The organism is Kitasatospora sp. NPDC018058 (genome assembly GCF_044327205.1).
Classification (GTDB): Bacteria; Actinomycetota; Actinomycetes; order Streptomycetales; family Streptomycetaceae; genus Kitasatospora.
In genome coordinates, this window is sequence record NZ_JBIRFA010000045.1 from 1 (window position 1) to 55598 (window position 55598).

54 protein-coding genes, 1 tRNA gene and 1 pseudogene (1 of these 56 running past the window's edge) are annotated in these 55598 nt (G+C 73.0%); 35 read left to right on the plus strand and 21 right to left on the minus strand.

All coding sequences use genetic code 11. The annotated features are described in order from the left end of the window. Positions 1–1121: pseudogene (locus ACH4E7_RS37545) on the plus strand (hypothetical protein); the annotation flags it as partial. Positions 1122–1124: 3 nt separating this feature from the next. Here ACH4E7_RS37545 and ACH4E7_RS37550 read toward each other — a convergent pair. Both ACH4E7_RS37550 and ACH4E7_RS37555 read right to left on the minus strand, forming a co-directional pair. Then, on the minus strand, positions 1125–1256 hold the full coding sequence (locus ACH4E7_RS37550; protein WP_396253680.1) for a DUF397 domain-containing protein: 132 nt from the start codon (positions 1254–1256) through the stop codon (positions 1125–1127). After that, the gene (locus ACH4E7_RS37555) at positions 1219–2166 is read right to left on the minus strand and encodes a Scr1 family TA system antitoxin-like transcriptional regulator (protein ID WP_396253681.1); all 948 of its coding nucleotides are present in this window, start codon (positions 2164–2166) and stop codon (positions 1219–1221) included. Before ACH4E7_RS37555 ends, ACH4E7_RS37550 begins: the two co-directional genes overlap by 38 nt. A gap of 159 nt (positions 2167–2325) precedes the next feature. Between ACH4E7_RS37555 and ACH4E7_RS37560 the strand changes: the two genes are divergently transcribed. The 5 genes from ACH4E7_RS37560 to ACH4E7_RS37580 all read left to right on the plus strand — a co-directional run bounded on the left by ACH4E7_RS37560 (position 2326) and on the right by ACH4E7_RS37580 (position 5528). Beyond that, entirely contained in the window at positions 2326–2760 is a 435-nt protein-coding gene (locus ACH4E7_RS37560; protein ID WP_396253682.1) for an ATP-binding protein, read from the plus strand. Positions 2761–2773: 13 nt separating this feature from the next. After that, complete coding sequence (locus tag ACH4E7_RS37565; protein WP_396253683.1) at positions 2774–3340, plus strand: hypothetical protein; 567 nt, start codon at positions 2774–2776, stop codon at positions 3338–3340. 96 nt (positions 3341–3436) lie between these two features. Continuing rightward, positions 3437–3943 carry a SigE family RNA polymerase sigma factor gene (locus ACH4E7_RS37570; protein ID WP_396253684.1) on the plus strand — a complete coding sequence of 169 codons (507 nt, stop codon included), beginning with the start codon at positions 3437–3439 and terminating at the stop codon, positions 3941–3943. 65 nt (positions 3944–4008) lie between these two features. Further along, a complete protein-coding gene (locus ACH4E7_RS37575; protein ID WP_396253685.1) occupies positions 4009–4812 on the plus strand; it encodes a hypothetical protein in 804 nt (267 codons plus the stop codon). Between the two features lie 92 nt (positions 4813–4904). Further along, entirely contained in the window at positions 4905–5528 is a 624-nt protein-coding gene (locus ACH4E7_RS37580) for a DUF6228 family protein (protein ID WP_396253686.1), read from the plus strand. On the opposite strand, the gene ACH4E7_RS37585 is transcribed toward ACH4E7_RS37580, so the two are convergent. Further along, positions 5473–5691, minus strand: a complete 219-nt coding sequence (locus tag ACH4E7_RS37585) for a cold shock domain-containing protein (RefSeq protein WP_355671728.1) — start codon at positions 5689–5691, stop codon at positions 5473–5475. The two genes, ACH4E7_RS37580 and ACH4E7_RS37585, sit on opposite strands and share 56 nt — an antisense overlap. A 241-nt stretch (positions 5692–5932) precedes the next feature. On the opposite strand from ACH4E7_RS37585, the gene ACH4E7_RS37590 reads away from it, so the two are divergent. From ACH4E7_RS37590 to ACH4E7_RS37600, 3 genes are all read left to right on the plus strand, one after another. Beyond that, entirely contained in the window at positions 5933–6460 is a 528-nt protein-coding gene (locus ACH4E7_RS37590) for a peptidylprolyl isomerase (RefSeq protein WP_396253687.1), read from the plus strand. Between the two features lie 89 nt (positions 6461–6549). Continuing rightward, a complete protein-coding gene (locus ACH4E7_RS37595) occupies positions 6550–7395 on the plus strand; it encodes a DUF3626 domain-containing protein (protein ID WP_396253688.1) in 846 nt (281 codons plus the stop codon). A gap of 77 nt (positions 7396–7472) precedes the next feature. Next, on the plus strand, positions 7473–9005 hold the full coding sequence (locus ACH4E7_RS37600; RefSeq protein ID WP_396253689.1) for an AMP-binding protein: 1533 nt from the start codon (positions 7473–7475) through the stop codon (positions 9003–9005). 243 nt (positions 9006–9248) lie between these two features. Here the strand turns inward: ACH4E7_RS37600 and ACH4E7_RS37605 are convergent, their stop codons facing one another. Next, on the minus strand, positions 9249–10163 hold the full coding sequence (locus tag ACH4E7_RS37605; RefSeq protein ID WP_396253690.1) for a LysR family transcriptional regulator: 915 nt from the start codon (positions 10161–10163) through the stop codon (positions 9249–9251). A gap of 95 nt (positions 10164–10258) precedes the next feature. Here ACH4E7_RS37605 and ACH4E7_RS37610 point away from each other — a divergent pair, with 95 nt between their 5' ends. Then, on the plus strand, positions 10259–10609 hold the full coding sequence (locus ACH4E7_RS37610) for a DoxX family protein (protein WP_396253691.1): 351 nt from the start codon (positions 10259–10261) through the stop codon (positions 10607–10609). A 134-nt stretch (positions 10610–10743) separates the two neighbouring features. Here ACH4E7_RS37610 and ACH4E7_RS37615 read toward each other — a convergent pair whose 3' ends face one another. From ACH4E7_RS37615 to ACH4E7_RS37625, 3 genes are all read right to left on the minus strand, one after another. Continuing rightward, a complete protein-coding gene (locus ACH4E7_RS37615) occupies positions 10744–10905 on the minus strand; it encodes a hypothetical protein (protein ID WP_396253692.1) in 162 nt (53 codons plus the stop codon). A 66-nt stretch (positions 10906–10971) separates the two neighbouring features. After that, positions 10972–11457, minus strand: coding sequence for an SRPBCC family protein (locus tag ACH4E7_RS37620; RefSeq protein ID WP_396253693.1), 486 nt, complete (start codon positions 11455–11457; stop codon positions 10972–10974). A 48-nt stretch (positions 11458–11505) separates the two neighbouring features. After that, a complete protein-coding gene (locus tag ACH4E7_RS37625; RefSeq protein ID WP_396253694.1) occupies positions 11506–12465 on the minus strand; it encodes a GlxA family transcriptional regulator in 960 nt (319 codons plus the stop codon). 83 nt (positions 12466–12548) lie between these two features. Between ACH4E7_RS37625 and ACH4E7_RS37630 the strand changes: the two genes are divergently transcribed. Continuing rightward, positions 12549–13145 (plus strand): cysteine hydrolase family protein, encoded by a 597-nt coding sequence (locus ACH4E7_RS37630; protein WP_396253695.1) that lies wholly within the window; start codon positions 12549–12551, stop codon positions 13143–13145. Between the two features lie 6 nt (positions 13146–13151). Here ACH4E7_RS37630 and ACH4E7_RS37635 read toward each other — a convergent pair whose 3' ends face one another. Beyond that, the gene (locus ACH4E7_RS37635; protein ID WP_396253696.1) at positions 13152–13673 is read right to left on the minus strand and encodes a hypothetical protein; all 522 of its coding nucleotides are present in this window, start codon (positions 13671–13673) and stop codon (positions 13152–13154) included. 31 nt (positions 13674–13704) lie between these two features. Further along, positions 13705–14487 carry an SDR family oxidoreductase gene (locus tag ACH4E7_RS37640; protein WP_396253697.1) on the minus strand — a complete coding sequence of 261 codons (783 nt, stop codon included), beginning with the start codon at positions 14485–14487 and terminating at the stop codon, positions 13705–13707. A gap of 104 nt (positions 14488–14591) precedes the next feature. On the opposite strand from ACH4E7_RS37640, the gene ACH4E7_RS37645 reads away from it, so the two are divergent. Then, complete coding sequence (locus ACH4E7_RS37645; protein ID WP_396253698.1) at positions 14592–15521, plus strand: sigma-70 family RNA polymerase sigma factor; 930 nt, start codon at positions 14592–14594, stop codon at positions 15519–15521. 95 nt (positions 15522–15616) lie between these two features. Here the strand turns inward: ACH4E7_RS37645 and ACH4E7_RS37650 are convergent, their stop codons facing one another. Continuing rightward, positions 15617–16192, minus strand: a complete 576-nt coding sequence (locus tag ACH4E7_RS37650; RefSeq protein WP_396253699.1) for a nucleosidase — start codon at positions 16190–16192, stop codon at positions 15617–15619. A gap of 478 nt (positions 16193–16670) precedes the next feature. Between ACH4E7_RS37650 and ACH4E7_RS37655 the strand changes: the two genes are divergently transcribed. The 11 genes from ACH4E7_RS37655 to ACH4E7_RS37705 all read left to right on the plus strand — a co-directional run bounded on the left by ACH4E7_RS37655 (position 16671) and on the right by ACH4E7_RS37705 (position 30030). Beyond that, positions 16671–17984 carry a hypothetical protein gene (locus tag ACH4E7_RS37655; RefSeq protein WP_396253700.1) on the plus strand — a complete coding sequence of 438 codons (1314 nt, stop codon included), beginning with the start codon at positions 16671–16673 and terminating at the stop codon, positions 17982–17984. Positions 17985–17998: 14 nt separating this feature from the next. Beyond that, positions 17999–18952 (plus strand): transporter substrate-binding domain-containing protein, encoded by a 954-nt coding sequence (locus ACH4E7_RS37660; RefSeq protein WP_396253701.1) that lies wholly within the window; start codon positions 17999–18001, stop codon positions 18950–18952. Positions 18953–19142: 190 nt separating this feature from the next. Continuing rightward, complete coding sequence (locus ACH4E7_RS37665) at positions 19143–20504, plus strand: hypothetical protein (protein WP_396253702.1); 1362 nt, start codon at positions 19143–19145, stop codon at positions 20502–20504. A 5-nt stretch (positions 20505–20509) separates the two neighbouring features. Beyond that, on the plus strand, positions 20510–23026 hold the full coding sequence (locus tag ACH4E7_RS37670) for a tetratricopeptide repeat protein (RefSeq protein ID WP_396253703.1): 2517 nt from the start codon (positions 20510–20512) through the stop codon (positions 23024–23026). 3 nt (positions 23027–23029) lie between these two features. Beyond that, positions 23030–24340: a protein phosphatase 2C domain-containing protein gene (locus ACH4E7_RS37675; RefSeq protein WP_396253704.1), complete on the plus strand. Its 1311-nt coding sequence runs from the start codon at positions 23030–23032 to the stop codon at positions 24338–24340. Between the two features lie 94 nt (positions 24341–24434). Next, on the plus strand, positions 24435–25790 hold the full coding sequence (locus tag ACH4E7_RS37680) for a VWA domain-containing protein (protein ID WP_396253705.1): 1356 nt from the start codon (positions 24435–24437) through the stop codon (positions 25788–25790). Between the two features lie 73 nt (positions 25791–25863). Beyond that, positions 25864–26997: an FHA domain-containing protein gene (locus ACH4E7_RS37685; protein ID WP_396253706.1), complete on the plus strand. Its 1134-nt coding sequence runs from the start codon at positions 25864–25866 to the stop codon at positions 26995–26997. 155 nt (positions 26998–27152) lie between these two features. After that, on the plus strand, positions 27153–28070 hold the full coding sequence (locus tag ACH4E7_RS37690) for an ABC transporter ATP-binding protein (RefSeq protein WP_396253707.1): 918 nt from the start codon (positions 27153–27155) through the stop codon (positions 28068–28070). Continuing rightward, a complete protein-coding gene (locus ACH4E7_RS37695) occupies positions 28067–29212 on the plus strand; it encodes an ABC transporter permease (protein ID WP_396253708.1) in 1146 nt (381 codons plus the stop codon). The genes ACH4E7_RS37690 and ACH4E7_RS37695 overlap by 4 nt, the downstream gene beginning before the upstream one ends. A 193-nt stretch (positions 29213–29405) precedes the next feature. Further along, on the plus strand, positions 29406–29567 hold the full coding sequence (locus ACH4E7_RS37700; protein WP_396253709.1) for a helix-turn-helix domain-containing protein: 162 nt from the start codon (positions 29406–29408) through the stop codon (positions 29565–29567). A 58-nt stretch (positions 29568–29625) separates the two neighbouring features. After that, complete coding sequence (locus ACH4E7_RS37705; RefSeq protein WP_396253710.1) at positions 29626–30030, plus strand: globin; 405 nt, start codon at positions 29626–29628, stop codon at positions 30028–30030. Positions 30031–30089: 59 nt separating this feature from the next. Here ACH4E7_RS37705 and ACH4E7_RS37710 read toward each other — a convergent pair whose 3' ends face one another. The 5 genes from ACH4E7_RS37710 to ACH4E7_RS37730 all read right to left on the minus strand — a co-directional run bounded on the left by ACH4E7_RS37710 (position 30090) and on the right by ACH4E7_RS37730 (position 35725). Continuing rightward, entirely contained in the window at positions 30090–30782 is a 693-nt protein-coding gene (locus ACH4E7_RS37710) for a hypothetical protein (RefSeq protein WP_355671705.1), read from the minus strand. 68 nt (positions 30783–30850) lie between these two features. Beyond that, positions 30851–31294, minus strand: a complete 444-nt coding sequence (locus tag ACH4E7_RS37715; protein ID WP_355671704.1) for a thioesterase family protein — start codon at positions 31292–31294, stop codon at positions 30851–30853. 109 nt (positions 31295–31403) lie between these two features. Beyond that, on the minus strand, positions 31404–33068 hold the full coding sequence (ettA, locus tag ACH4E7_RS37720; protein WP_396253711.1) for an energy-dependent translational throttle protein EttA: 1665 nt from the start codon (positions 33066–33068) through the stop codon (positions 31404–31406). Between the two features lie 281 nt (positions 33069–33349). Beyond that, positions 33350–34786: a Cys-Gln thioester bond-forming surface protein gene (locus ACH4E7_RS37725; protein ID WP_396253712.1), complete on the minus strand. Its 1437-nt coding sequence runs from the start codon at positions 34784–34786 to the stop codon at positions 33350–33352. A 354-nt stretch (positions 34787–35140) separates the two neighbouring features. Beyond that, a complete protein-coding gene (locus ACH4E7_RS37730; protein WP_396253713.1) occupies positions 35141–35725 on the minus strand; it encodes a single-stranded DNA-binding protein in 585 nt (194 codons plus the stop codon). A gap of 633 nt (positions 35726–36358) precedes the next feature. Between ACH4E7_RS37730 and ACH4E7_RS37735 the strand changes: the two genes are divergently transcribed. Then, positions 36359–36434, plus strand: a tRNA-Arg gene (locus ACH4E7_RS37735). Between the two features lie 449 nt (positions 36435–36883). On the opposite strand, the gene ACH4E7_RS37740 is transcribed toward ACH4E7_RS37735, so the two are convergent. Beyond that, on the minus strand, positions 36884–37492 hold the full coding sequence (locus ACH4E7_RS37740) for a TetR/AcrR family transcriptional regulator (protein WP_396253714.1): 609 nt from the start codon (positions 37490–37492) through the stop codon (positions 36884–36886). A gap of 77 nt (positions 37493–37569) precedes the next feature. Here ACH4E7_RS37740 and ACH4E7_RS37745 point away from each other — a divergent pair, with 77 nt between their 5' ends. Further along, entirely contained in the window at positions 37570–38121 is a 552-nt protein-coding gene (locus ACH4E7_RS37745) for a GNAT family N-acetyltransferase (protein ID WP_396253715.1), read from the plus strand. A gap of 126 nt (positions 38122–38247) precedes the next feature. Here ACH4E7_RS37745 and ACH4E7_RS37750 read toward each other — a convergent pair whose 3' ends face one another. Next, positions 38248–39768, minus strand: coding sequence for an MFS transporter (locus ACH4E7_RS37750; protein ID WP_396253716.1), 1521 nt, complete (start codon positions 39766–39768; stop codon positions 38248–38250). 187 nt (positions 39769–39955) lie between these two features. Here ACH4E7_RS37750 and ACH4E7_RS37755 point away from each other — a divergent pair, with 187 nt between their 5' ends. The 3 genes from ACH4E7_RS37755 to ACH4E7_RS37765 all read left to right on the plus strand — a co-directional run bounded on the left by ACH4E7_RS37755 (position 39956) and on the right by ACH4E7_RS37765 (position 42188). Further along, positions 39956–40645 (plus strand): TetR family transcriptional regulator, encoded by a 690-nt coding sequence (locus tag ACH4E7_RS37755; RefSeq protein WP_396253717.1) that lies wholly within the window; start codon positions 39956–39958, stop codon positions 40643–40645. 35 nt (positions 40646–40680) lie between these two features. Next, complete coding sequence (locus ACH4E7_RS37760) at positions 40681–41490, plus strand: enoyl-CoA hydratase/isomerase family protein (RefSeq protein WP_396253718.1); 810 nt, start codon at positions 40681–40683, stop codon at positions 41488–41490. 95 nt (positions 41491–41585) lie between these two features. After that, positions 41586–42188: a hypothetical protein gene (locus ACH4E7_RS37765; RefSeq protein WP_396253719.1), complete on the plus strand. Its 603-nt coding sequence runs from the start codon at positions 41586–41588 to the stop codon at positions 42186–42188. 4 nt (positions 42189–42192) lie between these two features. On the opposite strand, the gene ACH4E7_RS37770 is transcribed toward ACH4E7_RS37765, so the two are convergent. Continuing rightward, positions 42193–43419, minus strand: a complete 1227-nt coding sequence (locus ACH4E7_RS37770; RefSeq protein WP_355671695.1) for an acyl-CoA dehydrogenase family protein — start codon at positions 43417–43419, stop codon at positions 42193–42195. 146 nt (positions 43420–43565) lie between these two features. On the opposite strand from ACH4E7_RS37770, the gene ACH4E7_RS37775 reads away from it, so the two are divergent. Next, positions 43566–44192 (plus strand): TetR family transcriptional regulator, encoded by a 627-nt coding sequence (locus tag ACH4E7_RS37775; protein ID WP_396253720.1) that lies wholly within the window; start codon positions 43566–43568, stop codon positions 44190–44192. Positions 44193–44337: 145 nt separating this feature from the next. Next, positions 44338–45789, plus strand: coding sequence for a cellulase family glycosylhydrolase (locus tag ACH4E7_RS37780; RefSeq protein WP_396253721.1), 1452 nt, complete (start codon positions 44338–44340; stop codon positions 45787–45789). 55 nt (positions 45790–45844) lie between these two features. On the opposite strand, the gene ACH4E7_RS37785 is transcribed toward ACH4E7_RS37780, so the two are convergent. Next, on the minus strand, positions 45845–47869 hold the full coding sequence (locus ACH4E7_RS37785) for a M3 family metallopeptidase (protein WP_396253722.1): 2025 nt from the start codon (positions 47867–47869) through the stop codon (positions 45845–45847). 168 nt (positions 47870–48037) lie between these two features. Between ACH4E7_RS37785 and ACH4E7_RS37790 the strand changes: the two genes are divergently transcribed. Next, a complete protein-coding gene (locus ACH4E7_RS37790; RefSeq protein WP_396253723.1) occupies positions 48038–49765 on the plus strand; it encodes a bifunctional 3'-5' exonuclease/DNA polymerase in 1728 nt (575 codons plus the stop codon). Positions 49766–49783: 18 nt separating this feature from the next. Here ACH4E7_RS37790 and dhaM read toward each other — a convergent pair whose 3' ends face one another. Beyond that, a complete protein-coding gene (gene dhaM, locus ACH4E7_RS37795; RefSeq protein WP_396253724.1) occupies positions 49784–50176 on the minus strand; it encodes a dihydroxyacetone kinase phosphoryl donor subunit DhaM in 393 nt (130 codons plus the stop codon). A gap of 167 nt (positions 50177–50343) precedes the next feature. Here dhaM and dhaK point away from each other — a divergent pair, with 167 nt between their 5' ends. From dhaK to ACH4E7_RS37815, 4 genes are all read left to right on the plus strand, one after another. Next, positions 50344–51339 (plus strand): dihydroxyacetone kinase subunit DhaK, encoded by a 996-nt coding sequence (dhaK, locus tag ACH4E7_RS37800; protein WP_396253725.1) that lies wholly within the window; start codon positions 50344–50346, stop codon positions 51337–51339. Positions 51340–51358: 19 nt separating this feature from the next. After that, positions 51359–52000 carry a dihydroxyacetone kinase subunit DhaL gene (gene dhaL / locus ACH4E7_RS37805; RefSeq protein WP_396253726.1) on the plus strand — a complete coding sequence of 214 codons (642 nt, stop codon included), beginning with the start codon at positions 51359–51361 and terminating at the stop codon, positions 51998–52000. A 505-nt stretch (positions 52001–52505) separates the two neighbouring features. Beyond that, complete coding sequence (locus ACH4E7_RS37810; RefSeq protein WP_396253727.1) at positions 52506–52724, plus strand: heavy-metal-associated domain-containing protein; 219 nt, start codon at positions 52506–52508, stop codon at positions 52722–52724. A gap of 69 nt (positions 52725–52793) precedes the next feature. Further along, positions 52794–55064 (plus strand): heavy metal translocating P-type ATPase, encoded by a 2271-nt coding sequence (locus ACH4E7_RS37815; protein WP_396253728.1) that lies wholly within the window; start codon positions 52794–52796, stop codon positions 55062–55064. A gap of 99 nt (positions 55065–55163) precedes the next feature. Here ACH4E7_RS37815 and ACH4E7_RS37820 read toward each other — a convergent pair whose 3' ends face one another. Further along, on the minus strand, positions 55164–55598 hold the 3' portion of the coding sequence (locus ACH4E7_RS37820; RefSeq protein ID WP_396253729.1) for an SDR family NAD(P)-dependent oxidoreductase. It continues 285 nt past the right edge of the window; only the last 435 of its 720 coding nucleotides appear in the window; its start codon lies off the right edge, out of view; it ends in the stop codon at positions 55164–55166.

Here is a 55598-nt window from a genome sequence, read left to right on the forward strand (position 1 = left end):
TCCAACGGGGCCGCGTTGCTTGCGTTCCGCGCACTGCGGTGTACCTCGACCCTTGCCTTGCACCCCGGCCGAAATCCTTAACTACCCGGCCTTGGAACTACCCGTTCCAGAACGGACAGCTCGCCGACACCCCGGACAGCTTCTGCGGGTTCGACGTGGGCGATCCCCACCTGAACCTGCCGATGGCCGCCAAGCCGGGGGTGGACTGGCACGATGTCATGACCTACTGCAACTTCCAGTGGCCGTCCAGCTATACCTACGAGGGCATCCGCCAGCGGCTGGTGGCGGAGAACACCCTCACCACCGGAGCCCCGACACCGGCGGGTATTCCGGCGGCGGCCGCGCCCATCCCAGCGACCCCCCGCGAACTGAGAGTCACCACGGTCGGCGGCGGAGGCCGTCCCGACGAGCGGTTCCCGAAACTCTCGGTGACCGCCGCGCCGACGCCTGCGCCCGCCGTGGCGGGGATGGAGGCGGGGCCCGAGGGCGGGCAACTCGTCAGCGTGGTGGGAACGGTCGACCTCACCAGCCGCAACGGCGCGATCATGTTCGTCAACCCGGTGCAGGCGGCGGCCACACAACCCGCGCAGCCGGCCCAGGCCGGCCAGGCCGCAGACGGCGCCGCGCCGAACGGCGAGGCCCCGGTGGTGCTGCGGGTCCAGCAAGCCGGAGGTGGGGCACCGGTCGACTTCCCGGTCACGGTGAAGCTCACGTCGGACCCGGCGCCGGGCCAGGAGCGGACCGGACTGGTGGACGCGGTCGTGCCGATCGGGACCAACCCCGCGTCGGTCGAACTGCTCGTCGGCGGGCAGGTGGTGGACACCTTCCGTCCGGCGGACCCGCCGCCGACGCTCCAGGGAGCTCGTCACTCGACGGCAGGGGAAGGCGAGTTCGGGCTGGATCTGGACTTCGGTGCGGCCCGGATGGACGGCCACACGTTCGCCACGCAGGTCAGCACGGACGGCGGGAGGATTTGGCACACGATCGGAGTCGGGCTGAAGGACCCCACGATCACGGTTGATCGGACTCAGTTCCCGCCCGGGACTGAGGTCCGGGTGCGGGTGATCTCGACCAACGGCTTCACCAGTACGACGTCGGACATCGAGAGCTTCCGAGTCTGATCACTACCCTGAGAAGTCACCGGCCTGGACGCCGGAGAGGAAGGCCGTCCAGGCCGAGGCCGGGAAGACGAGGACCGGGCCGTTCGGGTCCTTGGAGTCACGTACGGGGACGAGGCCGGGGAATCCGGGGGCCACCTCGATGCAGTCCCCGCCGTTGTTTCCGCTGTAGGTGCTCTTCCGCCAGGCGGCCGCGGCGAGCTCGTTGCTCATCATCTCTGTAACCCTCCAGCGCATCGGCGATCAGCCGAAGCGAGTCGCACTCTGACAGGCATTCGCCACGGAGTTGATCAAAGCGACGGTGATACTTGGTCGCACTGGCGGGATCCTCGCTGAGATGGCCTCGATCGAGGCTCTCCGAGTAGACCAAGCGCTGCCCGTCCGGCAACTCCAGCAACACCATAGCCGTGTTGATGAAAGCCTGCCGACTTGAGAACGGCGCCACGTGAATGACGATGTTCGGAAGCCGGGCCACCCGCAACAGGTGCTCCATTTGACATCTCATCACATCAGGCCCGCCGATGACCGCGCGGATGGCGCTCTCATCGAGAATGACGACCAGCAACGGCCCGCTGGGCACGAGAAAGCGGCTTTGCCGACTGAGTCGAGCCTTGGTCAGCTCCTCGATCTCCTCCGGGTTGCCGGCCGCATCGCCAGTGGCGAAGAGCGCTCGCGCGTACTGCCGACATTGCAACAGGCCGTGCACCACGCTGTCCTGGAACACCCGGACCCCGACGGAGATGGCCTCCAGGTCAACGTGGTCCTGGAACCAGTCCGGGTGCTCGATCGCCGCGTCCCAGTCGACCCGGCCGTACAGCCGCATCAGCAGGTCGCCGGTGTTCAACAGCCGACCGAGGTCCTCGACTTCCTCGATCGACGGCTTCCGCTTGCCGCTTTCGGTCCGCGAGATCACCGTCCGGTCGCAGTGCCGGAGCTTGCCGAGCTCCTCCTGGGTGTAACCCGCCGCCTCGCGCGCGTACTTGAGCTCCTCGCCGAACATGATCGCGGAGCTCGCCGTCGTCCCCCGCTTGGTCTTCCGCTGTGCCATCACTGCCCCCAGTTGTGCGCCGCACGTCCCGCACGTCGATCTGGCGTCACCGTACCTCCGCAGCCTCGATGATTGACACCAGAACGCAATCATGTGCATGCGTAGCGTGATTGCGCACTACCGTCGCGCTCCCCCATCCGCCCCCCGAGGTACTTCGCCATGCCCAAAACCCACCGCCCCCGCACGTTCGCCGCGCGCCTCGACTCCCGCACCGACTCGACGCCCCTCGCCCGCCACCTCCTCCGCGCCTACCTCGCCGCCCTCCCTACCGGCGACCGCTACTCCGACATCGCCGAACTCCTCCTCGGCGAACTCTTCGCCAACGCCGTCCAGCACTCCGACGCCCCCACCGACCGCCTCATCGAGATCCGCTTCGCCCTCATCGACGACCGCCTGCGCCTCGAAGTCCACGACGCCGGCAGCGGCCGCCCCACCCTCCACCCCACCACCCCCGACGACGAGCGCGGCCGCGGCCTCTTCCTCGTCAACGAACTCGCGGAGAGCTGGGGTTGCTGCCCCCGCGCCGGTGGCATCGGCAAGTTCGTCTGGGCCCTGGTCGCGCCCGCCCCCGCCCTCTCCCTCGTCACCGCCTGAAAGCGTGCCGCCGATGCAGTCCCCGCTCCTCACCCTCGCCCGGCACGCCCTCTCCCAGGGCTCCACTCCCGCCGAGGCCTACACCCTCCTCGCCCGCTGCACCGGCAAGCCCCTCCCCTCCGCCCGCGCCGTCTGCCTCGCCCTCGACATCCCCCTCGCCGAGGCCACCTGCCGGCTCAACGACTGCTACGACGCCCTGCTCGCCGGCCCGCGCCCGGACTCCGAGGCCGACACCGGCGAACTCCTCGAAGCCCTCGGGGTGTTCGACATCCCCAAGACCCTCGACGCCCGCGACCGGACCATCGTCGACCTCTTCCTCGCCGCGATCGACGCCATGGGCGGCATCCGGGCCGGCCACCAGCACGGCCTCGCCCGCTGGTTCACCACCGGCAACCTCACCGCCGCCTACCTCTCCCTCGCCGCCGCCCAGCCCCTCCCCCGCACCGGCGACCCGGCCCACTACTGGACCGCCCTCGTCACCGCCGGCGAACTCCTCTCCTCCACCCCCACCCCCGACCCCCGCATCAAGCCCGCCCTCACCCACTGCCGCACCCGCGCCGCCCAGGCCACCACCCCCTGAAAGAGAAATCCGCTGCCCACACGACATCCTGACGCCTCACGTAGTCATGAAGGGTATGCACGGCGATCACAGGACGAGCGAACAGGCGGGGACCGAGTGAAATCAGCACAGGAGGACGAGTACCTGGAGTTCGTGGCCGCGAGGGCGAAGGCGCTGTACCGCTCGGCGTACGTCCTCGCGGCCGGCGACACGCATCTTGCCGAGGACCTGGTCCAGGAGACCCTCAGCCGGGTGTACGTGCACTGGAAGCGGGTGGCCCGTGCGGACAACCCGGTGGCCTACGCCCAGACGGTTCTGGTCCGCACCTTCCTCAGCCTGCGGCGTCGGCGAAGCACCGCCGAGCGCCCCATCGGGAACATGCCGGACAGTGCGGCGTCCGGCCCGGACACTGCGCTGCGGCTCACCCTGCTGGACGCGCTCGCCCAACTGCCGCCCCGCGACCGGGCGGTGCTGCTGCTGCGCTACTGGGAGGACCGCAGCATCGAGGAGACCGCCCGGATGCTCAGGCTGAGCAGCAGTGCGGTCCGGTCCCAGGGCACCCGTGCACTCGGCAGGGTGCGTGCGTTGCTCGGCGACAGCCTGTCCGACCTGGTTCCGCACTGAGCACCGTGCACGCAGGTCAAGACCGCCGTAAGGCCCCCATCAGCGACAGAAAAGGTGACGCCAGCATGCCGTTCGAAGCAGACCTCGCCCATGCCCTGGACCGCACGACCGACTCCCTCGAACCCGATCTCACCACGCTCCTGAGCGGAGCCGTCGAGCGCGGGCGGAGCCGTCGGCGTCGGCGCAGCGTCGGCGTCATCGCCGGGGTCGGCGCCTGCGCCGTGATCGCGGCAGCCGGCCTGGTCATCCCCGGCGCGCTCGCCGGGACCCGCTCCGCAGGATCCGACATCGAGCCGGCGGCGCTGGCGATGCCCCGTTCCGCGATCACCGACACCCAGATGATCCGGGCCCTGGAGATGACGTTCCCCGGAGGCCGGTTCAGCCGGGAGACCGGGCAGAGCAACAACCCCTCGGATCCGTCCGCCGGGTACGTCGCCAACGGCGAACTTATCGTCGACGACGGGCACGGCGCCGCCCTGGTCGGCGTCTCGGCCCTGCGGCTCAAGCTGCCACTCAGGGACGGCGACGGGCTGAGCTGCGAGCGGACACCCGCACGTGCCGCAGGTGACACCTGCACGCTGAGCGAGCTGCCGAGCAGTGCCGCGATTCCCGGCGGGGCCGTGGTGATGTCAGAGCAGAACGCCGCCCAGCACCCGGCCCGTGCCGACACCGCCCGCCGCTGGACGGTGACGGTGACCCTGAAGTCGACCGGCGCGCAGCTACAGCTGGTGCAGTGGAACAGCACCGGCGGCGGCAGCGGCTCCGACGCGCCGAAGCCGACCCGGGCCGCTCCCCCGCTCTCCGAGCAACAGGCGGTGGCCGCACTCACCGGTGCCACCTGGGCGTCGATCCTCGATGCCGTCGGCTGACCCGGAGAGTGCGACGGCGTCGGCGCCTCCCACCTGCCCGCTCGAACGGAATCGCGATGACTTCCGGCGCGAAGCCGTCTAATGTCCCGCAGATGAACGCCCAGGCCACCGAGCCCACCGACACACCGGCCGTCACCGTCCGGTCCCAGGACGACCCGACTGTCCGGGTCCGGCTCGCCGACCGATTCTTCGACGCGTTCGGGACCGGCTTCGCGGTGGACCTGCACGGCGAAGGCCTCCAAGCCCGGGTCGACTCGGTCGTCGTCTGGGCGTGGGGACCGGAGCACCTGGCCGACTTCCTCGACCAGCTCGCCGCCGACTTCCGGGGTTGGGAGGGCGAGCGCACCTGGAGCACCCACCACCTCGCCCTGCGGGCCGTCTTCCGGTCCGGCGGCCACGTCGGCCTCACCTGGACCATCCGGCCGTGGGACACCCGGGAGAACTCCTGGGAAGCCTCGGTCACCACCTGGCTGGAGGGCGGGGAGCAGATGGCCGCCCTTGCCCGGGCGAGTTCCGCGCCGAAGAACCTGTCCGGCGAGAGCGTCCGGGCGCGCAGGTGGCCGTGGACCTCCAGGGCGACCAGGCCGTGCAGGTGTCCCCCAGATCCGCTGCGCAGGAAGTCGGCGCGGCCGACTTCCTGCGCAGTGTCCGCGGAAGCGCCTACGGGTTCACGCCCTCGACGTTCTCCGCCTGGGGCCCCTTCTGGCCCTGGGTGATCTCGAAGGAGACGGCCTCCCCCTCCTCAAGGCTCTTGAACCCTTGCTTCTTGATGGCCCTGAAGTGCACGAACACATCGGCGCCACCACCGTCCGGGCTGATGAACCCGAACCCCTTCTCCGCGTTGAACCACTTCACCACGCCGGTCACTCGCTCGCTCACGCTGTCGCCAATCTCGCTCGGATGTCGATCGACGGCCCCGAAACTCCGGCCGCCAACGCCACCTTCCCCGCCCCGGCCCCCGGGCGCGGGGATGCTCGCCGGGATGGCGCCGAAGGTGTCAGGTCCGGATGCCTGTTCGCCCCGGCGCCACCCGTGCGGGTGAGATGCCGTGTCGCCGCTTCGGGGCCCGCCGTCCGGTCTGGAGACTGGCCGGACCAGTTGCACCGAAGGAAGGATTGTGATGGCGGACGAGCTGTACGCGACGCTGAAGACCGACCAGGGCGACATCGTGATCCGGCTGCTGCCGAACCACGCCCCGAAGACCGTGCAGAACTTCGTGGAGCTCGCCCAGGGCGAGCGGGAGTGGGTCGACCCGAACACGGGCCAGCCGAGCAGGGAGCCGCTGTACGACGGCACGGTCTTCCACCGCGTCATCGACGGCTTCATGATCCAGGGCGGCGACCCCCTGGGCAACGGCACCGGCGGGCCCGGCTACGAGTTCGCCGACGAGTTCCACCCGGACCTGGCGTTCACCGAGCCCTACCTGCTGGCGATGGCCAACTCCGGGCCGGGCACCAACGGCTCCCAGTTCTTCATCACCGTCGCGCCGACCGTCTGGCTCACCGGCAAGCACACCATCTTCGGCGAGGTCGCCGATGACGCCGGCAAGAAGGTCGTCGACGCCATCGGCGCCAGGGCCACCAACCCCCGCAACGACCGCCCGCTGGAGGACGTGGTCCTCCAGAAGGTACTCATCGAGACCCGCTGAGCGCGGCGGGCCCGTCGGTGGACGCCGCCGGGCCCGCCGGCGCGGAAACCCACGTGCACCGGGCCGTTCGGCTCGGCCACACTGACCAGATGACCGCCGACGCCATCCCGACACCACAGGACCGCGCCCTCGGGCATGTGGCCGCACTGTCGTCCGGCCCACCGGTGGACCCGTCCCTGCGGGTGACCCTCAACTTCCATCCGGACCGCGCGGCCCACGGCCGACCGATCCTGGAGGCCCTGGCCGAGGGCGGCGTCTACGTCTCCCAGTTCGTCACCGGGACGAGCAACGGCGGCCTGACCGCCCACCCGGGCGGGGACCGGTGGCGCTGGGAGAGCCGGATCTTCAACGGCGCCTACGATGATGCGCCTTCCGCCGAGCGTCCCGTCTACGGGGCACTGAACTTCCGCCGCAAGCCGTTCGGCGCCGCGCCGCGCTTCGGCTCCGCCCACTTCCGCCTCACCGCCGAGGTGTCGGGGCGCACCACCTTCTGCTACCCGGACAGCTGCGTGGACCCCACGGACTTCGGCGTCGCGGACCGCATGGGGCTGATCGAACTCGCCCTGGCCGACCGCCAGGACCACCTCGACGACTACATCGAGGCGCAGGTGCACGGACCGGTGCGCATGGCCCGCGACGTCGAGGCCCTGGTCCTGGACCCCTGCTATCGGGGCACGGTCGTCGAGGAGGCCGCCCGACGGCTGCCCTGTCCACTGGAATGGCACGCCGGCTTCCGGCTCACCGTGCAGGAGCTGCGCCGCCATCCCGCCTTCCGCGGACAGGAGTTCGTCGATCTGGGCGCCGAGATCGCCGTCGACGGTGCGCTCGATCCCGCCGTCATCGGGGCCGCCGCCATCACCGGCCGCCATGACCCCCAGTCGGTCAAGAAGGTCTGGCACTATCTCGCGCGTTTCGGAGCGCCCGTACCGTCCTGATCGCCAACTACCCGACCCGGTGCGGAGGATGGAGTTAGGCTGTCGACATGGTTGCAAACTACAAAGAAGAAGTGGCCATGCCCGACGCTGAGTTCATCAGCGCCCCCGCCCTGATCCTCCGGTCCCTCTCCGCCGACCCCGGCCGGTTGGCCATCACCACCGCCGACGGGGTCAGGATCACCGCCGGCGAGTTCGCCGCCGCCACCTACCGCCTCGCCCACGAGCTCATCGCCCGCGGCGTGACCCGGGGCATGACCGTCGCCCTGCTCACCGGCAACACCGCCGAGGCGCTCAGCGCCCGCTACGCCGCCGGCATCGCGGGCGCCCGCCTGGTGAACCTGTACGACGGCATGAGCGCCCCGATCCTGGCCGAGATCGTGACCAGCGTCGACACCGCCGTCCTGCTGGTGGACGCCGAACGGTACGCGACGGCCCCGGAGTTGCTCGCCCTGGTCGACGTGCCGACGGTCCTCACCCTGGGCCCCGGCCCGGAGTCCGTCGGCGAGGACGTGATCGCCGCCTCCGCCCACCGCCCCGCCCAGCCGCCGGACGTCCGGATCGGCCCGGACGACGACCTGGGCATCCGCCACACCGGCGGCACCACCGGCATCCCCAAGGGCATCGTCAGCCTGCACGGCCCCTACCGCCGCGCCTTCGACGTCCCGTTCGGCCCGGAGGGCGCGGCGCCCCGCCTGCTCGCGGCCACCTCGCTCGCCCACCTCTCCGGCGTGTTCTCCGACCTGACGCTCCACGACGGCGGCTCGGTGGTCATCCAGCGCTCCTTCGACCCCGGCGAGGTGCTGGCCGCCATCGAGCGCGAGCGCATCACCGACCTGTGGGTCCTGCCCCCGCTGCTCTACCAGCTGCTGGACCACCCGGCGATCGGCAGCACCGACCTGTCCAGCCTGAAGCGGATCCTGTACGGCGGCTGCGCCTCCTCGCCGACCCGCATCCGCGAGGCGCTCAAGGTGTTCGGGCCGGTCCTGTCGGGCGCCTACGGGATGTCGGAGGCGCAGTACATCACCGCGCTCTCCCCGCAGGAGCACGACCGGGTCGGGCACGGCGGCCAGATCTCGGTCGGCCGGCCGCTCCCGGGGGTCGAGGTGGTGATCCGCTCCGCCGACGGCGCCGAGCTGCCGACCGGCGAGCAGGGCGAGATCCACGTCCGCTCGGCCACCCTCATGGCCGGGTACTGGAAGCGGCCCGACCTCACCGCCGAGGTACTGCGCGACGGCTGGTTGAACACCGGCGACATCGGCTACTTCGACGCGGACGGCTACCTCTACCTGGCCGACCGGCTCAAGGACACGATCATCGTGGTCGGCGGGCACGTCTACCCCTCCGAGGTGGAGGACCTGCTGCTCGCCCACCCGGCGATCGGCCAGTGCGCCGTCTTCGGCGTCCGCGACGCCCAGCAGGCCGAGCACGTCCACGTCGCGGTCGTCCCCGCGCCGGGGCAGCGGCCGCAGCTGGAGGACGTCCGCGCGTTCGTCACCGCGCGCAAGGGCCGGATCTACGCGCCGGAGGCCCTGCACCTGGTCACGGAGATCCCGCTGACCTCGGTCGGCAAGCCGGACAAGAAGCGGCTGCGCGACTCCCTCGCGGTCTGAACCCGCCCGAGGCAGGGGCAGGGGAGGGGCAGGGGCAGGGGCAGGGGCAGGGGCAGGGGCAGGGGTGCTCACCGAAACCGCACTGAACCCCGCGCAGATCCCCACCGGACTTCACCCCACCGTGGGGTTTGGCTCAACGAACCCCGGCCCCGCTGCCGAGAAGCCAACGGGGGGTGGCGGCGCTGAGGGCCGCCACCCCCTCCGCTCGCCACCCCTCCGCCACCCCGCGCCGCTCCCCGCAGCTCACTCCTCCGAGCTCTCGATGCTCTCGACGTTCTCGACGCAGCACCGCACGAAGTCCCGCACCACCGGATTGCCGTCGTCCACCGGTGCCCAGGCGACCCCGATCCGGCTGGGGCTGACGCCGCTCACCGGCCGGTAGACGATCCCGGGCCGGGCGTAGAAGCGGGCCGTGGACTCGGGGGCGAGCGCGACCCCGTAGCCGTTGGCGATGGCACTCAGCCAGTCGTCGGGCTGGTCCACGACGGCGCCGATCCGCACCGGGCGCCCCTCACGCTCGCCGGCGGCGACCCAGTAGTCCCGCCAGGCGCCGGTCTCGGCCGGGGCGGCGACGAAGGGCTCGTCCCACAGCTCCCGGAACGGGACCACCTCCAGGGCCGCCAGCGGGTGCGCCGAGGGCAGCGCCACCCAGCGCGGCTCGGTGGACAGTTCGGCCACCCGCAGCCGCTCCTGCCCGGGGAACGGCAAGCGCAGCAGCGCCGCGTCCACGTCCCCGTCCGCCAGGCCCGCCGTCGGGTCCGACCAGGTGGTGGCGTGCCGCATGTCGACCCGCCAGCCCGGGCGGCGGCGGGTGAACTCGGCGACGATCCGCGGGGTGGCCTCGTTGGCGGCGCTGGCCAGGAAGCCGACCCGAAGGACGCGTTCGGCCCGGCTCGCCGCGGCCCTGGCCTCCCGCAGCGCGGCGTCCCAGGCCGCCAGCAGCCCGGGCGCCCGCGCGGCCAGGGCGCGGCCGGCCTCGGTGAGCGCCATCCCGGCCCGGGAGCGGACGAACAGCGGGGTGCCCAGGCCGTTCTCCAGCTGCCGGATCTGCTTGGTCAGGGCGGGCTGGGAGACGTACAGCCGCTCCGCCGCGCGGGTCAGGCTGCCTTCCTCCGCGACGGCGGTGAAATAGCGCAGCAGCCGGGTGTCCACATCCATTCCATCAGGTTATGGAAGCAGGTATTGGACGCAAGGCGAGGGGCTGACGAGGCTGGACGGCGAGCAAGCACTCGTGTCAGCGACGAAGGAGTCCCATGTCCATCGCGTACGTGATCGTGGCCGTCGCCGCCATCGCCGCCAACGCCGGAATCGCCGCCGCGGACTTCGCCGGGGCACCCTTCGTCCTGGCCAACTCCGCCGAGGTGAACGTCCCGAGGAGTTGGATCCCGCGGCTGGCCGCGCTCAAGGCCGCCGGGGCCGCCGGGCTGCTGATCGGCCTGGTGGCCTTCCCGCCGCTCGGCATCGCCGCCGCGGTGGGCCTGGTGCTGTTCTACATCGGCGCCGTGGCCACCCACGTCCGCACCCGGGTGCTCCACAACCTCTACTTCCCCGCCGGCTACCTCACCCTGGCCGTCGCCACCCTCGCCCTCTCCGCCGCCCGCTGACGAGCCGCTCGGACCGCCACCGCACGCACCTTGGTGCCGCCGCCCAGCGCCGCGAACTCGCCACCGTAGCGGCCGCTGTGCGGCGGACGGGCGTCCCGGACGGTGGCCACCGCCGCGATCGCCTTCCGCCCCTGCTATAGGGCCCCGAGGAACTCCCGCACGGCGGAGGCGAGTTCGTCAGCAGCGGTGACCGGCAGCAGGTGGTCGCCGACCAGCTCGACCGCGACCGTCCCGGGGCGGCGGGCGACGAGCTCCGCCGCCTGCCCGGCCGGGATCACGCCCTCGCTGCCGCGCACCAGCAACGCGGGGCAGGAGGTCGCCGTCCAGTCGGCCCAGTGGTCGCCGCGGCACCGGTTCCCCGCTCAGGCCGCGCCGAAGTGCCGCTTGGTGTCGGCGATCAGCGTCTTCAGGAACGCCGTCCCCGGAAGGTCCGTCAGCGCGGCCGGGTGGGCCAGCAGCGGGTTCGGCTCGAAGGCGAAGGTCCAGGTGAACCGGGTGCCGTGGGCGTTCGGCCGGACCACGTAGTCCTCCCCGAACCGCCGATACAGCGGCAGACTGGCCTCCGTGACGCAGAACGAGTGCCGCGTCCCCTCCTCCCACCGCACGAACTCCTCGCGCAGGTGCAACAGCCCGGCCGCGGTGATCTCCCGCGTCGTGCCCACCCCGTGCGGCGCGACCGAGGTGTACCGCCCACCCGCGAGGCCCCGGCACCACGACAGCGGGGCGTCCCCGGCCAGCCCCCGCCAGACGGTCTCCGGCGCCACCGGCAGGTCCATCACGTACGCGTGCCGGTGCGGCGCGGTCTCGAAAAAGGACGGGTCGAAACGTTCGAGCGTGAACCAGGCCATCGGATCTCCTCCTGTGACGGGTCCCGTGACGGGCATTCACCCCCGAACCTAGCCCTCCTCCCGCCCCCGGAACGCGCGCCGGTACTCCCTCGGCGCGACGCCCACCCGCGACACGAACACCGGCCGCAGCGACACCGCCGAGCCGAAGCCGCAGTGCACGGCCACCGCGTCCACCGGCAAGTCCGTCTCCTCCAGCAGCCGTTGGGCGGCGAGGATCCGCTGGTCCAGCAGCCAGCGCAGCGGGGTGGTGCCGGTGGTGGCGCCGAAGTGACGGGCGAAGGACCGCTCGGACATCACGGCGGCGGCCGCCATCCGGCGGACGGTCCACGGCGTGTCGAGGGAGGTCAGGATCTCGGCGCGCACCCGCGCCAGCGGGTCGTCCTCGGCGGGCGCGGGCACCGGAGTCGGGATGAACTGCGCCTGGCCGCCCGCCCGGAACGGGGCCGTGACCATCGCGCGGGCGATGGTGGCGGCGGCCTGCTGGCCGTGGGCGGTACGGACCAGGTGGAGGCAGAGGTCGATGCCCGCCGCAACGCCCGCCGAGGTCCACAGGCCCTCGCCGCCGGTGAACAGCACCTCGGGCCGGACGGTCACCGCCGGGTGGCGGCGGGCCAGTTCGGGGGCGAGCGCCCAGTGGGTGGTCGCCTCCCGGCCGTCCAGCAGCCCGGCCTCGGCGAGGACGAAGGCGCCCGCGCAGAGCGAGGCGACGGGGATACCGCGATCGCGGACCTCCCGCAGGGCCGCCAGCACCTCCGGAGGCCGCGCAGCACCCGGCTCCTCCACCCCCGGCACCATCACCAGGTCGCAGTCCGCCAGCGCCCCCAGCCCCTCGTCCGGCACCCGCTCCAGCCCACCGCCCAGCCGCACCCGGGCCCCCACCGGCCCGCAGACCCGCAGGTCGAAGCCCGGCAGCCCCGGTCGGGAGGACCGGTTCGCCCACACCTCGCCGATCACCGCGTAGTCGAAGGCCCGTACGCCGTCGAAGATCAGACACCCCACCGTTCGCATGGCGCAAGCATGGCAGGAATCCATCGATGGGTGGCATTCCTGCCCATCACAGCCGCCCGGCACCGCGCGGCACCATGAATCCCATGACGAACACCGACGCCTTCGACGCCCCCCTCGCCCTCGACCCCGACGCCGTCCTGCTCCTCATCGACGTCCAGCAGGGCTTCGAGGACCAGGAGTTCTGGGGCCCCCGCGACAACCCCCAGGCCGAGCAGCGGATCGCCGAGCTGATCGCCGCCTGGCAGGCCACCGGCCGCCCGATCGTCACCGTGCAGCACGCCTCCCCGGCCGGCCCGCTGGTCGAGGGCACGCCCGGCCACGCGCTCAAGGACTTCGTCGCCGCGATCACCCCCGACCTGCACATCACCAAGACCGTCAACAGCGCCTTCTACGGCACCCCCGACCTGCACGCCTGGCTCCAGCAGCGCGGCGCCCGGCAGGTGGTGGTCACCGGGATCATCACCAACGTGTGCAACGAGACCACGGCCCGGATGGCCGGGAACCTCGGCTACGACGCGATCTTCCCGACCGACGCCATGCACACCTTCGACATGACCGGCCCCGACGGCACCACCGTCCCCGCCGCCGAACTCGCCCGCGCCACCGCGACCACCCTGCACGCGATGCGCTTCGCCAAGGTGGTCACCACGGAGGCCGTCCTCCGGGCCGCCGAGGCCTGAGCCCCGTTACGCCCTGAACAGCGGCCCGTACGCGTTGCCCTCCACCGCGTTGAGCAGCACGTACCGCTCCCCGAGGCCGAACGCGACCTCCCGCAGCCGCGCCAACGCCTCAGCCACCGTGGGGACTTCGAGCCCGAGCGCGGCCGCCGCCGCGTCCCGGTCGGCGAACAGGTCGGGCTCCTCCTCCAGGAACGCCTCGGCCGCCTCGGCGCTCTCCTCCTCGGTCAGCCGGACGCAGTCCCGCCACCACGGCAGGGCCAGCAGCAGCCGGACCATCTCCTCCAACCCGACGGCCATCAGGGCCGCGCCGCCCTCGGAGTCGGCGTACAGCACGGGCCGCTCGTCGCCGCCCTCGCCGCAGAGGAAGAAGGTGCCACCCGCACCGCACTTGGCCACCTCCTCCAAGGCCTCCCCGGAGGCGAGCACCACCTCCTCCACGTGCGAGTAGGCGTCGAGGGAGAAGTCACCCGGCCAGAGCAGGTAGTCGACGGCGGCGGGGGTGGCACGAACGAGATCGAGGAATGACATGGCGGACACCCTAGGACGCCGCAGCGACAACTCAGAGGGCGAACCGTTCGGCCAGGAACTCCTCCCAGGTGCGCCGCCCGTGCTCGGCCCCGTCCGGGGCGAGGTTGTCCCCGGCCCGGTAGGCGCGCCCAAGTTCGCCCGGCACCCGTACGGGCATCTGCCGGAAGCGGCGCCCCTGCGCGGCCAGGAAGCGCCGGGTCAGCTCGCCCATCTCGTACACCGTCGGACCGGCCAGGTCGGGCACCGCCCCGGCCGGCTCGTCCAGGGTCAACTCGACGAGCCGGGCGGCGACTTCGCGTACGTCCACGGGCTCCCAGCGGACCCCGCCTGGCACCGGGACGACCGGCAGCTTCGTCATCTTCTCGACCACGGTGAACGCCAGGTCGTGGAACTGGGCGGCCCGCAGGACCGTGTACGGCAGGCCCGAGCCGGTCACCGCCTCCTCGGCGGCGAGCTTGGACCGGAAGTAGCCGAGCGGCACCTTGTCCGCGCCGATCACCGAGATGTACACCAGGTGCCGCACCCCGGCCCGCCGCGCGGCCGCGACCAGCCGCCGGGTGGCCTCGTCGTCACCCTTGGGGCCGCCCGCGAGGTGCAGCACGGTGTCGACGCCCGCGAGCGCCCCGTCCAGCCGGACGTCCGCCTCGGCCGGGTCGCCGAGCAGGTCGCAGCGCACGTACGGCACGCCGTCCCCGGCCGCGCGCGCCTGCCGGCTGAGCACCCGCACCGCGCGCCCGGCCGCACGCAGCAGAGGTACGACCTGCCGGCCCAGGGTGCCGGTGCCGCCGGTGACCAGTACCAGGTTGTTCGTCACGATCGTCTCCGATTCGTCCCGGACCGGGAGTTGATCTCCCCGCCGCACCCATTGTTGGGTGACTCCTGCTGCCCTGACCCGAGGCGATGAAGGAATGTGACACGGTGGACGAGAAATCATCCCGGACCGCTCTACGGACCGCTCGATTCGAGGAGCACCGGCCGCATCTGCGCGCGGTCGCGTACCGGATGCTCGGCTCGATCAGCGAGGCCGAGGACGCGCTCCAGGAGGCCTGGCTGCGGTACGACCGCACCGACACCGCCGGGGTGGAGAACCTCGGCGGCTGGCTGACCACGGTGGTGTCCCGGGTCTGCCTGAACCTGCTGCGCGACCGCGCCCAGCGCCGCGAGGAGCCGCTGGTGCCGACCGGGCCGGACGGGGAGACCGGCCCGGAGCGCATCCCGGACCCGCTGCTGCGCCGCGAGGGCGTGGTCGACCCGGAGCAGGAGGTGATGCTCGCGGACTCGGTCGGTCTGGCGTTGATGGTGGTGATGGAGTCGCTGTCGCCCGCCGAGCGGGTCGCCTTCGTGCTGCACGACATGTTCGTGGTGCCGTTCGAGGAGATCGCGCCGCTGATCGAGAAGACGGCGGCCGCGACCCGCCAACTCGCCAGCCGGGCCCGCCGCAAGGTGCAGGGGCAGGCGCCCGCGCCCGACCCCGACCTGGGCCGCCAGCGCCTCGCCGTGGACGCCTTCTTCGCCGCCTCCCGCAACGGCGACCTGGAGGCGCTGGTCGCGGTGCTCGACCCGAACGTGGTGCTGCGCTCGGACGGCGGGGCCGCGCTGGCCCGGCACACCCTGGTGCTCACCGGCGCCGCGACGGTGGCCGGCCAGGCCGCCATGTGGGGCAAGCTGTCGCCGTTCGCCCGCCCGGCGCTGGTCAACGGCACCGCGGGCGCGGTGGTCATCGGCGACAACGGCCGGGCGTTGTCGATCATGGCGTTCACCGTGGTGGACGGCGCGATCACCGCGATCGACGTGATCGCCGACCCGGAGCGGCTGGCGACCTTCGACCTCTCGGCCTTCCGCGACTAGGACGAAAAAGGGGTGGGAGGGCGACCGCCCTCCCACCCGAAGGACCGGAGGACTCAGCGCCCGATCGCACCGTCCGGCCGCCCACGGACGGACCGTCACCAGCCCTGTGCGTGCGCCCAGTCGGCGAGGTGCCGGGCGCAGCCGTCCACCGACTCCCGCCAGGTGTGCGCCGCGCCGTCCCCGGCCTCGTCGCTGACGTACTTCACCAGCCGCACCGGGACCCCGGCCCGGTGGGCGACGGTGGCGACGGCGTAGCCCTCCATGTCGACCAGGTCGGCGTGCTCGGCCAGCCGCTCGCGGGCGGCCGGGGAGTCGACGAACAGGTCACCGGTGGCCAGCACCGGGCCGTCGCCCTTGCCGACCACCAGCGGGCCGCCGTAGCTGCGGCCGGTCAGGGTCTGCAGGACCTCGGTGTCCAGGTCGTGCTGGATCACCTGGACCACGTGGTGGATGCCCTCCCAACCGGGGCGCAGCGCACCGGCCGTACCGAGGTTGATCACCTCGGAGGGCTTCCCGCCCTGGGCGAGCACGGTGGCCAGTGCCACGGCGGCGTTGACCTTCCCCATCCCGGTGAGCAGCACGGGCAGGCGCTCGTTCAGGTGGGCGGCCTCCTCGCGGACGGCGACGACGAGCAGCGGGCGGTCGGGTGAGATCGTTCCAAGCAGTCGCATGGGGCCCATGGTACGGAGCGGGCGTGTGCCTCACCTCGGGAGTCGCTTGATGGAACCGCGAGGGGCGCCGCCCGCGTCGCACGGGTCGCCACCTCTCCGTCCGAGCCGTTACGGACTGTTACGGGCCGCACCGGGCCTCACCGGGCCGCACCGGGCCGTTACAAGTCGTACCGAGCCGGGCGAGAGCGTGCGGAAACCGTGCACGACATGCTCAAGATCGGCGCAAGTCAGGTGTGGCCGGGAGGAGTCACGGCCATACTGCTGCCATCGGTCGGGCCCCGGGTGTCGGGTCCGTACCCAGGGGAGGATGAGGCGGGTGGCATCACCAGTAGGCAACGGCGCACCGGGCGCCGCGTTCCCGACGCGGCCGAGCGGTCCACCGGCCGTACCGGGAGCGACCCCGTTCGGCGCGCCGGGGACGGCACCGGGGACAGCACCGCTCGCGAAGCGCCCCCGGGCCGGTGCCCCGGAGCGCGGCGTGCGCGCCCGCCTGGCCCAGGCCACCCGGACGCCCCCGGGCCGGCTGCGGCTGGCCGGGGTGGTGCTCGCGGTGCTCACGGTGGCCTTCGGCGGGCTCACCGCCTGGCAGTTGGAGACCAGGGCCACGGCCGCCGACCGGGTCGTCTCGTACAGTCAGCCGCTCAGCCGGGACGCCGCCGAGATCCACCGCTCGCTGGCGGACGCCGCCACCACCGCGGCCACCGGCTTCCTGCTGGCCGGCGCCGAGCCCAAGGACGTCCGGGACCGCTACGAGCAGGACCTCGCCCAGGCCGCCAAGCTGATCGCCCAGGCCGCCGCCCGGACCACGTCCACCTCCCCGGCCCAGGACTCACTCGCCCGACTGAACCAGCAACTCCCGGTGTACGCCGGTCTGGTGGAAACCGCGCGGGCCGACAACCGGCAGGGCATCCCGCTCGGCGGCGCCTACCTGCGGTACGCCTCCGAGCAGATGCAGAACGTCCTGCTGCCGGCCGCCGCCGAGCTGAACGGCTTCGAGGACAAGGAGCTGGCGAACGACTACGCCGAGGCCAAGTCCGTGCCGTGGGGGGCGTACGGCCTGGCGGTGCTCACCCTGGCCGCGCTCGGCTGGGTACAGCTGACGCTGTTCCGCCGCACCAACCGGGTGTTCAACATCGGCCTGTTGGGCGCCTCCGCCGCCGTCCTGGCGGGCGCGCTCTGGCTCACCGTCGCCGGTCTGACCGCCGGTTCGGCGCTGGACCGCAGCGACCACGACGGCGCGACCCCGCTGCGGGCACTCAACTCGGCCCGGGTGGACGTGCTCACCGCCCGGCTGGCGGAGAACCTGCACCTGGTCGCGCGCGGCTCCACCACCAAGTACGCCGACCAGTGGAACAGCGCCACCAAGCACCTTTCCGGCGACAACGCCAAGGACGTCCCGCTGGAGCGGCGCAGCGGCTCGCTCCCGGAGGCGGTCCGGCTCGCCCCGCCGTCCGCCGCCCAGCCGGTCCGCGACGCCGCGCAGCAGTACGACGAATGGCGTCGACGGCACGACAAGGCACGGTCCTTGGAGGTCGACGACGCCGACTACCAGGCCGCGCTGAACGCCACCGTGTCGGCCACCGACGCCACCAGCACGGCGGAAGCCGCCTTCAACGCCACCGACAAGGCCCTCGGGCAGGCCGCCGACGCCGAGCAGGCCCGGTTCACCGACGCCGCCGAGGGCACCGCCGGGGACCTGCGGCTGGCCGCCGGCGCGGCCGCGGTGCTCGGCCTGGTGGCCGCGGCCGCCGCGCTGCGCGGCCTCGGCCGGCGACTGGCCGAGTACCGATGAGGGGAACGGACGAGATGCGCACCAGAACCGTACGGACCAGGAGCGCCGCGGCGCTGACGGTGCTCGCGGCCTGCGCGGCCGTGCTCGGCGGGGGCGGCCCCTCCGGCGCGGCGCCGACCGCCGCGACGGCCGCGCCGCAGGCCGTCCAACAGGACCAGCAGGCGCAGGACAACACCTGCGACATCTACAAGAGCGTGCCGCCCAGCAACGACGACGGCCCGGCGGTGAAGGCCGTCAAGGCCAAGCAGCGCAGCCTGGTGATCGGCGTGGACCAGAACAGCTACCGCTGGGGCTCGCGCAACCCGAACACCGGCCAGATCGAGGGCTTCGACATCGACCTGGCCCGGGCGATCGGCACCGCCATCATGGGCGACCCCGAGAAGGTGGTCCTCAAACCGGTGGCCACCGCCGACCGGATCGACGCCGTCCAGAAGCGCCGGGTCGACCTGATCGTCCGCACCATGACGGTCAGCTGCAAGCGGATGGAGGACGTCGCCTTCTCCAAGCCGTACTTCAACATCACCCAGCGGGTGCTGGTGCCGAAGGCCTCCCCGGCGAAGAACCTCGACGAGGCGATCGCCGGGAGGACGGTCTGCGTCGCCAAGGGGTCGACCGCCTTCGACGTCGTGAACGGCCCCAAGAAGACCGCCAAGCAGGTCGTCACGGAGGAGAACCAGCTGGACTGCCTGGTGCTGATGCAGCTCGGCAAGGTCGACGCCACCATGACCGACGACGGCCTGGCGGCCGGCCAGGCCGCCCAGGACCAGACCGTGCGGATCGTGGACGGCGACACCCAGCCGGAGGTGATCGGCGTCGCCATGCTCAAGAGCAGCCCGGACCTGACCGCCCGGGTCAACCAGGTGCTGGCCGACTACCACGCGAGCGGCGAGTGGGGGCGCTCGTACGACCGCTGGCTCAAGCCGTACATGCTGGGCGACGCCGAGCGCTACTGGCCGGTGCCGCACTGAGACGGGTACGGACCGCTGCGGACGCGGGGCGTTGACGCGGTCTTGACGCCCCGCGCCCGTACCGCCCGAACCGTCACCGGCTAGGGTTCGGGACGATCACCACGGGGAGACCGGTGGTGGACACGGGGGTTGTCGTGGGATCACACGTCACGGACGTCGGGGTCACACGCGAGGAAGGAAGGACACCGCGGTGGCGGCATCGGCTGGCCCGGTACTGAGCCGGGAGGAGGTGGACCGCGCGCTGGCGCGCCTCGGCGCGGAGCGGGACGCGGTCGAGTCGGCGCTGCTCGCCCTGCAGGACCACCCGGGCCTGCGGCTGCTGGACGGCGCCGAGCTGTCCGGCCGCACCCTGGAGCGCTGGTCCGTCGCCGGCAAGGGACTGCCGCTGCTCTGGGCGCTGTTCGACCGGTACTCCGAGGCGCTCGCCTCGGCGCGCGCCGTGCGGGCCCGCAAGGCCAAGCCCGGCGCGCCCGAACTCGCCGAGCTCAGCGAGCTGTTGACCGGCGACGCGGTGACCGTCCCGGGCGGCGCGGTGCCCGACGGCCCGCAGCTGCTCGGCGCGCCCGCCAAGCTGGTCGAGCGGATCAGCCTGGACGCGCTGATGGCCCGGATGAACTCCTGGTACGCCACCGTGCTGGAGGTGGTCAGCGCCGCCGACGCGGTCTGGTCGGCGCTGCCGGCCCGGATCGACCTGCTGCTGGCCGAACTCCACCGGGTGAAGACCCTGGCCGCCTCGCTCGGCGTGCGGGCCGGCAGCCACCCGCTGGGCGACGACCTGGTCGGGCTGGAGCGGGACCTCATCGAACTGCGCACCGAGGTCCACGAGGACCCGTTGGCCCTGTGGCGCCCGGCCCGGGTGCCGGCCCAGCGCGGCACGGTGCCCGAGGGCTCGGCCTTCGCGACCCCCGCCGGGGTGGTGGACACCGAGCGCTTCGACCGGGCCGGGCGGGCGCTGGACGGCGTCCGGCTGGAGCTGGAGAACCTGCTGCGGCTGCGCGACGACGCCGAGGAGCGCCTCCAGGGCGTCGGCGACCTGCTCCAGCGGGCCGACGCCACCCTGGCCGAGGCCCGCCGGGCCCGCGGCGAGGTGCTGGCGAAGATAGCGGCCAGCGACGTCCCGGCGGTGCCCGGTCCGGCCTCGGCGCTGCGCGAACGGATCGTCACCGCGCTGGAGCTGCGCCAGGGCGGGCAGTGGGGCCGGCTGGCGCCACTGCTGGACGCCCTGGAGGATGCCGCCGCCAAGGAGCTGGCCCGGGCCCGGCACTCGCTCACCGAGGTGACCCAGCCGCTGGCCGTCCGGGCCGAGTTGCGCGGCCGGCTGGACGCCTACAAGGCGATGGCCGCCCGGATGCGGGTCTCCGAGGACCCGGAAGTGATCGAGCGGTACGAGAAGGCGCGCTGGCTGCTCTGGAGCGCGCCCTGCGACCTGCGGGCGGCGGCCGCCGCGGTGGCCCGCTTCCAGCAGTCGCTGCGCCCGGCACAGGCCGAGCAGCAGCCGTCACACGAGCCGGCCGGCCAGACGCCGGTCGACGGACAGGTACAGGGGGGCTGAGGTTGATGGGCGAGACGTGCGTACGGCCGGAGTGCTCCGGCAGCGGCAGGATCGACGCCGACGGATACTGCGACGAGTGCGGGCTGGCACCGGCGGGCGGAGGCGGCACCGGCACCACCGCGACACCCCCGGAGGCAGCGGCGGCCGCCGGCCCCGGCTCGCCCTGCCCGCGTGACTGCTCAGGCAGCATCGACGCGGACGGCTACTGCGACGAGTGCGGGCTGACCCCGCCGGGCGCCGACACCGGCCTCACCCAGCCCTACGTCCCGTCCGCGCGGGTCTCCCCGGACTCCGCCCGCAGCGGCTCGATCCGCTCGATGTCGGCCCGCACCGGCTCCTCCCGCTCGATGTCCGGCCGCTCCCGCTCGCACCGCTCGACCCGCACCGGCTCCAGCCGCTCGGTCTCGGTGCGCTCCACCCGCGGCAGCGTCAGCGCGGGCGCCCGCAACCGGCTGGGCGCCGGCCTGGTCACCGTGCCGACCGTGGAGACCGCCGACCCGTCGCTGGCGGTGCTGGCCGACCCCGAGGTGCCCGAGCGCAAGCGCTACTGCGCCAAGTGCGAGGCCCCGGTGGGCCGGGAGAAGAACGGCCGCCCCGGGCGCCCGGACGGTTTCTGCACCAAGTGCGGCACGCCGTACTCCTTCACCCCCAAGCTGCGCCGCGGCGACCTGGTCGGCGGGCAGTACGAGGTGGTCGGCTGCCTGGCGCACGGCGGGCTCGGCTGGATCTACCTGGCGGTGGACCGCCGGGTCAACGACAAGTGGGTCGTCCTCAAGGGCCTGCTGAACACCGGGGACGAGGACGCGCTGGCCGCGGCCGTCGCCGAGCGCCGCTTCCTGGCCGAGGTGGACCACCCGAACATCGTCCGGATCATCAACTTCGCCGAGCACCTGGACCTCCAGACCGGCTCCACCGACGGCTACATCGTCATGGAGTACGTCGGCGGCAAGTCGCTCAAGGACATCGCCAACGACCGCCGCACCCCGGACGGCGGCCGGCGCGAGCCGCTGCCGGTGGAGGTGGCGATCGCGTACGCGCTGGAGGCGCTGCCGGCGCTCGGGTACCTGCACGGCCGGGGCCTGATCTACTGCGACTTCAAGATCGACAACGTGATCCAGAGCGGCGACGCGCTCAAGATCATCGACATGGGCGCGGTCTGCCGGCTCGACCACGACGGCCCGATCTACGGCACCGTCGGCTACCAGGCCCCGGAGATCGCCACCCACGGCCCCTCCCCCGCCTCCGACCTGTACACCGTGGCCCGCACCCTCGCGGTGCTCACCTTCGACTTCCAGGGCTACAGCACCACCTACCGCGACTCACTGCCCGGCCCCGAGGACGTCGAGGTCTTCGCCACGTACGAGTCGTACTACCGCTTCCTGGTCCGCGCCACCGACCCGGACCCGGCCCGCCGCTTCTCCTCCGCCGAGGAGATGGCCGACCAGCTCACCGGTGTGCTGCGGGAGGTCCTGTCCCTCCAGGACGACCGGCCCCGGCCCGCGCTCTCCACCCTGTTCGGCCCCGAACTGCGCGTCGTGGACACCGAGTTGGTGCTGCCCGCCGACCAGCGGGGACAACTGCGGGTGGCCGCGCTGGACCCGGCGGCCGCCGCCCTCGCGCTGCCCGTCCCCCGGGTCGACCCGGGCGACCCCAACGCCGGCTTCCTCGCCACCCTGCTCGCCACCGACCCCGAGGAGGCGCTCGCCGCACTGGCCGGCGCCCCCGCCGACTCGGTCGAGAGCCGACTGCGCGAGCTGCGCGCCCTGCTCGAACTCGGCCGCCACGGCATGGCCGTGAACGGGCTGGCCAAGCTGGAGAACGACCACCCGGACGACTGGCGGGTGGTCTGGTACCGCGGCCTGGTCGCCCTGGTGGGAGCGTCCGAAGACGGCGACGAGACCGATCTGCGGGCCGCCGCCGAGGCCTTCGACGCGGTCTACGACGCCTTCCCCGGCGAGGCCGCGCCCAAGCTGGCCCTGGCCATCTGCGCCGAACTGCTCGGCGACGGCGGCGACGCGGCCGAGTTCTACCGGCTGGTGTGGACCACCGACCACTCCTACCTGAGCGCCGCCTTCGGCCTCGCCCGGGTCCGGCTCGCCGAGGACGACCGGCCCGGCGCGGTGCACGTGCTGGAGTCCGTCCCGGCCACCTCCAGCCAGTACACCGCCGCCCGGATCGCCGCCGTCCGCGCCCGGCTGCGCGAACGCCCCGCCACCGACCCGCTGGCCGCCGACCTCGGCGCGAGCTCCGACCAGCTCACCGCGCTGCGCCTGGACGACCGGCGCCGCGAGGAGCTCTCGGTCGAGGTGCTCGGCGCCGCCCTCGGCTGGGTCACCGCCGGGTCGGCGGGCGCCCGACAGGCCGGCACCACCATGGTGCTGGGACGACCCGCCGCGGAGCGGGAACTGCGCTTCGCCCTGGAACAGTCCTACCGGGTACTCGCCCGGTTGGCCGACCGGGCCGAGACCAGGATCGAGATGGTGGAACGGGCCAACCGGGCCCGCCCCAGGACGTGGGTGTAGCCGATGCCGCAGCAGACCGAGTGCCCGAGCTGTTCCGAGCCGATGGACCCGGAGGACGCGTTCTGCGGCCACTGCGGGGCCGGCCGGGACGGCCGGGCGGCCCCGGGCGTGATGCCCGCCAGCTGGGCCGCCGCCCGCGGTGAGGCCGTCCCGCCGCAGCGCGGGCCGGTCTGTGTGAACTGCGGGCGGGCGCAGGTCGCCGAGGACGGCTACTGCGAGGGCTGCGGGAGCGCCCAGCCGCGCCCTCGCGACCACATGGAGAAGGCGCTCGCGGGCGTCGCCGGGGTCAGCGACCGCGGCGTGCGCCACCACCGCAACGAGGACTCCTTCACCGTCGCCGCCTCCTCGCTGCCCGGCGGCGAGCCGGTCGTGGTCGCCGTGGTCTGCGACGGCGTCTCCTCCTCCGACCGCCCGGACGAGGCCTCGGAGACGGCCGTCGACGCCGCCTCCGAGTCCCTGCTGACCTCCCTGGAGGCCGGCCGGGACCCGGTCGAGGCGATGCGCGCCGCGATCGCCGACGCCGCCGAGGCCGTCGCCGGCCTGGCGACCGACGGCGCCGGCCCGGCCCGCCCCGACCTCAACGCGCCCGCCTGCACCTACGTCAGCGCGATAGCGGTCGGCGGCCGGGTCACCATCGGCTGGGTCGGCGACACCCGGGCGTACTGGATCCCGGACGACCGCGCCGCGGCCGAGCCCTTCCGGCTCACCCAGGACGACTCCTGGGCGGCCCGGATGGTCGAGGCCGGGCTGATGGGCGAGGCCGAGGCCTACGCCGACCCGCGCGCCCACGCGATCACCGGCTGGCTCGGCGCCGACGCCGAGGAGGTCGTGCCGCACACCCTCGACTTCACCCCGCACGTCCCCGGGGTGCTGCTGATCTGCACCGACGGACTGTGGAACTACGCCGAGGCCGCCACCGACCTGGCGTACTACGTCCGGCCGGACGCCCGCACCGAACCGCTCCTGGCGGCGCAGACCCTGGTGAAGTTCGCGGTCGCGGCCGGCGGCCACGACAACATCACCGTCGCGGTGCTGCCGATCGACCCGCCGACGGTGTCCGTGGAGGAGGTCGAGGAGACGCCCACCGCGCTGGACCTGCCGATCATCGTCCCGGCCGCCGCCCGGGCGCCCGAGGACGACGAGGACTTCGAGGACTTCGAGCCGACCCTGCCGAACCTCCCGGTGATCGGCTCCCCCGCCGCCCCGCTGCCCCCGACCCCGGCCACGGTCGCCCCGCCGGTCCCGCCCGCACCGCCGGCCCCGCCCGCCGCCCCGCCCGTCCCTCCGCAGCCGCCGCACCCGCCGACGGCCTGACCGGCCGTCCGCGACCGGCCCGACGGCCCCGGCCGCCGGACCGCCCACCGACCTGATCACATCCACCCCTCACCCGACGGGAGCCGACCGCCCCATGGCAACACTGGCGAAGCCGAACCTGCCCAGGTTCGACGTGGAGATCTTCCAGAACGAGTACCTGGCCGACGGCGCCCGCGAGGTCAACGCCATCGTCACCGTCACCGCCACCGGCGGCGGCACCTCCGGCGGCCGCCCGCTCGGCCTCACCGACGCCGCCGCCCAGCGCGCCGACGCCAACGCGGCCGTGGTGATCCTGGTCGACTGCTCGGGCTCGATGGACTACCCCAAGACCAAGATCAACGGCGCCCGCGAGGCCACCGCCGCCGCCATCGACGCCCTGCGTGACGGCACCGCCTTCGCCGTGGTGGCCGGCACCCACGAGGCCCGCGACATCTACCCCGGCGACGGCACCCTGGCCACCGCCTCGCCGACCACCCGCGACCAGGCCAAGGAGGCGCTGCGCCGCCTCACCGCGGCCGGCGGCACCGCGATGGGCACCTGGCTGGCCAAGGCCGACAAGCTCTTCCTCACCCGTCGCGACATCGCCATCCGGCACGCCATCCTGCTCACCGACGGCAACAACGAGCACGAGTCGGCCGAGGACCTGGCCCGCAACATCGAGCGGGTCACCGGCCACTTCACGGCCGACTGCCGCGGCGTCGGCACCGACTGGCGGATCGACGAGCTGCGCACGATCTCCTCGGCGCTGCTCGGCACCGTCGACATCGTCGCCGAGCCGTCCGGCCTGGCCGAGGACTTCCGCTCGATGATGGCCGGCGCGATGGGCAAGCAGGTCGCCGACGTCGCGCTGCGGATCTGGACCCCGGCCAACGCCACCGTGAAGTTCGTCAAGCAGGTCGCCCCCTCGGTCGAGGACCTGACCGAGCGCCGCGCCGAGGCCGGCCCCCGGGCCGGCGACTACCCGACCGGCTCCTGGGGCGACGAGAGCCGCGACTACCACGTCTGCGTCGAGGTCCCGGCCGCCTCGGTCGGCAACGAGATGCTCGCCGCCCGGGTCAGCCTGGTGCTGCCCCCGCAGGTCGGCGGCGGCACCCCCGAGGTGCTCAGCCAGGGCCTGGTCAAGGCCGTCTGGACCGACGACCTGGCCTCCTCCACCCGGATCAGCCCGCAGGTCGCCCACTACACCGGGCAGGCCGAGCTCGCCTCCTCGATCCAGGAGGGCCTGGAGGCCCACCGCTCCGGGGACGTCGACACCGCAACCGCCAAGCTGGGCGCCGCCGTCCGGATCGCGCACGCGACCGGGAACGAGGGCACCTACAAGCTGCTGCAGAAGGTGGTGGACGTGGTGGACCCGAAGGAGGGTACGGTTCGATTCCGTAAGAACGTGAGCGAGGCCGACTCGATGACCCTTGAGACCCGGTCGACCAAGACGGTACGTGTGAAGAAGTGACCGCTGAAAACGTGATCGGGCCGGCCGCCCGGCGCGGCACCGCACCGTGCCGGCCCGAAACGAGGGGGACCTGATGCCGATCTGCCCGAGGGGCCACGAGTCGCAGGCCGAGGACTGGTGCGACTTCTGCGGCTTCCCGATGACTCCGCCGGTCCCGACGCCCGGCGCCCACGGGGGCTACCCGGGTGCGCCCGGCGCCGACCCCGCGCCCGGCGCACCCGCCGGGCACCCGCAGCACGGCGGTGCGTCCTTCGGCGCCCCGCTGCCTCCGCCGATGCCGCCGGGAGCGGTCCCGCCGCCCCCGCCCGGCGCCTTCCCGCCGGCCGCGCAGCAGCAGGGCCTCACTGAAGGCCTGACCGTCTGCCCGATCTGCCGCAGCCCGCAGACCGGCCGGTTCTGCGAGGAGTGCGGCTACGACTACGAGCTGTCCACGCCCTCGCGCCGCCAGGCCCCGGCCGGACCCGCGCCGGTGCCCGGCCCGGCCCAGCCCCCGCCGCCGCTGAACATCCCGGCGGCCTACGGCGGCCCCGCGCAGGCCCCGCCCGCCCCGCAGCCGCCCCAGCCCGAGTACCCGCACACCTACGGCTACCCTCCCTCCTTGCCCGCCAGCGGGCAGGAGGGGCCCATGCCGGAGGGCGCCTTCCCCGAGGCCCCGGCGCGCGAGGACTCCGGCCCGGTGTACGCCCACCCGGCCGGACCCGGCCCGAACAACCGCGGCGGCGACTTCGGCACCTCCTTCCACCTTGCCCCGCCGATGCCGCAGCCCCAGCCGGAGGCGGCCCCGGTGGAGGCGGTCCGGGCGAACTGGATCGCGGTGGTCTCGGCCGACCGCGACTACTTCACCGAGATGATGGCCCGCAGCGGCCCCGAGGCGGCCGGCCTGTTCTTCCCGCCGTACTGCCCCGAGCGCCGCATCCCGTTGACCGGCCGCGGCCAGCTGCGGATCGGCCGGCGCAGCCAGCACCGGGGCACCGTCCCGGAGATCGACCTGTCGGTGCCGCCGGAGGACCCGGGTGCCTCGCACCAGCACGCACTGCTCGCCGAGCAGGCGGACGGCAGCTGGGTGCTGGTCGACCAGGACTCCACCAACGGCACCACCGTCAACGGCGGCGCGGAACCGGTCACCCCGCACACCGCCGTGCCGCTGAACGACGGCGACCGGATCCACATCGGCGCCTGGACGACGATCACGGTGCACCGCGCCTGAACACCTCGCTGATGGTGCGTCAGCGACAACTCCGGGCGGGCCGGGCGGAATTCAACATTTCGCCCGGCCCGCCTTTCTCCGGCTTCCTCAGGGAATCCCCAAATCCCCGCCCCAGGTGTGCACAAGACGCACCGAAAGCCCTATTGTCAGGGCACATGACTGCAGCTATATCCGCCGACGGCATCCGTCAGCGGTACGGGGATGTGCAGGCCGTCGACGGGGTGTCCTTCACCGTCGAGGCCGGCGAGTTCTACGGGATCCTGGGCCCCAACGGGGCCGGGAAGACCACCACCATGGAGATCCTGGAAGGGGTCCGCAAGCCCGACGAGGGCCGGGTCGAGCTGCTGGGGATGGCTCCCTGGCCGCGCAATCCGAAACTGCTGCCGCGCATCGGCGTGCAGTTCCAGGCCTCCGCTTTCTTCCGGAAACTGACCGCCCGGGAGACCATCCGCACCTTCGCGTCGTTCTACGGGGTCGGTCCCAAGCGGGCCGATGCGATGCTGGAGCGGGTCGGGCTCTCCGACAAGGCCGGGACGCTGACCGACCAGATGTCCGGCGGCCAGGCCCAGCGCCTGTCGATCGCCTGCGCGCTGGCCCACGACCCGGAGCTCGTCTTCCTCGACGAGCCCACCACCGGCCTCGACCCGCAGGCCCGACGCAACCTCTGGGACCTGCTGCGGGACATCAACAACGAGGGCCGCACCGTCGTCCTGACCACCCACTACCTGGACGAGGCCGAGGTGCTCTGCGACCGGGTCTCGATCATGGACCACGGCAAGATCCTGCACACCGGCGCCCCGGCGGCGCTGATCCGCGAGATCGACGACACCGTCCGGATCAGCGTGGCCTCCGGCCAGCTTCCGGTCGAGCGGGCCCGCGAGCTGCTGACCGCGGCCGGCGCCGAGATCGCCGCCCTGGAGGACGACACCGTCTCGCTCTCCGTCTCGACCCGGCTCCCGGCCCCGGTGCTCAGCGTGCTGGCCGAGCAGAACGCGCTGCGCGGCCTCGAAGTGCGCGGCGCCACCCTGGAGGACGTCTTCCTCCAGCTGACCGGACGGGAGTTCCGCGCATGACCACCTCCACCTCCACCGGGCCGAAGGTCCCGGCCCAGCGCGGCGGGTCGGCCGACGCCGCCGACGGGCAGGAGCGGGTCAGCGCCTTCTGGAGCCTGTCCCGCGCGATGCTGCTCGGCATGAAGCGCGACCGCACCGCGACCTTCTTCATCCTGCTGTTCCCGCTGGTGTTCCTGGTCTTCTTCGGCAGCGTGACCAAGGGCTCCAGCAGCCCGCACGCCAAGGTGGCGCAGGTCGGCGCGGTGAAGCTGTTCGACTCGATCCAGGGCGAGGGCAGGACCGAGCTGGACAAGGTCCTCACGATCACCAAGACCGACGACGAGGCCGCCACCCTGGAGAAGGTCCGCAAGGGCGACTTCGACGCGATGATCAAGCAGGGCCCGGACGGCCAGGTCCAGCTGCGCTTCACCGCCGCCGACCAGGTCCGTGCCGGCGCGCTCCAGGGCATCCTCAACTCGGTGGTCCAGAGCGCCAACCAGGCGGCCACCGGCCAGAAGCCGGCCTACGTGCTGGACGCCCAGCAGGTCGAGGACCAGTCGCTCAAGCCGATCCAGTTCCTCACCCCCGGTCTGCTCGGCTGGGCCATCGCCACCGGCGCGGTGTTCGGCGCCTCGCTGACCCTGGTCGGCTGGCGCAAGTCCAAGGTGCTGCGCCGACTGCGGCTGGCCCCGATCAGCGCCGGCACGGTGGTCAGCTCCCGGATCGTGGTCTCGCTGCTGACCGCGTTCCTGCAGACCACCGTCTTCCTGGTGGTCGCCACGAGCTTCTTCGGGCTCAAGCTCACCGGCAACTGGTGGCTGGTCATCCCGCTGGTGGCCTGCGCGACGCTCGCCTTCATGTCGATCGGCCTGCTGGCCGGTTCGGTCGCCAAGACCGAGGAGGCGGCCAGCGGCATCTCGCAGCTCATCGTGCTGCCGATGTCGTTCCTGTCCGGCTCGTTCTTCCCGATGGACGACGCTCCGGGCTGGCTGAAGGCCGTCTCCGAGGTCATGCCGCTGCGGTACCTCGTGAAGGCCGCCCAGTCGGTGCTGACCCGCGGCGGCGGCGTCATGGACGCCCTGCCCAGCATGGGCGGCCTGCTGCTCTTCGCGGCCGTGCTGACCGGCATCGCCTGGAAGTTGTTCAAGTGGGAAGACGCCTGATCGAAGCCTTTCCTGTGTGAACAGGCACGGGGGAACGGATCGGTGTTGCCCACCGATCCGTTCCCCCGTGCCACTTGCCAGCCCTTCACGCGGCTCAGCAATGTCAGTGGTGGCTGTTACGGTCGCTGTGATTGTCGCTCTCGTCTGGGTGGGGGGGTGTTCAGTGCGAAGTTTCGAGCCACGTCCGGGCTTTGTGGTGCAGGCATTCCGCTTCGCGCTGGACCCGAGCGCCGAGGGTGAGCGGCGGCTGCGGTCGCACTGCGGCGCGGCGCGCGCCGCTTACAACTGGGCGGTGTCCTGGGTCGAGGCGTCATGGTGGCAGCGAAGGGCCGAGGCGTCGTACGGCATCGCTTAGTGGTCGTACGCCTTTGGTCCTGGTGTACCGTTCAGCCGGTGTCTGCGACCATGGTCGGGTGACAGAGATCCGGCGAGGCACGTTCAGCGAGGAGACCTTCTTCGACCAGGTCGGCGGTGAGCCGACCTTCCGGCGTCTGGTCCGCCGCTTCTACGAGGGCATCGCCGAGGACGAGTTGCTGCGGCCGATGTACCCGGAGGAGGACCTCGGCCCGGCCGAGGAACGGATGGCGCTCTTCCTGATGCAGTACTGGGGCGGCCCGCGCACCTACAGCGATCACCGCGGCCACCCGCGGCTGCGGATGCGCCACGCGCCGTTCAAGGTCGACAAGGCCGCTCACGACGCCTGGCTGACCCACATGCGGGCGGCCGTGCACAGCCTGGAACTGCCCGCCGAGCACGAGCGGCAGCTGCTCGACTACCTGACGTACGCGGCCGCGTCGATGATCAACACCCCGGGTTGAGCCGCCTCTCACCGGGCGACCCGGACAGGGCCACCGGAGCAGGACTACCCGGAGCAGGGCTACCGGATCGGGCTGAGCCCCAGCCCCGCGCCCGGCGCGGCCGCCGTCCGCACCACCACCGAGCCCGCCGGAGCACTCAGCCGCAGCCAGCCGCCCGCCCGGTGCACGGTGAGCGGGACGCCGGGCTTCAGGAAGCCGATCACGTACGCGGCGTGGACCGCGCGCAGCGGCAGCTCCGGCAGCGCGGTGACCGGGCGGGACCAGATCTCGTCGGCCAGCCGGTCCAGCACCTCGCGGGTGCGATGGTGCGCCGGGACGGCCTCGCTGCGCTCGCGGAACTCCTTCACCCCGGCCATCAGCTCGGGGTACACCTCGGCCACCGGCGGGGCGCCGGCCGACCGCCAGCCGACCCGCGGCGGCAGCAACCCGGCCCAGGCCGGACCGGTCACCGGCGCGGGCAGCGCGACGGCTCCCGCCTCGGCGTCCACGCCGTCCAGCAGCTGACCGGCCGAGACCGTCAGGTCGACCGGCTCGTCCAGACCGCTCAGCCGGGCGGTGCGGATCGCCAGCGCGCCCGAGCCGCCCAGCGGCAGCCGGCCGAACACCGCCAGCACACCGTCGTCCCCGTCCGGGGCCATCGCCTGCAGCCGCACGGCCGCCGCCTTGTCGAAGCGCAGCAGGCGCAGCAGGAAGGCGGAGAGGTCGGCGGCCTCCCCGGCGTCGGTCAGGGCGAGGCGGGCGGTGATGGTCAACGCGGCTCAGCTCGAATCGTCGTGGGGGCTCGATCGTCGTGGGGCTCGATCGTCGTGGGGTGGGACCTTCAGACTGCCGCGACGACCGGGGTCTCGTCCATGAAACGGGAGAGGAACTCCCGCTCCACCGGGGAGATCCGGCGCGGCCGGCCCTCGGCCAGGTCGTAGGGCACGACCACCGTGGAGGCCCGGACGTACACCGTCTCGGAGCCGTCCTCGTGGACGTCCTTGATGTCGTAGGAGACGGTCAGCGAGGCGCCGCCGATGTGCGTCACCCGGGTCTCGATGGTGACCGGCTCCGGCCGGTGCACCAGCGGGCGCTTGTAGTCGATCTCGTGGCGGGCCACCACCGAGCCGCCCGCGAACTCCCCGGCGCCGGCCTCGGCGGCCTGGGTGAACATGAAGTCGATCCGGGCCTCCTCCAGGTAGCGCAGGAAGACCACGTTGTTGACGTGCCCGAAGGCGTCCATGTCGGACCAGCGCAGCGGGCAGGCGTAGATGTGGCGAGCCACAGGTGTCTCCTCGGTGTCCGGCCGGCCCGCCGCCGGGGATCGGCGACGGGCCGCGGCCCGGCAGGCCGCCCGGGAGGGCGGTCTGCCGGGCCGTTGTGACAGCTGGATGTCAGCCTCGGGTCAGCTTCTTGTACGTGGCCCGGTGCGGACGGGCGGCGTCGGCGCCGAGCCGCTCGATCTTGTTCTTCTCGTACGACTCGAAGTTGCCCTCGAACCAGAACCACTTGCTCTCGCCCTCGTAGGCGAGGATGTGGGTGGCCACTCGGTCCAGGAACCAGCGGTCGTGGGAGATGACCACGGCGCAGCCGGGGAACTCCAGCAGGGCGTTCTCCAGCGAGGACAGCGTCTCGACGTCCAGGTCGTTGGTGGGCTCGTCGAGGAGCAGCAGGTTGCCGCCCTGCTTGAGGGTCAGCGCCAGGTTCAGACGGTTGCGCTCACCACCGGAGAGCACGCCGGCCGGCTTCTGCTGGTCCGGGCCCTTGAAGCCGAAGGCCGACACGTAGGCGCGGGACGGCATCTCGACCTGGCCGACGTTGATCCAGTCCAGACCGTCGGAGACGACCTCCCAGAGGGTCTTCTTCGGGTCGATGTTGGCGCGCGACTGGTCGACGTAGCTGATCTTGACGGTCTCGCCGACCTTGACCTTCCCGGCGTCCGGGGTCTCCAGGTCCTGGAGCATCTTGAACAGCGTGGTCTTGCCGGCGCCGTTCGGGCCGATGACGCCGACGATGCCGTTGCGCGGCAGGGTGAAGCTCAGGTCGTCGATCAGGATCTTCTCGCCGAAGGCCTTGGAGAGGTTCTCGACCTCGATGACGACGCTGCCCAGACGCGGGCCCGGCGGGATCTGGATCTCCTCGAAGTCCAGCTTCCGCATCTTGTCGGCCTCGGCCGCCATCTCCTCGTAGCGGGCCAGACGGGCCTTGGACTTCGCCTGGCGGCCCTTGGCGTTGGAGCGGACCCACTCCAGCTCTTCCTTGAGGCGCTTGGCGCGCTTCGCGTCCTTCTGGCCCTCGACCTTGAGACGGGACTGCTTGGTCTCCAGGTAGGTGGAGTAGTTGCCCTCGTACGGGTAGGCGCGGCCGCGGTCGAGCTCCAGGATCCACTCGGCGACGTTGTCCAGGAAGTACCGGTCGTGGGTGACCGCGACGACGGTGCCCTTGTACTTCTCCAGGTGCTGCTCCAGCCAGTTCACCGACTCGGCGTCCAGGTGGTTGGTGGGCTCGTCGAGCAGCAGCAGGTCGGGGGCCTCCAGCAGCAGCTTGCAGAGCGCGACGCGGCGCTTCTCACCACCGGAGAGCTTGGTGACCGGCCAGTCGCCGGGCGGGCAGCCCAGGGCGTCCATGGCCTGCTCCAGCTGGGCGTCCAGGTCCCAGGCCTCGGCGTGGTCCAGCTCCTCCTGGAGCTTGCCCATCTCGTCGAGCAGCGCGTCCGAGTAGTCGGTCGCCATCAGCTCGGCGATCTCGTTGAAGCGGTCGAGCTTGCCCTTGATCTCCTTGACGCCGTCCTGGACGTTCTCCAGAACGCTCTTGGACTCGTCGAGCGGCGGCTCCTGGAGCAGCATGCCGACGGTGAAGCCGGGCGAGAGGAAGGCGTCGCCGTTGGAGGGCTGCTCCAGGCCGGCCATCATCTTCAGCACGGTGGACTTACCGGCACCGTTGGGGCCCACGACGCCGATCTTCGCTCCGGGGAGGAAGCTGAGCGTCACGTCGTCAAGGATGACCTTGTCTCCGTGCGCCTTGCGCACCTTGCGCATCGTGTAGATGTATTCCGCCACGTGAGATCGCTCCGGCGTCGTCGGGAGTAATTCGGCTTGCAGCCTTCCATTGTGCCGCACCCGGCCGGAACCCCCGAACCGCCCTGGTGACCACCGTGACCACCCCACCGGGGTATCCGTGGCCGCAGGCGGGCGACCCGCCTCTCCCGCGACGGTGCGACCCCCGCTCCCCCGCCCCGGGAACGGCGAAGGCCCGGCTCCCCGCATCAACTGCGGGGAGCCGGGCCGGTTCCGCTGCTCAGGGCCTCAGGAGGTCGACTCCCCCGGCCCGCTCAGACGGTTCAGGCGGTGGTGCGACCGTGACGGCCACGGCGGCGCAGGACGAAGACCGCGGCGCCACCGGCCACGACCAGGCCACCGGCGACGGCGGCGAGGATCGGGGTCGAGTCATTGGCACCGGTCTGGGCCAGGCCACCGGTGCCCGGGGCGGCGCTGGTGGTCGCCGGGGTCGGCTGGCCGGCACCGGTGCTCGGGGTGCCCGACGTGGAGGCGGTCGGGGTGGCGGGGGTGGTGCCGGTGGCGGCCGGGGTGGTCGGGGCGCCGGTCGGGGTCACGCCGGTCTTGCAGTCCAGGACACCCGTGAACTTCTTGGCGTAGCCGTTCGGGCCGGTCACGTTGATGGTGTACTCGGCCTTCTCGGCGACCTTGACGAGCACGCTCTCGGTCTTGCCCGGCTGGACGGCCACCTGCTGCTTGTCGACCGTGACCGTGGCGGCCTCGTCACCACTGTTGGTGACGGAGACGCGCACGCCGTTGTTGGCGCACTCGACCTTGGCGGAGCTGTCGACCAGCGCGCCCTTGCCCTGCTTCCAGGCGGCCTGGGCGGCGGCGGCGACGCTCACCTTGGTGGAGCCGGCCAGGATCATGGTCTGGCTGTGGCGGCCCGCGTCGTCCAGACCGCTCATGAAGACCCGGCCGCTGAGCACGTTGGCGTCGGCGGTGGCGTTGATGGCGGTCTTGCCGTCCGGGGTGCCGGCCGGCACGTCCAGGAACAGCTGGGTGTCCTTGGCGATCGGACCGGCGAGGGTGCCGTTGACCGGCTTGCCGTCCTTGTCCACCAGCTTGGCCTTGTCGGAGGCGTCGCCGGAGACCGCGAGCTTCACCTCGTTGGCGCTGGAGTTCAGGACGAACGGGCCGATCTTGCTGCCCGACTTGCCGGAGACGGAGTCCGGGGTCAGCGTCAGCGAGGGCTTCGGCTCGGCCGCGACGCCCTTGTTGGCGTCGCTGGTCAGGTAGTCGCGCAGCTTCTTGGCGTTCTCGGTGCGCGGGGTGGCGGTCTTGTTGTCCGAGAACTTCCAGATCGCGGACTGGGTGCCCGCGGCGGCGTCCTCGTCGCTCAGGCTGTCGACGTGGATGGCCGCGGCCAGGGACGTCAGGTTCGCCTGCGGGTACGAATTGTCAAGGATCCAGCGGATCTTGGGGGCGTTCGCGTTGCTGTTGAGCGAGCTCGACGCCCAGTCCGCCTCGTGGTACTTCGCGCCGCTGTCCAGGTAGACCGGGTTGTCGAAGTCGATGCAGTAGGTCTGGAGCTTGTCGCCCGCAGCCGTCTTGAGCGTGAAGAGACCGGCGTCGACGACCCCCCTACCCTGGACGTCGACCTTCTCCCCGAGCATGGTGTTCTGGACCACAGCGGTCACACCCGACGCCGGGGCGTCCGCCGCGACCGCCGCACCGGCCGCGAACAGGCCCCCGCCCAGCGCGAGGCTGGTCGTGAGCATGACAGTGGTTATGCGGGACAGGCTCCGCCCGTGCCTCTGGAACATCTGGGATCCCTCCGGAGCGGGCCGCACCCAGTGGGCAGCCCGCCGACTTGCCGTGCCGCGCGTGCCCCGTGTGGCACTGCCGCGGGTATGAACCAGACGAATCTTATTGAGCCCCAGAGATCCCGAAACCTCCATGCGAAATCAGGACGATTCCGTATCTGGATCGTTATCAATCCCCCCAGGTTCCACACAAGCTGACGATCGAGCAGAATCAGTCCGCCACTTTCTGCTATCCGGTCGAGATTGCACGTGCGGGCGCAACAGCCTTCTCGATCAACATATTTGTCGACAGGGAAGGTCACCGACCCGTCAGCTCGGCAAAGCCCGGTCTTCACCTCCCCGTTCCCCCTCGGGCACCTCCTCCTGCCGCTCAGTCACCGACCGCACACCCGGCGGCAGCTCGGGCGAGCGCGGCGCCGCGGCCACCGCCGAGGCCTTGCGCGCCTCCAGCGCGCTGGCGATCCACCCGGGCACCGGTTCGGCCGCCGTCTCCGCCGCGGCCGGCCCCGCACCGCCGGGCGGCTGCCCGCGCACCCCGCTCGCCCAACGGAAGGCCGAGGTACCACGGGTGAGATCGTGTCCGACCGACCGGGCGTCAACCTCGGCCCGACTGCGTTTCACCTCACCCTCCGTCCACTCCCGCACCCGCAGCCGGCCGGTCACCAGCACTGGGTCCCCCTTGGCCAGCGAGCCGATCAGGTTGACCGCGAGCGCCCGCCAGGCCGTCACCCTCAGCCACTGCGTCTCGCCGTCCACCCAGCACGCCCGCTCACGGTCGTACCGGCGCTCCGTACAGCCGAGCTGGAAGTTCGCCATCGGCACCCCGTTGGCGGTTTCCCCGTAGCTCACCTCGGTGGCGACATTGCCGAGCACCGTCACATGCGCCTCGCTCACAGCACGCTCTCCGTTCTCGCCGATGCACCGCAGGGAATCGAGCAGTGCGGGTTGAGAGTGCACCCCGAAGGAAATCCCGGCCACCGAGTTCTGAAATCCTGTGGATAACTCCGCGCGGCGGAATGCCACCGTCACTCGCAGGGGTGAATTTCGGCCTTCGCGCACCGCCGGGCCACCACCTCTTCGCGGCCATGACAACAAACCGGCAGATCGCCGCGCCCGCCCGAGCGGGGCGGAAGGCCCGCCGGCCCCCGTCCCCGCACGTCATCCGACCGGCGCAAGCCGAAATCTGCCCCCCACCCGCGGCGGCGGCGGCACATTCTCCGTGTCGAATCCATAACGGGAGAGGAGGCAGCCCCGTAACGACTGCACAACGTCCGGCGCAGAACAGTGCGATACCGATGCACTCACGGCGTTCACCTGCGATTATCGGACCGCTCCACCGAACCGACACACCAACGACGGTGTCGTCACACCCGGCCGAGGAACTGGACACCCTTATCCTGTCCCCGACAGGGCGAGGGCCCACCAACCCCCCACCCCCACCCTCAGGTACGGGGCCGGACAACGCGCGCCCAGCGCTCGTCGCCCGATCCCGGCCACGGTCACGCCCGCCAGGGCGCCGTCCGTCCCGCCCCCATAGCTCAGCGGATAGAGCACCCGCCTTCTAAGCGGTAGGTCGCAGGTTCGAATCCTGCTGGGGGCGCCACCCTGCAATTTCCGCAGGCCATCGCGCCGACGAACACTTTCCGTGTCCGTTTCCCACCTCCGGGTAATCCAGCACCCATCGCGCATAAGTCGTGACAATGCGTGTCATGCCCGCAGCGAAAACACCTGGAATTCCGGGCGAATCCCCCAGCCCGCGCGAAACCGACCCGCCGGGCGCGGCCGTTAGGGCCTGTCCCGCGGATGTCGTCGGATCGGACCGCGGCGTCCGAGTGCGTGCCTCGCAAGGCGGAGGATGGGGGCACCTCCCAGCCGCCGGGCTGGGGGAGAGTCCATGCGGTGGGGGCACCTCCCGGCCGCCGGGCCGGGGGACATCGGCGACCGACGACGACGCGGCGAGGTGCGCTTGCGCCCTGGGGGTACCTCCCGGCCGAAGGCCGGGGGAGCGTCGCCAGCCCGGCAAGATCCGCCGGACAGGCCCCAGGACCCCGGTCAGCCCGCCAGCCCCGCCAGATAGGCGTCCAGCAGGGCAACCTGCCGCTCGGCCGGGAACTCCGCCGGGGCGAACAGCGACTGCACCACCAGCCCCAGCACGAAGGCCTGCGCCGCCGCCGCGAGCCCGGCGGGGTCGGCCCCGGCCGGGAGCTCGCCGAGCCGCTGGGCGTCCGCCACGTGCGCCGTGAGCGCCACCCGCGAGCGGGCGTAGCGACCCGCGTGCGCGGCCGCCAGCTCCGGGTCGGCCAGGGCGACGTCCCAGGAGCCGACCCAGATCCGGTTGCCCGCCACGGCCGCCTCGTCCAGCGGTAGCACGTCGAGCAGTGCGGCCCGCAGCCCGGCCAGCCCGGCCGGCGGCGGGGTGCCGTCGACGGGGGCGGTACGCCGGGGCCGGGCGAGCGAGCGCCGGTCGAGCTCCTCCAGCGCGTGGCTCAGCAGCGCCCGCTTGTTCGGGAAGTAGTGCGTCAGCAGTCCGGTGGAGGCACCCAGTTCGGCCGCCACCGCGCGCAGCGTCAGCCCCTCGAAGCCCTTGGTGGAGAGCACCCGCCACACCCCCTCGGAGACTTCCGAGCGGCGGGCGTCATGGTCTCCACGGGCTGGCGTCATGGGGGCTATCGTACATACCAAACGTTTGTTATGAATGGATCCCGACAGCTCCCGCACCGTCCGCGAAAGGCCCGCCCGTGTTTTCCGTACCGCTCGCCGAGAACGCCGATCTGCGCCCGCTGGAGCCCTGGCAGGCCCCCGAGTTCCTGGCCCACATCGACCGCGCCCGGGCCCACACCGACCCGTGGATCCCGTGGGCCACCTTCTCCACCGACCTCGACTCGGCCCGCGCCACCCTGCAGCGCTACGCCGACGGCCAGGCCGCCGACGAGCGCCGGATCTACGGCATCTGGCGGGACGGCACGCTGGTCGGCGGCGTGATGTTCGTGCACTTCAGCACCAAGACCGGCAACTGCGAGATCGGCGCCTGGACCGAGCCGGCCGGCGAGGGCGGCGGGCTGATCACCGCCGCCGTGCGGCAGCTGCTCGACTACGCCTTCGTCACCCGCGGCCTGCACCGCGCCGAGTGGTGGTGCTCGGCCGTCAACGCCCGCAGCCGGGCGGTGGCCGAGCGGGTCGGCATGCGGCGGGACGGCGTGCTGCGCGAGTGGTTCCTGCACAACGGGGTCCGCCACGACAAGGAGATCTGGGCGATCCTGGCCCCGGAGTGGGCCGCCGCCAAGGCCTGACCCCGGACCGGACCCGACCGAAGCGGACCGGACCCGGACGGAGCCCGACCCGAGCAGCGGGGCCCGGTGGACTCCCCCGTGGTCCACCGGGCCCCGCTCCCCCTGACGCCCGCACGGGCCGCCCGCTCAGGCCGCCAGCACCGGCTCCCCGGCGGAGGCCGCCGCCTCCGCCGACCGCAGCCGCAGCGCCAGCAGCAGCACCAGCGCCATCACCCCGCCCGCCGACAGGAAGACCACGTCCACCGCGTCCGTGAAGCTGCGCACCGCGTGGTCCCGGGCCGCGCCGGTCAGCACCCGCACCGCCCCGAGCGGCCGTCCCGGCTCGCCGGACTCGAAGACCCGGGCCAGCAGAGTGCCGAAGAACGCCGCGCCGAGAGCGCCGCCGAGGGTCTGGAAGAACCGGATGCCGGTGGTCGCCACGCCGAGCTGGTGGCGCGGGGCGGTGTCCTGCACCAGGGTGACCAGCTGCCCGATCAGCTGGCCGAACCCCGCGCCGAGCAGGGCGAGTTCGGCGCCCACCGCCCACAGCGGGGTGTCCGGCCCGCTGAACCCGAGCAGCACCAGGGCGAGCGTCCCGCAGACCGCGCCGGCCGCCAGGAAGGTACGCGGCGCGTGGCCGCGGGCGATCAGCCGGGTGACCAGCAGACCGACGCCGGTCATCCCGGCCGCCATCGGCATCAGGTAGAGGCTGGCCGTGGTCGGGGCGATCCCCCGGGCGAGCTGCAGGTAGATCATCACGTAGACGATCGAGCCGGTCATGCCCATTCCGACCAGGCCCTGGACGGCGAAGCCGATCCGCACGATCGGGATCCGGAACAGCGAGAGCGGCAGCACCGGCTCGGCGGCGGTGGCCTGGCGCCACAGGAAGAGGCCGAGGGCGGCCAGGGTGGCGGCGGACAGCCCGAGGATCTCCGGGGAGGTCCAGCCGTAGTCCTTGCCGCCCCACTCGGTGACCAACAGCAGCCCGGTGGCGAAGGCGGCGGCCAGGGTGGCGCCGAGGAAGTCCAGGCCGCGCCGGCGGGCGGTCTGCGGCAGCTTGATCACCAGGACGACGCCGGCCACCACCAGCAGACCGAGCGGCAGGTTGACGTAGAAGATCCAGCGCCAGCTGAGGTGGTCGGTGAACAGCGCCCCGACCAGCGGGCCGACGGCCATCCCGAGACCCGCGACGATGCCGCCCATCGCGCCGCCCTTGCCGTTGCCGCGCTCCTCCGGGTCCTGGAGGTGGGCTATGACCACCATCGTGACGCTCATCAGTCCGCCACCGCCGATGCCCTGGACGGCCCGGAAGGCGATCAGCTGGCCCATCGACTGCGCGGCCCCGCACGCCGCCGAGCCCAGCAGGAAGGTGGCGAGCGCGCCGAGCAGCACCCGCTTGGCGCCGTAGACGTCGCAGAGCTTGCCGTAGAGCGGGAGCAGCGCGGTGGCGGCCAGGGCGAAGGCGCTGACCAGCCAGGGCAGCCGGTCGACGCCGTGGACGGGGTCGAGGTCGCGGACGATCGGCACGGTGGCCGCCGACACGATGTTCGAGTCGAGCACGGCCAGCACGATCGTGACCAGGCAGAGCAGCATGCCCAGCTTGCGGTGGGCGGCCGTCATCAGGCCGGTTCCGGCCTGGGCGGGTGTGTTCGGAGCGGCGGGTGCCATCGGGAAGTCCCCCCGGAGTCGGTGGAGTTCGGCCCGGACCGGTGTGGTCCGGCGGGCTCGGCACCACCATGGCAGGATTCTTAGACCTGGTCAATTCTTCAGCCTGGCCAATCTTTCGGCCAAGCTTATCTTTCATCTGAGACCATCATTAAGCCCGGTCAACCTTTGATCCTGGTACAGTCCCCTCATGGCGATCCACTCCGGCTTGGACCTCGGCCCCGACCGCGACCTCGACGCGCTCCCGCTGCGCGAGCGCAAGAAGATCCAGACCGGCATCCGGATCTTCCGCACCGCCGTCGGGCTGTTCGCCGAGCGCGGCTTCGACCAGGTCTCGGTGGCCGAGATCGCGGCCGCCGCCGAGGTGTCCAAGATGACCGTCTTCAACTACTTCCCGACCAAGGAAGACCTGGTCATGGGCCCGATGGAGCAGCACCTCGACGAGCCGGCCCGGGTGGTGCGCGACCGCGCCCCGGGCGTCTCGGCGGTCGCGGCGCTGCGCGAGCACTTCCTGGCGGCGCTGGAGAACCGGGACCCGGCCACCGGCCTGAACGACGACCAGGTGGTGCTGGACGTGGTCCGACTGATCCACGAGACCCCGGCGCTGGCCGTGCGCGCCGCCGCCGCCTTCGACCAGCGCGCCCAGTCCCTGCTGGCCGAGGTGCTGGTCGCCGAGGATCCGGCCCACGACGAGCTGACCGCCCGGGTCGCCGCCGCCCAGCTGCTGGCCGTCCGACTGACCCTGATCGGCGGCAACCACCAGCGGATGCTGGCCGGTCGCCGGGCCGCCGACGCCCTGCCCGCCGCGCTCGACGAGGCCCGCCGCGCCTTCGCCCTGGTCGAACTGGGCCTCGGCGACTACTGCACCGGCGCCGCCTGAGAGAGTGGGCGCACCACGACCGACCGGAGGTGCGCATGGACCAGCCGCTGCTCACGCGGGACCGCTCCACCCTGCCCGCCCAGGCCGACGGCCTGAACGCCTACGTCGGTGAGGACGGCGTCGCGGTGCTGGAGTTCGCCCGCCCGCACCGCCGCAACGCGGTGACCCTGGCGATCTGGCAGGCGCTGCCCAAGGTCCTGGCGCAGATCGCCGAGCAGGAGGGGGTGCGCGCCCTGCTGCTGACCGGCGCCGGGAACACCTTCAGCGCCGGCGCGGACATCACCGAACTCGCCGAGGTGTACGGCGATCCGCAGCACGCGGACGCCTACCACGCGATCAACGTGGCCGCCGAGGAGGCGCTCGCGGCCTTCCCGCACCCGACCATCGCCGTGGTGCACGGCGCCTGCGTGGGCGGCGGCTGCCAGCTGGCCGTCGCCTGCGACCTGCGCTTCGTCGCCGACAACGCCCGGCTGGGGATCACCCCGGCCAAGCTCGGCGTGGTCTACCCCGCGGTGCCGACGCTGCGGCTGGCCCGGCTGGTCGGCCCGGCCCGGGCCAAGTACCTGCTGTTCTCCGGCGAGTTGGTCTCCGGCCGGGACGCGCTGCCGCTGGGCCTCGCGGAGAAGGCCCTGCCGGTCGCCGAACTGGACGCCGCCGCGCTGGAGTTCGCCCGACTGCTGACCACCCGCTCGACCCAGACCATCGGCGCGGTCAAGTCTGCGCTGGCCGTCCCGCCGGAGCGGGCCGCCGAGGCGCTGGAGCCCTGGGAGCGGCGCTCACGGGAGGCCTCGGACGTGCACGAGGGCCTGGCCGCCTTCCTGGAGGGCCGGCCGCCCCGGTTCTGAGCCGGTCCGGACGGGCGGCGCCGGCGGCTCACGTACGATCATCCGACCGGCGCCCCGCCGCCGCCCGCCTTTCTCGACCCGGAGCACGCACCCCGATGACCACCGAGGCCACGACCGCCCCCACCAGCCGGACGATCTGGGCCCGCCGGGTCACCGACGGCGTCGAGCCGAAGAACGTGATCATCGCGGTCTGTCTGCTGATCGGCGGCCTCCGCTACGGCCTGGCCGGCCTCGGCTGGGCCGCCTTCGCCGCGCTGTTCGCGGCCGTCATCCCGACCCTGTTCATCCAGCGCGGCATCCGCAAGGGCACCCTGGAGGACCGTCACGTCGGCCACCGCCAGCGCCGACTGACCGTCATCCCGTTCATCATGGGCTCGGTGCTGACCAGCTTCGCGGTGATGATCTGGCTGGACGCCCCGACCGACCTGACCGCGATGGTGGCGGCGATGTTCGCCTCGCTGATCCCGATCCTGGTGATCACCGCCTGGTGGAAGGTCTCCGTGCACACCGCCGTGGCCAGCGGCGCGGTGGCCTGCCTCGGCATCGCGCTCGGCCCGCTGTGGCTGCTGCTCTACCCGGTGGTCGCGGTGATCGGCTGGTCCCGGGTGGTGTTGCGGGACCACACCACCGCGCAGACGATCGTCGGCGCGGTGGTGGGCGCGGTCACCGCCGGGCTCACCTTCTGGCTGGCCCGCTGACCGCCTAGCGGATCGGCATCCCCGAGATCGCCCGGGCGATGACCAGCCGCTGGATCTCGCTGGTCCCCTCGAAGATCGAGTAGATCGCGCTGTCCCGGTGCATCCGCTCCACCGGGTACTCCCGGGTGAAGCCGTTGCCGCCGAGGATCTGCATCGCCTGCGCGGTGACGAACTTGGCCGTCTCGCCCGCGTACAGCTTGGACATCGAGCCCTCGGCCGCGGTGAACGGCTGGTTGTTGACCGCCATCCAGGACGCCCGCCACACCAGCAGCCGGGCCGCGTCGATCCGGGTCTTCATGTCGGCCAGCTGGAACGCCACGCCCTGGTTGTCGATGATCGGACGGCCGAACTGCTCCCGGGTCTTGGCGTAGTCCAGCGCCACCTCGTACGCGGCCCGGGCGATGCCGATCGCCTGCGCGCCGACGGCCGGACGGGAGGCCTCGAAGGTGGCCATCGCCGCGTTGCCCTTGCCGCCCGGGCGCTTGACGCCCTCACGGGCCCGGGCCAGTCGCTCGTCCAGCTTCTCCTTGCCGCCGAGCAGGCAGCTGCCGGGCACCCGGACGTCGTCCAGTACCACCTCGGCGGTGTGCGAGGCGCGGATGCCGTGCTTCTTGAACTTCTGGCCCTGGCTCAGCCCCGGGGTTCCCGGCGGGACGACGAAGGAGGCGTGCCCGCGCGTGCCGAGCTCCGGGTCGACGCCGGCGACCACCACGTGCACCGCGGCGATCCCGCCGTTGGTGGCCCAGGTCTTGGTGCCGTTGAGCACCCACTCGTCCTTGGCCTCGTCGTAGACGGCCCGGGTGCGCAGCGCACCCACGTCGGAGCCGGCGTCCGGCTCGGAGGAGCAGAAGGCGGCCACCTTGACGTCGTCCGGGGTGCCGAACATCTGCGGGGTCCAGGTGCCGATCTGCTCGTCGGTGCCGTTGGCGAGCACCGCGACGGCGGCCAGCGTGGTGCCGACGATGGACAGCCCGATGCCCGCGTCGCCCCAGAACAGCTCCTCCATGGCGATCGGGATGCCGACGCCGGAGGGGTCGAAGTACTGCTGGGCGTAGAAGTCCAGCGAGTAGATGCCCAGCTTGGCGGCCTCCTGGATGATCGGCCAGGGGGTCTCCTCCCGCTCGTCCCACTCGGCCGCGGCCGGGCGCATCACGTCGGCGGCGAAGCCGTGCAGCCAGTCGCGTACGGCGAGCTGGTCCGCGCCCGGGTCCAGCGAGAACGTGCTGCTCATGGTGCTTGCCTCCGAAGAAGGGGTACGGCCGACCGGGGTGTTACCTCAGGTAACATCGTCGGAGTCTGCTACTGATTGGTAACCGGTGTCAACGCCCCGCAGACCCCACCCACCCCGACCCCGGCCCCGACCCCGAGGAGCAGCGCATGTCCCGAGAGCCCCGCCGCGAGCAGTTGCTCAACGCCGCCGACCGGGTCATCCAGCGCGAGGGTCCGAGCGCCAGCATGAACGCCATCGCCGCCGAGGCCGGCATCACCAAGCCGATCCTCTACCGGCACTTCGGCGACCGGAACGGCCTGATCAGAGCCCTCACCGAACGCCACACCGGCGGCCTGCTGGCCGCGATCCGGGCCGCCCTGGCCGAACCGCTGGAGCGCCGCGACCGGGTCGAGCACGTCCTGGACACCTACCTCGCCGCGATCGAGGCCCGCCCGCAGGTCTACCGGCTGCTCACCCACCCCGAGCCCGGCGACCCCAGCGGCGCCGGCAACGCGCTCGCCCCCGCCCTCAAGCAGATCGCCGAGGAGATCACCCGGGCCGTGCAGAGCCAGGTCGACCTCGGCGCCGACCGCGACCTGCTCGCCGAGGCCTGGGGCCGGGGCGTCACCGGCATGGTGCTGGCCGCCGGCGACTGGTGGCTGGAGAGCAAGCCCTGCTCACGCACCCGCATGGTGCAGGCCCTGGCCGACCTGCTCTGGGGCCGCCTGGCCGCCGCCGCGGACCTGCCGACCGCCGTCCTGCCGCCCACCCCGGTCGAGCCCGCCGCGGACTGACCCGTCGCGGACTGACCCGTCGTCGGCCGAACCGCCGTCGGCCGAACCGCCCTGAACCGGACTCCCGTTTCGCGCACCACCCTTGTGCGGCCATCGGCGCCACCGGCATCATCGGGGCCCCGTCCCCCGCCGTGCGAGGTCCCCGATGCGCCTGCGCCGCACCGCCGCTGCCCTGCTGCTCGCCGCCACCGCCGCCCTGACCGCCACCCCGACCCCGGCCTCGGCCTCCGACCACGGCGGGCACCGGGACCACTTCCCCACCGGGACGGCCACCGCCCCCGACGGCCGCACCGCGCTCACCGACGCGCGGGGCCGGCGCCTCCAGCTGCGCGGCTTCAACCTCGACAAGTACGCCGAGGCCACCGAGGCCGACCTCAAGTCCCTTGCCGCCCAGGGCTTCACCCTGGTCCGGCTGCCGATCTCCTGGACCAGGCTGGAGCCCCGGCGCGGCCGGCTCGACCCCGCCGAACTGCACCGGCTGCAGCAACTCCTCGGGTGGGCCGACCGCCTGGGCCTGCTCGTCCTGGTCGACTTCCACCAGGACGTCTACGGGCCGAAGTTCGGCGGCGGCACCAACGGCATCCCGGTCTGGGCCACCCGCGACGACGGCCTGCCCTTCACCCCCGACCCGAACGACTGGTTCGCCGGCTACTTCCAACCCGCCGTCCAGGCCGCCTTCCGCCACCTCTACGACGACCCCGACCTGCGCGGCTGGCAGACCGACTTCTACACCCGGCTCGCCCGCGAACTGCGCGGCCACCGCTCACTGTTGGGCTACGACCTGTTCAACGAGCCGTTCGGCCCGGTGGACGGCGACCCGACCGACCCGGCCGTGCTCGCCGCCGCCTCCGCCGCCCTGGAACAGGGCCGACTCGCCGACATGTACCGCCGCCTGATCGCCGCCGTCCGCCAAGTCGACTCCCGTGCCTGGCTGTTCGTCGAACCGACGGTCCTGGTCGGCCAGGGCGTACCCACCCGGCTGCCCGGCTTCACCGACCCCCGCCCGGGCGCGCCCCGGCTCGGCTACGCCCCGCACTTCTACGACACCGCGGTGGAGAACGGCGCCGACTGGAACCCCGCCGACGGCTTCGTCGAGCAGTACACCGCCGCGATCACCGGCTACCCCGCCGCGAACCGCCTGCCGGTCCTGGTCGGCGAGTGGGGCCCGCCCGACTCCCGCACCCCGGGCAACACCCTGCTGGTCCGCCGGCAGCTCGCCGCGATGGACGGCTTCGCCGAGGGCTGGACCATGTGGTACTGGTGCCGCGGCACCGGCGGCTACTGCGCGCTCGACCCCGCCGGGCACCCCACCCCCGGGGACGAACCCGCCTTCGACCCGTACCCGGTGGCCATCGCCGGCACGGACGTCCGCACCACCGGCACCACCGTCCGCTGGGCGTCCGACGGCACCGGGCGCCCCAGCGAACTCGTGCTGCCGCCCGCCGCCTTCCCGCACGGCGCCCGGGTCGCCGTCTCCCCAGCCGGCGCCCGGGTCGAGGTCGAGCAGCCCGCGGACGGACGCGCGGGAACGGTACGGATCCGGCTCCCGCACGCCCGTCCGGGCACCCCGGTGACGGTCGGGCTCACAGCCCGCTAGGGCCTGTCTCCCGGATTTCGTCGGTTCCGGCGAGGACCCACGAGACAGGCCCTGGTCAGGCCAGCCCCCGGCGGGCCAGCAGCGGCCCGGTCTCCGGCGCCCGGCCGACCACCGCGCGGAAGGACTCCAGCAGGTCCCGGCTGAAGCCGCGCGCCAGCAGCTCGCGCCGGAACAGCTCACCGCTCTCCCGCACCGACCGCCCGTTGGTCTCGAACCACTGCACGGTGTCCGCGTCCAGCACCTCCGACCAGATGTACGCGTAGTACCCGGCGCTGTAGCCGCTGGAGAAGATGTGCTGGAAGTACGGCGTGCGGTAGCGCGGCGGGATCGCCGGGACCACGATCCCGGCCTCCGCCAGCGCCCGGGCCTCGAACTCCTCGGCGTCCGCGACCTCGTGGCCCTGCGGCAGGGTGTGCCAGGCCCAGTCCAGCAGCGTCGCCGCCAGGTACTCCACCGTCCGGAAGCCCTGACCGAAGCCCTCGGCCGCCGTCATCCGCTCGACCAGCTCGGCCGGCAGCGGCTCCCCGGTCTCGTGGTGGCGGGCGTAGTTGGCCAGCACCTCCGGGCGGACCATCCACATCTCGTTGACCTGCGAGGGGAACTCCACGAAGTCCCGCGGCACCGCCGTACCCGCGAACAGCGGGTAGGTGACGTCCGAGAACAGCCCGTGCAGCGCGTGCCCGAACTCGTGGAAGAGCGTGCGCAGCTCGTCCCAGCTGAGCAGCACCGGCTCGCCGGGCGCCGGACGCGGGATGTTGAGGTTGTTCAGCACCACCGGCCGCTGCCCGGTCAGCCCGGACTGGCCGACCAGCTCGTCCATCCAGGCGCCACCGCGCTTGGACGCCCGGGCGTGGAAGTCGCCGATGAACAGGCCCAGCGACGCGCCGTCCTCCTCGAACACCTCGAAGACCCGGGCGTCCGGGTGGTGCGCCGTCAGCTCCGGACGCTCGGTGAAGGTCAGCCCGTACGCGAGCTTCGCGGCGAAGAACACGCCGTCCTTCAGCACCCGCTCCAGCTCGAAGTACGGGCGCAGCGCCGCCGCATCCACCTGGTAGGAGGTCTGCCGGACCTTCTCCGAGTAGTACGCCCAGTCGTGCGCGGCGATCTCCTCGATCCCGTCCGCGGCCGCCACCTTGGCCAGCTCGGCGGCCTCCCGGCGGGCGTTGGCCACGGCCGGCTCCACCAGCCTGGCCAGCAGGCCGGAGACCGCCTCCACCGTCCCGGCCGTCTCGTCCGCCACCACGTACGCGGCGTGGCTCGGGTGCCCCAGCAGCGCGGCCCGCTCGGCGCGCAGCCCGGCCATCCGGATCGCCAGCGGACCGTTGACCTCGACGCCGCGGGCCAGCGAGGCGGCCAGTAGCCGCTCGCGCACCGAACGGTCGCTGAGCTGGGCCAGTTCGGGCTGGTTGGAGGGGCTCTTCAGGCTCAGCACGTACTTGCCCTCGTGCCCGAGCACCCGGGCGTTCTCCGCGGCACCGGCGATCGCGCCCTCGGACAGCCCGGCCAGCTCCTCGGCGGAGTCCACGACCAGCGCGGCGGCGCGGGTGGCGGCGTTCACGTTCTGCTGGAACGTGGTGCCCAGCGCGGCCAGTTCGGCGTTCAGCTCGCGCAGCCGGGCCTGCTCGGCCTCGCCCAGCCGGGCGCCCGAGCGGACGAAGGCGGTGTACCAGCGCTCCAGCAGCCGCAGCGACTCCGGGTCCAGCTCCAGGCCGGCCCGGGTCTCGTACAGCGCCTCGATCCGGGCGAACAGCTTCTGGTCCAGGTGGATCGCGTCGTGGTGGGCGGCCAGCAGCGGGCTCACCTTCGCCTCCACCTCGTCCAGCAGGTCGGTGGTGTCCGAGGAGGACTGGTTGCGGAACACCGCGTCCACCCGGCTCAGCAACTCGCCGGAGCGTTCCAGGGCCACCAGGGTGTTCTCGAAGGTCGGCAGCGCGCGGGTGTCGGTGATCGCCGCGATCTCGGCCAGCTGCTCGGCCATCCCGCGCTCGTAGGCGGGCAGGTAGTGCTCCTGCCGGATCTCGGCGTAGGGCGGGAGTTGGTAGACCAGGGGGCTGGGCGTGAAGAACGGGTTCTCGGTCATTTCGCCGACCATACGCGGTGTCACCCCGCGTGCCCATACGCCCCCGACCGAGAGGACGGGCCCCGGTTGTCGGACCCACCCGTTAACGTCGACACCGCGGACCCGCCGGTCCGCACGCCCGTGCCCCCACCCGCACGCCGGACCGCCCCTCGGAGAGGAGACGCCCCCGTGGCCCCCAGAACCGCCCTCGTGCCCGACCCGCACGGCCCCGGCGGCCGTCTCCAGCCGCTGGACGACGCCGGGGCGCCGCTCGGCCCGCCGGAGACCGTCCGCGACCTCGCCGCCGCCGTCGCCGCCCGGGAGGCCGCCGGGAGCGACCGTCTGCCGGGGCCGCGCTGGGTCTGGGCCGCCGCCGACTCCGGGTACGCCCCGCTGCTGCCCTGGCTGCCCGACCGGCTCGCCCGCTGCCACGACCTGCGGCTGGTCGAGGGCCTGCTGCTGGGCCACGAGGGCCGCGTCGGCGCGCCGCGCTCGCTCGGCGCCGCCTGGTCCCGGCTGCGCGGCCTGCCCGTCCCGGACGACCTGCCCGAGCCGGGCCTGGCCGACGCCGACGACGGGCAGGACACCCTGTTCGCCCCCGACCGGCTGCAACTGCCGCCCGGCGCCGACCCCTTGGCCGCCGTGGTCGCCGTCCACGCCGAGCAGCAGCGCCGGATCGCCGCCATCGCCGACCCGGCCGCCCGGCAGCGGTTCCGCCTGCTGGTCGCCGCCGAGTCGGCCGGCGCGCTGGCGGCCGCCGAGATGGCCCACGACGGCCTGCCCTGGCGCGCCGACGTCCACGACCACCTGCTGACCGAACTGCTCGGCCCGCGCCCGACCGTCCCCGGCACCCAGCCCCGGCGGCTCGCCGAACTCGCCGTCGAACTCCAACAGGCCCTCGGCGCCAAGCCCTTCAACCCCGACTCGCACACCCAGGTGCTGCGCGCCTTCGCCGAGGCCGGCATCCAGCTCGCCTCCACCCGCTCCTGGGAGCTCAAGCGCATCGACCACCCGGCCGCCCGGCTGCTGATCCGCTACAAGGAGCTGTCCCGGATCCACGTCGCCCACGGCTGGGCCTGGCAGGACGCCTGGGCCCGCGGCGGCCGCTTCCGGCCCGAGTACGTGGTCGGCGGCGTGGTCTCCGGCCGCTGGGCGAGCCGTGGCGGCGGCGCCCTGCAGATCCCGCGCATCCTGCGCCGCGCCGTGGTCGCCGACCCGGGCTGGCTGCTGGTGGTCGCCGACGCCGCCCAGCTGGAGCCCCGGGTGCTCGCCGCGCTCTCCCAGGACGCCGGACTCGCCCGCACCGCGGCCGGCGGCGACCTCTACGAGGCACTCGCCGCCAGCGCCTTCCAGGGCGACCGGGACAAGGCCAAGCTCGGCCTGCTCGGCGCCATGTACGGGCAGACCAGCGGCGACATCGGGCCGCTGCTGAACACCCTGCGCCGCCGCTACCCCGCCGCGATGGGCTACGTCGAGGCCGCCGCCCGCACCGGCGAGGACGGCGGCGTGGTCACCTCCCGGCTCGGCCGGGTCTGCCCGCCCGCCTCCGCCGACTTCCTCGACCTCACCGAGGCCGACACCGCCGGCGAGGCGGGCGGCCGCACCGCCCGCGCCCGCGGCCGGTTCACCCGCAACTTCGTCATCCAGGCCAGCGCCGCCGACTGGGCGCTCGCCCTGCTCGCCGCGCTGCGCCGACGGCTGGGCGAACTGCCGGTGGCCGACCCGGCGGACCGCCCGCACCTGGTGTTCTTCCAGCACGACGAGGTGATCGTGCACACCCCGGCCAACCTGGCCGACGGGGTCGCCGCCGCCGTCACCGAGGCCGCCGACGAGGCCCGGCGGCTGGTGTTCGGCGACACCCCGGTGCGGTTCCCGCTCAGCACTGCGGTGGTGGACTGCTACGCGGACGCCAAGTAGCCACTGCGGCTTCCGGGCTCAGATCTTCCGGAACGTGCGCGCGTCCTCGGCCGCCGCGACCACCTCGGCCAGCCCCGCCCCGGTCGAGGCGGTGACGGCGGCCGCCACCGCGCCCTCCACGAACGGCGCGTCCACCAGCTTCACGCCGGGGCGCGGCTCGTCCTCCAGCACGGTCACGGCGGTGAGCACCGAACTGCCGAGGTCCGGCAGCACGACCACGCCCGCCCCGCCGTCCGCCTCCGCGATCGCCCCGGCGATCAGCTCGTAGCTGGTACCGATCCCGCCGTCCTCCGTCCCGGCCGCGACCACCACCCGCACGCCGTCCGGGGCGAGCTCGCCGAGCAGCTCGCGCAGCCCGGCGGCCAGCTTGGCGCTGTGCGAAACCAGAACAATGCCCACGTGTTCGCTCATGTCTGCGACCCTACGGCCTCATCCCGCTGCTCCGGGAGGGTGACCGAATCGCGCGTGTCGCTCCCCGTGCCCGACACCCCCGTCTGGCGTAGCGTCGGGTCCACCAGCGTCCGCAGCCGTAGCGGCCTCACCCCGGTCACCCAGGTCACCCAAGGGAGCGAAGAGCGTTGAAGAAGCTGATCAACACCCCGGAGAGCGTCCTGGAGGACGCGCTGGCCGGAGTCGCCGCCGCCCACCCCGAGCTGACGGTGGACGTCCCCAACCGGGTGATCACCCGGGCCGCCCGCCCGGCCGCCCCCAAGGTCGCGCTGATCTCCGGCGGCGGATCCGGCCACGAGCCGCTGCACGGCGGCTTCGTCGGCCCCGGCATGCTCGACGCCGCCTGCCCCGGCGAGGTGTTCACCTCGCCCGTCCCGGACCAGATGCTGGCCGCCGCCAAGGCGGTGGAGAACGGCGCCGGGGTGGTCTTCGTCGTGAAGAACTACACCGGCGACGTGATGAACTTCGAGCTCGCCGCCGAACTCGCCGCCGAGGAGGGCCTGGAGGTCCGCACCGTCCTGGTCAACGACGACGTCGCGGTCGAGGACTCCACCTGGACGGCCGGCCGCCGGGGCACGGGCGCGACCGTCGTGGTCGAGAAGACCGCCGGCGCACTGGCCGAGCGCGGCGCCACCCTCGACGAGGTGGCCGCCCTGGGCGAGCGGGTCAACGCCGCCTCCCGCTCCTTCGCGATCGCGCTCACCGCCGCCACCGTCCCGGCCGCCGGAAAGCCCGGCTTCGACCTCCCCGAGGACGAGATCGAGGTCGGTGTGGGCATCCACGGCGAGCCCGGCCGCCGCCGAGAGAAGCTCCGCCCGGCCCGCGAACTGGCCGCCGAGGTGGTCGAGACCATCCTCACCGACCACCACCTGACCCCGGGCGACAAGGTGATCGCCCTGCTGAACGGCCTCGGCGCGACGCCGCTGCTGGAGCTGTACGTGGTCTACGGAGAGGTCGCCGCCCGGCTCACCGAACGCGGCATCACGGTGGCCCGCAGCCTGGTCGGCAACTACGTCACCAGCCTGGACATGGCGGGCTTCTCACTCACCCTCACCAAGGCCGACGCCCAGCTGCTGGAACTCTGGGACGCCCCGGTCGACACCCCCGCCCTCAAGCGGGCCTGAGCCGTTCGAAGGAGACCCGATGGACTTCGACACCCCGCTGTTCGATTCCTCCCTGGCTGAGGTCTGGATCCGCGCGATCGCCGCGGCCGTCGAGAAGGAACAGGCCCGGCTCACCGAACTGGACTCCGCGATCGGCGACGGCGACCACGGCAGCAACCTCCAGCGCGGCTTCACCGCCGCCCTGACCGCCCTGGACGGCCTCCAGCCGGCCGGCCCCGGCGCCGTCCTCACCAAGACCGGCACCACCCTCATCTCCAAGGTCGGCGGCGCCTCCGGCCCGCTCTACGGCAAGGCCTTCCGCGCCGCCGGCGCCGCCCTGCCCGAGCCCGCCGACCCGGCCACCGTCGCCGAGGCCCTGTCCGCCGGCCTGGACGCGATCCGCACCCTCGGCAAGGCCCGACCCGGCGACAAGACCATCGTCGACGCCTGGACCCCGGCCGTCGCCGCCTTCCGCCACGCGGCCGCCACCGGCGCCGCCCTCCCCGAGGCGGCGGCGGCCGCCGCCGAGGCCGCCGACCAGGGCGCCCGTGACACCGTCCCGCTCCAGGCCCGCAAGGGCCGCGCCTCCTACCTCGGCGAACGCAGCATCGGCCACCAGGACCCGGGCGCCACCTCCACCGCCCTCCTCTTCCGCGCCCTCGCCGACGTCACCGCCGGCTGAGTCCCGCCGCCGTCCCCTCCTCCCCTGTTCTCCCCCTCGTGCGGTTCCCCGGGCCCCGGAAGGAGCGCGGGGAACCGCGTGGAGCGGAAGCCTCCCGAGCCGCGTCCCGCCGTCCCACGGACCCTGCCGCCAGGCCCGTCAATCCGTCCGTGTGATCAGCGACAACAGCGCGTCATCCCGCAGACCCAGCCCGTGTGCGCCAGCAGATCGGCGTACACCCGCCCCGAACGGCTGCCCACCAGGTGCGGCGGCGGTCCGGCGGCGGTGGGTACCGAGGGCGACCGGGCGCGCCGGATCAGAAGCACATATCAGACATAAGGGATGATCACGGCACCGAACCACCCGCCCGCCCCGCCGGAGGCGCGCTCCCGGCCCGACCATCCCCGTCGCCTACGATGCGATCCACCTCACCCACCCCCCGGGGAAATACCCCTGAGGGGTATGGTGTCGTGAGAGACGGAAACCGCACCGCGCGAGAACCCGCACCGACCCTCCGGAGGCCCCGATGTCCAGCACCATCACCTACACCGTGTCCGGCATGAGCTGCGGCCACTGCGAGAAGGCGATCAGCGAGGAGATCTCCGCGCTGACCGGTGTCACCGAGGTCGCCGCCGACGCCCAGGCCGGTACCGTGACGGTCTCCTCCGCCGCCCCGTTGGACGAGGAGCAGGTCCGCGCCGCCATCGACGAGGCCGGCTACGAGCTGGTCGGCCGCAGCGCCTGAGCCACCACGGTACGGCGGGGCCCGGCACAGCGGCCCCGCCGTACGCCCCCACCAAGGAGCTGATCCGCAATGAGCACGTCCGCCCCGGATATCGGGGCCCGGGACCGGGTCGAGCTGTCGATCGGCGGGATGACCTGCGCCTCCTGCGCGGCCCGGATCGAGAAGAAGCTCAACCGGATGGACGGCGTCGAGGCCACCGTCAACTTCGCCACCGAGAAGGCCCGGGTCGACTTCGCCCCCGGTGTCTCGGTCGAGGACCTGATCGCCACCGTGGAGCGGACCGGCTACACCGCCGAGCTCCCGCCGCCCCCGGCCCCGGTCGCCCCCGAGCCGGCCGACGCCACCGCCGCCCCCGAGCAGCACGGCGCCGACCCCCTGCGCGACCGGCTGCTGATCAGCACCGTGCTCAGCGTCCCGGTGGTCCTGCTGTCGATGGTCCCCGCCCTGCAGTTCACCAACTGGCAGTGGCTGGCCTTCGCGCTCACCGGCCCCGTCGTGGTCCACGGCGGCCTGCCCTTCCATCGCGCCGCCTGGACCAACCTCAGGCACGGCGCCGCGACCATGGACACCCTGGTCTCGCTCGGCACCCTGGCCGCCTTCGGCTGGTCCTTCTGGGCGCTGTTCTGGGGCCACGCCGGCATGCCGGGGATGCGCCACGACTTCTCGTTCCCGATCGGCGACACCGACGCCTCCTCCACCCTCTACCTGGAGACCGCGGCCGCCGTCACGGTGCTGATCCTGCTCGGCCGCTACCTGGAGGCCCGCTCCAAGCGCCGGGCCGGCGCCGCCCTGCACGCCCTGCTCGACCTCGGCGCCAAGGACGTCGCCGTCCTCCAGGAAGAACGCGAAATCCGGCTGCCGGTGGACCGGCTGGCGGCCGGCATGCGCTTCGTGGTGCGCCCCGGCGAGAAGGTCGCCACCGACGGCGTCGTGGTCGAGGGCAGCTCCGCCGTGGACGCCTCGATGCTCACCGGCGAGTCCGTCCCGGTCGAGGTCGCCGTCGGTGACACCGTCACCGGCGCCACCGTCAACGCGGGCGGCCGCCTGGTGGTCGAGGCCACCCGGGTCGGTGCGGACACCCAGCTGGCCCGGATGGCCAAGCTGGTCGAGGAGGCCCAGAACGGCAAGGCCGCCGCCCAGCGCCTGGCCGACCGGATCTCCGCCGTCTTCGTCCCGGTGGTCATCCTGATCGCGCTCGCCACCCTGGTCGGCTGGCTGCTGGCCACCAGCAACCCCACCGCGGCGTTCACCGCCGCCGTGGCCGTGCTGGTCATCGCCTGCCCGTGCGCCCTGGGCCTGGCCACCCCGACCGCGCTGCTGGTCGGCACCGGCCGCGGCGCCCAGCTCGGCATCCTGATCAAGGGCCCCGAGGTGCTGGAGACCACCCGGCGGGTCGACACCGTCGTGCTGGACAAGACCGGCACCGTCACCACCGGCCGGATGGCCCTGGTCGCCGTACACACCGTGGACGGCGTCACCGAGACCGAGGCGCTGCGCCTGGCCGGGGCCGTGGAGCACGCCTCCGAACACCCGATCGCCCGCGCCGTCGCCGATGCCGCCGCCGAGCGCACCGGCGGACTGCCGCCCGTCGAGGGCTTCCGCAACGTGCCCGGGCGGGGCGTGGAGGGTGTCGTGGACGGCCGCACCGTGCTGGCCGGGCACGAGGCGCTGCTGGCCGACCGCGCGCAGCACCTGACGCCCGTCCTGGCCCGCGCCAAGGCCGAGGCCGAGGCCGCCGGCCGCACCGCGATCGCGGTCGGCTGGGACGGTGAGGCACGGGCGGTGCTGGAGGTGGCGGACGCGGTCAAGCCCACCAGCGCCGAGGCGATCGCCCGGCTGCGGGCGCTCGGCCTGCGCCCGGTCCTGCTGACCGGCGACAACCGGGCGGTGGCCGAGACGGTGGCCACCGAGATCGGCATCGACCCGCGGGACGTGATCGCCGAGGTGCTCCCCGACGACAAGCTGGACACCGTCAAGCGGCTGCAGGCCGAGGGCAAGGTCGTGGCGATGGTCGGCGACGGCGTCAACGACGCGGCCGCGCTCGCCCAGGCCGACCTGGGCCTGGCGATGGGCACCGGCACCGACGCCGCCATCGAGGCGGGCGACCTGACCCTGGTCCGCGGCGACCTGCTGGCCGCGGCGGACGCCATCCGGCTCTCCCGCAAGACCCTGGGCACCATCAGGGGCAACCTGTTCTGGGCGTTCGGCTACAACGTGGCGGCGATCCCGCTGGCCGCCGCCGGACTGCTCAACCCGATGATCGCCGGGGCCGCGATGGCCTTCTCCTCGGTCTTCGTGGTCAGCAACAGCCTCCGGCTGCGCCGCTTCCAGCCCGCCTGAGACCGGGCAGCGCGAGGGGCCCGGACCAGTGCCGGTCCGGGCCCCTCGCGCGCACCTCTCGACGGTGACCTCGCTTCGCTCACCGCGTTCGCTGACGCCTCAACGCCCCAGCAGCTCGCCGCCGTTGCAGTGCAGGATCTCGCCGGTGATGAACCCGGCCTCCGGCGAGGCGAGGAAGTGCACCGCCGCCGCGACCTCACCGGTCTCGCCGATCCGGCCGAGCAGCGTGCGCGCCGCCCGGCGGGACACCTCGGCCTCGTCCAGCCGCGGCCCGAAGAACTCGGTGCCGCTGACCGTCCCCGGCGCGACGATGTTGGCGGTGATCCCCGAGGTCCCCAACTGGGCCGCCAGGAAATGGTTCCAGGCGTGCAGCGAGGCCTTCGCGGCGCCGTACGAGCCGGCCCCGCGCAGGGCGGCGATGGAGCTGATGGTGACCACCCGGCCGGAGCCGGGGGTGAGCCGGTCCCGGATCGACTCGGTCAGCAGCACCACGGTCAGCACATTGCGCTCGAAGTCGCCGCGCCAACGGGCCAG

What these genes read in the sequence shown, in the direction of transcription:
- ACH4E7_RS37815 (WP_396253728.1), top strand. Translation starts at nt 52,794, where the DNA reads ATGAGCACGTCCGCCCCGGATATCGGGGCCCGGGACCGGGTCGAGCTG.
- ACH4E7_RS37580 (WP_396253686.1), top strand. Translation starts at nt 4,905, where the DNA reads ATGAACGCCCAGGCCACCGAGCCCACCGACACACCGGCCGTCACCGTC.
- ACH4E7_RS37560 (WP_396253682.1), top strand. Translation starts at nt 2,326, where the DNA reads ATGCCCAAAACCCACCGCCCCCGCACGTTCGCCGCGCGCCTCGACTCC.
- ACH4E7_RS37565 (WP_396253683.1), top strand. Translation starts at nt 2,774, where the DNA reads ATGCAGTCCCCGCTCCTCACCCTCGCCCGGCACGCCCTCTCCCAGGGC.
- ACH4E7_RS37630 (WP_396253695.1), top strand. Translation starts at nt 12,549, where the DNA reads ATGACGAACACCGACGCCTTCGACGCCCCCCTCGCCCTCGACCCCGAC.
- ACH4E7_RS37605 (WP_396253690.1), bottom strand. Translation starts at nt 10,163, where the DNA reads ATGGATGTGGACACCCGGCTGCTGCGCTATTTCACCGCCGTCGCGGAG.
- dhaL (WP_396253726.1), top strand. Translation starts at nt 51,359, where the DNA reads ATGGACTTCGACACCCCGCTGTTCGATTCCTCCCTGGCTGAGGTCTGG.
- ACH4E7_RS37755 (WP_396253717.1), top strand. Translation starts at nt 39,956, where the DNA reads ATGGCGATCCACTCCGGCTTGGACCTCGGCCCCGACCGCGACCTCGAC.
- ACH4E7_RS37725 (WP_396253712.1), bottom strand. Translation starts at nt 34,786, where the DNA reads ATGCTCACGACCAGCCTCGCGCTGGGCGGGGGCCTGTTCGCGGCCGGT.
- ACH4E7_RS37660 (WP_396253701.1), top strand. Translation starts at nt 17,999, where the DNA reads ATGCGCACCAGAACCGTACGGACCAGGAGCGCCGCGGCGCTGACGGTG.
- ACH4E7_RS37780 (WP_396253721.1), top strand. Translation starts at nt 44,338, where the DNA reads ATGCGCCTGCGCCGCACCGCCGCTGCCCTGCTGCTCGCCGCCACCGCC.
- ACH4E7_RS37590 (WP_396253687.1), top strand. Translation starts at nt 5,933, where the DNA reads ATGGCGGACGAGCTGTACGCGACGCTGAAGACCGACCAGGGCGACATC.
- ACH4E7_RS37620 (WP_396253693.1), bottom strand. Translation starts at nt 11,457, where the DNA reads ATGGCCTGGTTCACGCTCGAACGTTTCGACCCGTCCTTTTTCGAGACC.
- ACH4E7_RS37635 (WP_396253696.1), bottom strand. Translation starts at nt 13,673, where the DNA reads ATGTCATTCCTCGATCTCGTTCGTGCCACCCCCGCCGCCGTCGACTAC.
- ACH4E7_RS37675 (WP_396253704.1), top strand. Translation starts at nt 23,030, where the DNA reads ATGCCGCAGCAGACCGAGTGCCCGAGCTGTTCCGAGCCGATGGACCCG.
- ACH4E7_RS37610 (WP_396253691.1), top strand. Translation starts at nt 10,259, where the DNA reads ATGTCCATCGCGTACGTGATCGTGGCCGTCGCCGCCATCGCCGCCAAC.
- ACH4E7_RS37680 (WP_396253705.1), top strand. Translation starts at nt 24,435, where the DNA reads ATGGCAACACTGGCGAAGCCGAACCTGCCCAGGTTCGACGTGGAGATC.
- ACH4E7_RS37695 (WP_396253708.1), top strand. Translation starts at nt 28,067, where the DNA reads ATGACCACCTCCACCTCCACCGGGCCGAAGGTCCCGGCCCAGCGCGGC.
- ACH4E7_RS37810 (WP_396253727.1), top strand. Translation starts at nt 52,506, where the DNA reads ATGTCCAGCACCATCACCTACACCGTGTCCGGCATGAGCTGCGGCCAC.
- ACH4E7_RS37770 (WP_355671695.1), bottom strand. Translation starts at nt 43,419, where the DNA reads ATGAGCAGCACGTTCTCGCTGGACCCGGGCGCGGACCAGCTCGCCGTA.
- ACH4E7_RS37555 (WP_396253681.1), bottom strand. Translation starts at nt 2,166, where the DNA reads ATGGCACAGCGGAAGACCAAGCGGGGGACGACGGCGAGCTCCGCGATC.
- ACH4E7_RS37765 (WP_396253719.1), top strand. Translation starts at nt 41,586, where the DNA reads ATGACCACCGAGGCCACGACCGCCCCCACCAGCCGGACGATCTGGGCC.
- ACH4E7_RS37690 (WP_396253707.1), top strand. Translation starts at nt 27,153, where the DNA reads ATGACTGCAGCTATATCCGCCGACGGCATCCGTCAGCGGTACGGGGAT.
- ACH4E7_RS37740 (WP_396253714.1), bottom strand. Translation starts at nt 37,492, where the DNA reads ATGACGCCAGCCCGTGGAGACCATGACGCCCGCCGCTCGGAAGTCTCC.
- ACH4E7_RS37750 (WP_396253716.1), bottom strand. Translation starts at nt 39,768, where the DNA reads ATGGCACCCGCCGCTCCGAACACACCCGCCCAGGCCGGAACCGGCCTG.
- ACH4E7_RS37785 (WP_396253722.1), bottom strand. Translation starts at nt 47,869, where the DNA reads ATGACCGAGAACCCGTTCTTCACGCCCAGCCCCCTGGTCTACCAACTC.
- ACH4E7_RS37760 (WP_396253718.1), top strand. Translation starts at nt 40,681, where the DNA reads ATGGACCAGCCGCTGCTCACGCGGGACCGCTCCACCCTGCCCGCCCAG.
- ACH4E7_RS37670 (WP_396253703.1), top strand. Translation starts at nt 20,510, where the DNA reads ATGGGCGAGACGTGCGTACGGCCGGAGTGCTCCGGCAGCGGCAGGATC.
- ACH4E7_RS37575 (WP_396253685.1), top strand. Translation starts at nt 4,009, where the DNA reads ATGCCGTTCGAAGCAGACCTCGCCCATGCCCTGGACCGCACGACCGAC.
- dhaM (WP_396253724.1), bottom strand. Translation starts at nt 50,176, where the DNA reads ATGAGCGAACACGTGGGCATTGTTCTGGTTTCGCACAGCGCCAAGCTG.
- ACH4E7_RS37625 (WP_396253694.1), bottom strand. Translation starts at nt 12,465, where the DNA reads ATGCGAACGGTGGGGTGTCTGATCTTCGACGGCGTACGGGCCTTCGAC.
- ACH4E7_RS37775 (WP_396253720.1), top strand. Translation starts at nt 43,566, where the DNA reads ATGTCCCGAGAGCCCCGCCGCGAGCAGTTGCTCAACGCCGCCGACCGG.
- ACH4E7_RS37650 (WP_396253699.1), bottom strand. Translation starts at nt 16,192, where the DNA reads ATGCGACTGCTTGGAACGATCTCACCCGACCGCCCGCTGCTCGTCGTC.
- ACH4E7_RS37600 (WP_396253689.1), top strand. Translation starts at nt 7,473, where the DNA reads ATGCCCGACGCTGAGTTCATCAGCGCCCCCGCCCTGATCCTCCGGTCC.
- ACH4E7_RS37595 (WP_396253688.1), top strand. Translation starts at nt 6,550, where the DNA reads ATGACCGCCGACGCCATCCCGACACCACAGGACCGCGCCCTCGGGCAT.
- ACH4E7_RS37685 (WP_396253706.1), top strand. Translation starts at nt 25,864, where the DNA reads ATGCCGATCTGCCCGAGGGGCCACGAGTCGCAGGCCGAGGACTGGTGC.